Annotated in this window: 47 protein-coding genes (2 of these 47 running past the window's edge); 17 read left to right on the top strand and 30 right to left on the bottom strand. The window is 67.6% G+C overall.

The genetic code is table 11. The features are described from left to right. Nucleotides 1-751 carry the 5' portion of an LD-carboxypeptidase gene (locus tag R2733_22305; protein MEZ5379248.1) on the bottom strand. Its footprint begins 179 nt before the window's first position, so the window shows 751 of its 930 coding nt (coding positions 1-751); the start codon lies at nt 749-751; the stop codon falls past the left edge of the window. A 124-nt stretch (nt 752-875) separates the two neighbouring features. Next, nucleotides 876-1,898: an LLM class flavin-dependent oxidoreductase gene (locus tag R2733_22300; protein MEZ5379247.1), complete on the bottom strand. Its 1,023-nt coding sequence runs from the start codon at nt 1,896-1,898 to the stop codon at nt 876-878. 141 nt (nt 1,899-2,039) lie between these two features. Between R2733_22300 and R2733_22295 the strand changes: the two genes are divergently transcribed. The 6 genes from R2733_22295 to R2733_22270 all read left to right on the top strand — a co-directional run bounded on the left by R2733_22295 (nt 2,040) and on the right by R2733_22270 (nt 8,834). Further along, nucleotides 2,040-3,728, top strand: a complete 1,689-nt coding sequence (locus R2733_22295) for an FAD-dependent oxidoreductase (GenBank protein ID MEZ5379246.1) — start codon at nt 2,040-2,042, stop codon at nt 3,726-3,728. After that, nucleotides 3,728-4,000, top strand: a complete 273-nt coding sequence (locus R2733_22290) for a hypothetical protein (GenBank protein ID MEZ5379245.1) — start codon at nt 3,728-3,730, stop codon at nt 3,998-4,000. The genes R2733_22295 and R2733_22290 overlap by 1 nt, the downstream gene beginning before the upstream one ends. A gap of 115 nt (nt 4,001-4,115) precedes the next feature. Next, nucleotides 4,116-4,793: a nitroreductase family protein gene (locus R2733_22285; GenBank protein MEZ5379244.1), complete on the top strand. Its 678-nt coding sequence runs from the start codon at nt 4,116-4,118 to the stop codon at nt 4,791-4,793. A 51-nt stretch (nt 4,794-4,844) separates the two neighbouring features. Continuing rightward, nucleotides 4,845-5,711: a xanthine dehydrogenase family protein subunit M gene (locus R2733_22280; protein MEZ5379243.1), complete on the top strand. Its 867-nt coding sequence runs from the start codon at nt 4,845-4,847 to the stop codon at nt 5,709-5,711. Next, on the top strand, nt 5,708-6,250 hold the full coding sequence (locus R2733_22275) for a (2Fe-2S)-binding protein (protein MEZ5379242.1): 543 nt from the start codon (nt 5,708-5,710) through the stop codon (nt 6,248-6,250). The genes R2733_22280 and R2733_22275 overlap by 4 nt, the downstream gene beginning before the upstream one ends. Further along, the gene (locus tag R2733_22270) at nt 6,243-8,834 is read left to right on the top strand and encodes a xanthine dehydrogenase family protein molybdopterin-binding subunit (protein MEZ5379241.1); all 2,592 of its coding nucleotides are present in this window, start codon (nt 6,243-6,245) and stop codon (nt 8,832-8,834) included. The genes R2733_22275 and R2733_22270 overlap by 8 nt, the downstream gene beginning before the upstream one ends. Before the next feature lie 65 nt (nt 8,835-8,899). On the opposite strand, the gene R2733_22265 is transcribed toward R2733_22270, so the two are convergent. The 4 genes from R2733_22265 to R2733_22250 form a co-directional block, all read right to left on the bottom strand. Next, nucleotides 8,900-9,661 carry an energy-coupling factor transporter transmembrane protein EcfT gene (locus tag R2733_22265; protein MEZ5379240.1) on the bottom strand — a complete coding sequence of 254 codons (762 nt, stop codon included), beginning with the start codon at nt 9,659-9,661 and terminating at the stop codon, nt 8,900-8,902. Next, nucleotides 9,658-10,293, bottom strand: coding sequence for an ABC transporter ATP-binding protein (locus R2733_22260; GenBank protein MEZ5379239.1), 636 nt, complete (start codon nt 10,291-10,293; stop codon nt 9,658-9,660). The genes R2733_22265 and R2733_22260 overlap by 4 nt, the downstream gene beginning before the upstream one ends. A 5-nt stretch (nt 10,294-10,298) precedes the next feature. After that, on the bottom strand, nt 10,299-11,480 hold the full coding sequence (locus tag R2733_22255; GenBank protein ID MEZ5379238.1) for an ABC transporter ATP-binding protein: 1,182 nt from the start codon (nt 11,478-11,480) through the stop codon (nt 10,299-10,301). A gap of 94 nt (nt 11,481-11,574) precedes the next feature. Beyond that, nucleotides 11,575-11,778 carry a cold-shock protein gene (locus tag R2733_22250; GenBank protein ID MEZ5379237.1) on the bottom strand — a complete coding sequence of 68 codons (204 nt, stop codon included), beginning with the start codon at nt 11,776-11,778 and terminating at the stop codon, nt 11,575-11,577. Nucleotides 11,779-11,955: 177 nt separating this feature from the next. Here R2733_22250 and R2733_22245 point away from each other — a divergent pair, with 177 nt between their 5' ends. From R2733_22245 to R2733_22230, 4 genes are read left to right on the top strand one after another with little or no spacing between them, the layout of a single operon-like run. Continuing rightward, on the top strand, nt 11,956-12,798 hold the full coding sequence (locus tag R2733_22245) for a thioesterase family protein (GenBank protein ID MEZ5379236.1): 843 nt from the start codon (nt 11,956-11,958) through the stop codon (nt 12,796-12,798). A gap of 38 nt (nt 12,799-12,836) precedes the next feature. Then, nucleotides 12,837-13,835 (top strand): hypothetical protein, encoded by a 999-nt coding sequence (locus R2733_22240; GenBank protein MEZ5379235.1) that lies wholly within the window; start codon nt 12,837-12,839, stop codon nt 13,833-13,835. A gap of 9 nt (nt 13,836-13,844) precedes the next feature. After that, on the top strand, nt 13,845-14,516 hold the full coding sequence (locus R2733_22235; GenBank protein MEZ5379234.1) for an AzlC family ABC transporter permease: 672 nt from the start codon (nt 13,845-13,847) through the stop codon (nt 14,514-14,516). Then, nucleotides 14,513-14,815 (top strand): AzlD domain-containing protein, encoded by a 303-nt coding sequence (locus R2733_22230; GenBank protein ID MEZ5379233.1) that lies wholly within the window; start codon nt 14,513-14,515, stop codon nt 14,813-14,815. The genes R2733_22235 and R2733_22230 overlap by 4 nt, the downstream gene beginning before the upstream one ends. Nucleotides 14,816-14,852: 37 nt before the next feature. Here the strand turns inward: R2733_22230 and R2733_22225 are convergent, their stop codons facing one another. Further along, entirely contained in the window at nt 14,853-17,345 is a 2,493-nt protein-coding gene (locus tag R2733_22225) for an FtsX-like permease family protein (protein MEZ5379232.1), read from the bottom strand. Nucleotide 17,346: 1 nt separating this feature from the next. After that, a complete protein-coding gene (locus R2733_22220; protein MEZ5379231.1) occupies nt 17,347-18,123 on the bottom strand; it encodes an ABC transporter ATP-binding protein in 777 nt (258 codons plus the stop codon). A 110-nt stretch (nt 18,124-18,233) separates the two neighbouring features. Here R2733_22220 and ccsA point away from each other — a divergent pair, with 110 nt between their 5' ends. Then, nucleotides 18,234-20,063, top strand: a complete 1,830-nt coding sequence (gene ccsA, locus R2733_22215) for a cytochrome c biogenesis protein CcsA (GenBank protein ID MEZ5379230.1) — start codon at nt 18,234-18,236, stop codon at nt 20,061-20,063. Here ccsA and R2733_22210 read toward each other — a convergent pair. The 11 genes from R2733_22210 to R2733_22160 all read right to left on the bottom strand — a co-directional run bounded on the left by R2733_22210 (nt 19,955) and on the right by R2733_22160 (nt 36,958). Further along, on the bottom strand, nt 19,955-24,577 hold the full coding sequence (locus tag R2733_22210; GenBank protein MEZ5379229.1) for a VWA domain-containing protein: 4,623 nt from the start codon (nt 24,575-24,577) through the stop codon (nt 19,955-19,957). The two genes, ccsA and R2733_22210, sit on opposite strands and share 109 nt — an antisense overlap. Next, nucleotides 24,574-25,434: a DUF58 domain-containing protein gene (locus R2733_22205; protein MEZ5379228.1), complete on the bottom strand. Its 861-nt coding sequence runs from the start codon at nt 25,432-25,434 to the stop codon at nt 24,574-24,576. The genes R2733_22210 and R2733_22205 overlap by 4 nt, the downstream gene beginning before the upstream one ends. 15 nt (nt 25,435-25,449) lie before the next feature. After that, nucleotides 25,450-26,445 carry a MoxR family ATPase gene (locus tag R2733_22200; protein MEZ5379227.1) on the bottom strand — a complete coding sequence of 332 codons (996 nt, stop codon included), beginning with the start codon at nt 26,443-26,445 and terminating at the stop codon, nt 25,450-25,452. A 16-nt stretch (nt 26,446-26,461) separates the two neighbouring features. Continuing rightward, nucleotides 26,462-28,066, bottom strand: coding sequence for a hypothetical protein (locus R2733_22195; GenBank protein ID MEZ5379226.1), 1,605 nt, complete (start codon nt 28,064-28,066; stop codon nt 26,462-26,464). Further along, nucleotides 28,063-29,028, bottom strand: a complete 966-nt coding sequence (locus tag R2733_22190) for an ABC transporter permease (GenBank protein ID MEZ5379225.1) — start codon at nt 29,026-29,028, stop codon at nt 28,063-28,065. Before R2733_22190 ends, R2733_22195 begins: the two co-directional genes overlap by 4 nt. Further along, a complete protein-coding gene (locus R2733_22185; protein ID MEZ5379224.1) occupies nt 29,025-30,014 on the bottom strand; it encodes an ABC transporter ATP-binding protein in 990 nt (329 codons plus the stop codon). The genes R2733_22190 and R2733_22185 overlap by 4 nt, the downstream gene beginning before the upstream one ends. Then, a complete protein-coding gene (locus R2733_22180; GenBank protein ID MEZ5379223.1) occupies nt 30,011-32,140 on the bottom strand; it encodes a hypothetical protein in 2,130 nt (709 codons plus the stop codon). The genes R2733_22185 and R2733_22180 overlap by 4 nt, the downstream gene beginning before the upstream one ends. Nucleotides 32,141-32,236: 96 nt before the next feature. Next, on the bottom strand, nt 32,237-32,614 hold the full coding sequence (locus R2733_22175) for a hypothetical protein (protein MEZ5379222.1): 378 nt from the start codon (nt 32,612-32,614) through the stop codon (nt 32,237-32,239). Nucleotides 32,615-32,740: 126 nt separating this feature from the next. Beyond that, entirely contained in the window at nt 32,741-34,642 is a 1,902-nt protein-coding gene (locus R2733_22170; GenBank protein MEZ5379221.1) for an ABC transporter ATP-binding protein, read from the bottom strand. Beyond that, entirely contained in the window at nt 34,639-36,375 is a 1,737-nt protein-coding gene (locus tag R2733_22165; GenBank protein ID MEZ5379220.1) for an ABC transporter ATP-binding protein, read from the bottom strand. Before R2733_22165 ends, R2733_22170 begins: the two co-directional genes overlap by 4 nt. Nucleotides 36,376-36,397: 22 nt before the next feature. After that, nucleotides 36,398-36,958, bottom strand: a complete 561-nt coding sequence (locus R2733_22160; protein MEZ5379219.1) for a helix-turn-helix domain-containing protein — start codon at nt 36,956-36,958, stop codon at nt 36,398-36,400. Between the two features lie 81 nt (nt 36,959-37,039). On the opposite strand from R2733_22160, the gene R2733_22155 reads away from it, so the two are divergent. After that, on the top strand, nt 37,040-37,846 hold the full coding sequence (locus tag R2733_22155) for a phytanoyl-CoA dioxygenase family protein (protein MEZ5379218.1): 807 nt from the start codon (nt 37,040-37,042) through the stop codon (nt 37,844-37,846). Here the strand turns inward: R2733_22155 and map are convergent. Further along, the gene (gene map / locus R2733_22150) at nt 37,839-38,837 is read right to left on the bottom strand and encodes a type I methionyl aminopeptidase (protein ID MEZ5379217.1); all 999 of its coding nucleotides are present in this window, start codon (nt 38,835-38,837) and stop codon (nt 37,839-37,841) included. The two genes, R2733_22155 and map, sit on opposite strands and share 8 nt — an antisense overlap. Before the next feature lie 22 nt (nt 38,838-38,859). Here map and R2733_22145 point away from each other — a divergent pair, with 22 nt between their 5' ends. Then, a complete protein-coding gene (locus R2733_22145) occupies nt 38,860-41,397 on the top strand; it encodes a CHAT domain-containing protein (protein ID MEZ5379216.1) in 2,538 nt (845 codons plus the stop codon). A gap of 186 nt (nt 41,398-41,583) precedes the next feature. On the opposite strand, the gene R2733_22140 is transcribed toward R2733_22145, so the two are convergent. Genes R2733_22140 through R2733_22115 form a run of 6 tightly spaced genes read right to left on the bottom strand, consistent with a single transcriptional unit; the run spans nt 41,584 to nt 49,321 of the window. Then, nucleotides 41,584-42,300, bottom strand: coding sequence for a MaoC family dehydratase (locus R2733_22140; protein MEZ5379215.1), 717 nt, complete (start codon nt 42,298-42,300; stop codon nt 41,584-41,586). Beyond that, entirely contained in the window at nt 42,297-43,289 is a 993-nt protein-coding gene (locus tag R2733_22135; protein ID MEZ5379214.1) for an aldo/keto reductase, read from the bottom strand. The genes R2733_22140 and R2733_22135 overlap by 4 nt, the downstream gene beginning before the upstream one ends. A gap of 15 nt (nt 43,290-43,304) precedes the next feature. After that, a complete protein-coding gene (locus R2733_22130; GenBank protein MEZ5379213.1) occupies nt 43,305-44,477 on the bottom strand; it encodes a M15 family metallopeptidase in 1,173 nt (390 codons plus the stop codon). A gap of 36 nt (nt 44,478-44,513) precedes the next feature. After that, complete coding sequence (locus tag R2733_22125) at nt 44,514-46,067, bottom strand: SDR family oxidoreductase (GenBank protein ID MEZ5379212.1); 1,554 nt, start codon at nt 46,065-46,067, stop codon at nt 44,514-44,516. Between the two features lie 49 nt (nt 46,068-46,116). Then, the gene (locus tag R2733_22120; GenBank protein MEZ5379211.1) at nt 46,117-47,715 is read right to left on the bottom strand and encodes an AMP-binding protein; all 1,599 of its coding nucleotides are present in this window, start codon (nt 47,713-47,715) and stop codon (nt 46,117-46,119) included. 37 nt (nt 47,716-47,752) lie between these two features. Then, nucleotides 47,753-49,321 (bottom strand): ATP-binding protein, encoded by a 1,569-nt coding sequence (locus tag R2733_22115; protein MEZ5379210.1) that lies wholly within the window; start codon nt 49,319-49,321, stop codon nt 47,753-47,755. Between the two features lie 82 nt (nt 49,322-49,403). Between R2733_22115 and R2733_22110 the strand changes: the two genes are divergently transcribed. Both R2733_22110 and R2733_22105 read left to right on the top strand, forming a co-directional pair. Beyond that, nucleotides 49,404-51,041, top strand: coding sequence for an ABC-F family ATP-binding cassette domain-containing protein (locus R2733_22110; GenBank protein ID MEZ5379209.1), 1,638 nt, complete (start codon nt 49,404-49,406; stop codon nt 51,039-51,041). 21 nt (nt 51,042-51,062) lie between these two features. After that, entirely contained in the window at nt 51,063-51,881 is an 819-nt protein-coding gene (locus tag R2733_22105; protein ID MEZ5379208.1) for an alpha/beta hydrolase, read from the top strand. A 9-nt stretch (nt 51,882-51,890) separates the two neighbouring features. Here R2733_22105 and R2733_22100 read toward each other — a convergent pair whose 3' ends face one another. Continuing rightward, nucleotides 51,891-52,478 (bottom strand): hypothetical protein, encoded by a 588-nt coding sequence (locus R2733_22100; protein ID MEZ5379207.1) that lies wholly within the window; start codon nt 52,476-52,478, stop codon nt 51,891-51,893. A 9-nt stretch (nt 52,479-52,487) separates the two neighbouring features. Then, nucleotides 52,488-53,141: a helix-turn-helix domain-containing protein gene (locus R2733_22095; GenBank protein MEZ5379206.1), complete on the bottom strand. Its 654-nt coding sequence runs from the start codon at nt 53,139-53,141 to the stop codon at nt 52,488-52,490. A 70-nt stretch (nt 53,142-53,211) separates the two neighbouring features. Between R2733_22095 and R2733_22090 the strand changes: the two genes are divergently transcribed. Further along, the gene (locus R2733_22090) at nt 53,212-55,032 is read left to right on the top strand and encodes a Rieske (2Fe-2S) protein (protein MEZ5379205.1); all 1,821 of its coding nucleotides are present in this window, start codon (nt 53,212-53,214) and stop codon (nt 55,030-55,032) included. Between the two features lie 3 nt (nt 55,033-55,035). Here the strand turns inward: R2733_22090 and R2733_22085 are convergent, their stop codons facing one another. Together R2733_22085 and R2733_22080 are read right to left on the bottom strand one after the other, a co-directional pair. After that, nucleotides 55,036-56,541: an NAD(P)/FAD-dependent oxidoreductase gene (locus R2733_22085; GenBank protein MEZ5379204.1), complete on the bottom strand. Its 1,506-nt coding sequence runs from the start codon at nt 56,539-56,541 to the stop codon at nt 55,036-55,038. 115 nt (nt 56,542-56,656) lie between these two features. Further along, nucleotides 56,657-57,151 carry an SEC-C metal-binding domain-containing protein gene (locus R2733_22080; protein ID MEZ5379203.1) on the bottom strand — a complete coding sequence of 165 codons (495 nt, stop codon included), beginning with the start codon at nt 57,149-57,151 and terminating at the stop codon, nt 56,657-56,659. Nucleotides 57,152-57,255: 104 nt separating this feature from the next. On the opposite strand from R2733_22080, the gene R2733_22075 reads away from it, so the two are divergent. Continuing rightward, nucleotides 57,256-57,671 carry the 5' portion of a hypothetical protein gene (locus tag R2733_22075; GenBank protein ID MEZ5379202.1) on the top strand. 10 nt of this gene lie beyond the right edge of the window, so 416 of the gene's 426 nt are visible here — the first part of the coding sequence; its start codon is at nt 57,256-57,258; its stop codon lies off the right edge, out of view.

The following is a 57,671-nucleotide window of genomic DNA, read 5'->3' as shown; positions in this document are numbered from 1 at the left end:
TGGTCTCGTCTACCTCGGGACCGCAGCGGGTGTACTGGCCGACGGCCACGCCGACGATGTGGTCGAGCGCCCCGCTGTTGGTGAGCATCGTGAGCTGACGGTCGATGTGGCCGAGGCGCAGGTTGACCGCCTCCAGCAGCAGGATCGCTCCGTCGAGCGAGGGCAGTGCCCAACCCGACGAAATGGCCACCATGTCCTGGTTGCCGCCGATCAGCCGTCCCGACGCCCGCCCCGACGTGGTGAGGGCCGACGTCGACTCCTCAGCTCTCGCCGCAACCGTCACGTCGTCGGTCGAGAAGACCGCTCGTTCGAATGAGGCCGCCGACGCGGCGCCGTGCAACTCGGACGCCCAGGCCGCACCGTGGAGCCCGACCAGTCCGAGCGTACGGAACAACGCCAGGTGGAGCACAGTGATCTCGCTGAACCCGATGAGCAGCTTCGGGTGGCGACGCAGCGAGTCGACATCCAGGCGGTCGGCGATCCGGTACGCGCCCTTGCCGCCGCGAGTGGCGATCACCGCCCGCACACCGGGATCGGCGAACGCCTGGTTCAGATCGGCGAGCCGATCGTCGTCGGTGCCGGCCAGGTAGCCGTGAACGTCGAACGCATGGTCGCCCACCTCGGGCACCAGGCCGAGCGACCGGAGGCCTGCAACGACCAACTCGATGTCGCCCCGATCCGGCGTACTCGCCGGCGACACCAAGCGAACTCGATCCCCGGACTGGAGCCGAGGTGGGCGGATGACGGACATCGCTCGATCGTGCCATGGCGCCGAGGGCTGCACCACGATGGGCATCGGTCGTGCGACGGGCCCAGAAGCGGCACCCGCACACCACCGAGGCTGCGAACCGCGGTCTGGGCGACCGGCGAGTCGATCAGGCGAAGGCGGGCATGACCTCGTTGGCGAACAAGGTGGCGGCACGGGTCAACGCCTCGGGTGTGGTTGCCTCACGGCCGGTGGCGAAGATGAGGCAGACCTCGTCGAACCCGATGGCGTCGTGCCAGCGGCGGATCTCGTCGATCACCAGATCGGGCGTCCCGGCGAACGCCCGGTCACGGACGAACTCCTGGTACGGCGGGTCCTCACCGGCCGCCACCCGCTGCAGCACCGGATCGTGGTCGTCGCCCTTGGTCCCCGCATCCCAGTAGTAGCGGTGGAACGACAGCGCCCGCGGGTACCACTCCTTCTCGACCTCGGCATCGCTTTCGCCGACCCACGCTTCACGCATCAGGCAGATGCGCGGCGTACGACCGGCAGCCTCGCACGCCGCCTTGTATTGGTTCACGAGATCGACGACCACCGGCAGCGTCTCCATCGGCAGGGTGAACCAGGTGTCGCCGTAGGTTGCGGCCCGGCGGATGGCAGCCTGCGAGGTGCCACCCACGTAGATCGGCGGGTTCGGGCGCTGGACCGCCGGTGGGAACACCGGCACGTCGTCCATCTGGAAGAACTCACCGTCCCACTCGTAGCTCCCGGTTGCCCACGCCTTGCGCAGTACGGCCAGCGTCTCGTCGAGCCGCTTGCCCCGACGCTTGTAGTCGGTGCCGAAGTTCTTGAACTCGTACTCGCGGTAGCCGGTGCCGACACCGAGCACGGCCCGACCGTTGGTGATGCGGTCGAGGGTCGACACCTGCTCACAGATGTTGGCCGGATGGTGCAGACCGGCGAGGTAGACGCCGGTGCCGAGCCGCATGCGCTCGGTGTGCGCGCCGATCGCCGAGAGAAACACGAACGGCGCTGCCTCGTCCTTCACCTCGGGCGAGAACGAGTGGTGCCCGATGAACCCGCTCGCGTAGCCGAGCTGGTCGACCGTCGAGCAGAACTCATACGTCCGCCGGTACGGCTGGACGTCGTCGGGGTCGTGGAACCTCGGCAGGGTCAGGCTGAACTCGATCACGGTGTCACTCCTCGGTCGATGGGATCCGGCTGGATGCTGGTCGCAGTGGCGGAAGCGACCAAGTTACTCCATGATGACTACAGTTAGTCGACTAGAGTGAGTCGCTCGTCCGAGAAACGACATCATCTGAAGGGGCCACGTATGTCGGCGCGCTACGAGCATCTGTTCACGAGTCTTGACGTCGGGCCGCTCACGCTCAAGAACCGCATCGTCCGCTCGGCTCACGGCACCCTGATGACCGGTGAACGCCTCATCGCCTACCACGAGGCCCGGGCCGCCGGCGGTGTCGCCCTCAGCACCCTCGAAGCCACCGGGGTACACGCCAACGCCCCCAGCCTCATTCCACTCCACAGCGACGACTGCATCCCCTTCTACCGCGAGCTCTCTGCCCGGATGCGGCCCTACGGCATGGCCATGCTCCAGCAGATCTACCACCCCGGCTCGGCCACACGCCCGAAGAAGGCGGCAACCCAGATCTCGTCGAGCCCGATTCCGAACCCCATGGTCGGCGGCATCCCCACGGCCATGTCGACCGCCGACATCGGCGAGATGGTCGAGGCCTTCGGTGCGGCTGCTCGACGGTGCCGCGAGGGTGGGCTCGACGGCGTCGACCTCCACGCGTCGTCGGGCTACCTCATCGAGCAGTTCCTCTCGCCCGCCAACAACGTGCGAGACGACGAGTACGGCGGTTCGCTCGAGAACCGCATGCGGTTCCTCATGGAGATCCTGGCCTCGATCCGCAGCGAGGTCGGCGACGACTTCTGCGTCGGTATTCGGCTGCCGAACGAGGAGTACATCCCCGGCGGGATGACGCCCGACGACATCGCCGAGATCGCCCGGATCGTCGAACCGCAGGTCGACTACATCTCGCTGCACATGGGCTCGTATTGGCGGTTCTACAAGCTCCTCGCCCCCATGGACGAGCCGCTCGCCAACGAGATGCCGGCCAACGCCCACATCACCGCCGGACTGACCAAACCCACCATGGTCGTGGGTCGGATCATGACCCTCGACGACGCCGAGCGAGTCGTCGCCGATGGTGCGGCCGACATGGTGTCGATGGTGCGTGCCCTGATCGCCGACCCCGAACTCGTCAACAAGTCCCAGCGGGGCGAGAGCGCCCTGGTGCGCCCGTGCATCGGCTCGAACACCGGCTGCGTCGGCCAGCTCATGTCGACCGGTGTCCTGAGTTGTGTGGTCAACGTCGCTACGGCGCAGGAGACGATGGTCAGTTTCGAGCCGACCGGTCCGGCCGAGGTGTCGAAACGAGTGCTGGTCGTCGGCGGCGGTCCCGCCGGGCTCGAGGCGGCCCGCACGGCCGCCCTCCGCGGTCACGAGGTGCACCTCTACGAAGCGACGCGTCGCCTCGGCGGCCAGGTGTCGATCGCCGCGACGGCGCCCCACCGCAGCGACATCGGTGCCATCACCGAGTGGCTGACCGGCGAGGTCGAGCGCCTGGGCGTCCGCATCGTGCTGAACACCTGGGTCGACCCCGACGTCGTCGCAGAACTGGCCCCCGACGAGGTCATCCTCGCCACCGGGGTGATGCCGCGCACCGACGGGTTCCAGCTGTCGACCCCGGTGAACCCCGTGCCCGGGCACGGACTCCCCCACGTCTTCACCTCGTGGGACGTGTTCGGCTTCGGCGGACGGGCCTCGCTCGTCGGCCCGGCCGTGGTCTACGACGACACCGGCACGTTCGAGGCCATCTCGGTTGCCGACGTCCTGCTCGAAGCCGGTCTCGAGGTCGCCATGGTCGGTCGCCTCGATTCGATCGGCGCCACCCTCCCTACCCGCCGGCCACGGTTGCTGCGGCACGGGAGCGGCTGATGTCCGGTGCCTTCGACTTCATCGGCGGCCATCATCTGCGCGAGATCCGTCCCGACGCTGTCGACATCGGCGTGCCCTTCACCGATCGCTGCCGCACGATTCCGGCGAAGACGGTCGTGATCGTCACCTACGGCCATCCCAACCGCGAACTCGGCGAGTATCTCGAGGCCGAGCCCGGCAACTGGCGACTCCACCGCATCGGCGATGTCACCGGCACCAACGGTGTCCTCCCCGCCATCCATCAGGCCGCAGCCCTCGCCCGTTCCCTCTGATCGTTCCGTCCTCGAATCCCAGCGAAGGGTGGTGGGTGGGCCGGGCGACGGCGGAGGTGCTAGGACTGCGCACAACCGCACACGCCCACGAACACCGTGACCCAGGGGGACTCCGATGGATCTGATCGACGCCATGCGCTCGCAGCCGGCCAATCGCTACTACAAGCCCGACCCGATCCCCAACGACGTGCTCTACCGGGCGGTCGACAACGCTCGCTTCGGCCCCCAGGGTGGCAACCGTCAACCGGTGCGCTTCCTGATCGTCACCGACCCCGCCAAGAAGGCCCAGCTCGCCGAGTGGTACATGATCCCGTGGTCGGCGTATTTCGAGCTGGCGACCAGCTCGGGCGAAGCGATCCAGGCCGAGAGCGGTGACGCCAAAGCCACCAAGACCGAGGTCTCGAGAGCGACCGCGCTCGCCGCCGACGACTTCGCCAAAAACCTCGCCAACCACCCGGCGATCATCGTCGCCCTGGCCGATCTCGCCGCCACGCACCCCACCGACACCGACCTCGGCCGCCTCAGCATCGTCGGCGGTGCCTCGGTCTACCCGATCGTGCAGAACCTGTGTCTGGCCCTGCGCAACGAGGGTGTCGCCACCACGCTCACCACACTGCTGTGTGCCTTCGAGCCGCAGGTGAAGGAGCTGCTCGGCATCCCCGACGAGCTGGCCACTGCCGCCCACATCGTGGCCGGCTATCCGGCCAAGCCGTTTCCCACGAAGCTGCGGCGGCTCCCGGTCGAGCAGATCGCCTTCCTCGACTCCATGGATCGTCCGCTGACGGCGGACTGACCGGCTAGGTCTCACCAATCGAGTCGATCGGCGGTACTAGGGTCGAACACGATGAAGCTCCCCCGGTTCGAGTACCACCGACCCGCCTCGGTCGGCGACGCCGTGCAGCTGCTCGCCGACCTCGGAGGCGAGGCGAAGATCCTGGCCGGGGGCCAGTCACTCCTACCGGTGATGGCACTGCGCATCGGAGCCCCGGCGCATCTGGTCGACATCGGCGCCATTCCCGGACTGGACACGATCTCGAGCGATGCGACCGGCACACGGATCGGCTGCGGGACTCGCCACGCCCAAGCCGAGGAACACGGGGCGCTCCAACAGTTCGCACCCCTGCTCGCCAAGGCGTTGCCGTTCATCGGGCATCGTGCCATCCGCAACCGGGGCACGCTGTGCGGCAGCATCGCCCACGCCGATCCGGCTGCGGAGCTCCCGGCGGTCTGCCGGGCACTCGACGCCACCATGATTGCGGTCAGCGTTCGCGGCGAACGGGCGATTCCCGCCGATGAGTTCTTCACCGGCTTCCTCGACACCGCCCTCGAAGACGACGAGCTGCTCACCGAGGTCCGGTTCCCGGAATGGGGCGAGCGGCGCGGCGCGGGTTTCGGCGAGCGGAGTCGGCGCCACGGCGACTACGGCATCGTCGGCGCCGGCGCGACTGTCACTCTTGGCGATGACACCACGATCGAGCACGCAGCACTCGTCTTCACCGGTGTCGGTCCGACCCCCATCCGCGCGATCGATGCCGAGCAGTTGCTCCTCGGTGCCACGCCGTCGCCCTCGGTGTTCGCCGACGCAGCCCGAGCAGCTGCCGATGCGCTCGACCCACCGAGCGACCTCCACGGCTCGGCCAACTACCGCCGCCACCTCGCCGCCGTGCTCGCCGCTCAGGCCCTCGGCGAAGCAGCAGGATCGATCCGATGACCTCCACCGACCGCACCAACGACACCGACAACGCTGGCAACACCGAGCACACGGTCGCCCTCGAGCTGACCGTCAACGGCGTCCACCGACGACTCGAGGTCCCCGTCCGCCGCACGCTGGCCGAGGTCATCCGCGAGGAGCTCGGCCTCACTGGCACCCACCTCGGCTGTGAGCATGGCGTGTGTGGCGCCTGCACCGTGGCGCTCGACGGCCGACCGGTTCGCTCGTGCCTCATGCTGGCCATCCAGGCCGATGGCGCTGCGATCACCACGATCGAGGGGCTCGCCACCGACGGCGTGCTCCACCCCATCCAGCAGGGCATGCACGACGCCCACGGCTTCCAGTGCGCCTTCTGTGCACCGGGCTTCCTCATCACCGCCGCCTGCCTGCTCGATACCAACCCGACGCCAACTCGAGATGAGATCCGCGGGGAACTGTCCGGCAACCTCTGCCGCTGCACCGGCTACGCCTCGATCCTCGACGGCGTCGAGACGGCGGTCCGCCTGCTGCAAGCCGACAAAGGAGACGACGATGCGTGATTCGCTCACCCCCGGGCGCTCGGGCCTCGTCGGCACCAGCGTCAAACGGGTCGAGGACCAGCGACTCCTGGTTGGCGAGGGCCACTACATCGATGATCTCGTGGTCGACGACATGGCCCACGCCGTGTTCGTTCGTAGCCCGTTCCCCCACGCCACGATCGTCTCGATCGACACCGCCGGGGCGCAGGCCCTTCCGGGTGTGATCGCCGTGATGACCGGCGCCGAGATGGCAGCCATCACCAACCCGTTCCTTCCGCTGTCATCGCTCGACAAGCTCTACAACCCCCTGTTCGGACCGCTCGCCGTCGACCGGGTCCGCCATGTCGGTGATCCGGTGGCCGTGATCGTCGCCGAGTCGCGGCGCGTCGGCGAAGACGCCGCCGAGCTGATCGACGTCGAGTACGAGCCGCTCGAGGCGATCTCGTCCATCGTGCAGGCGCTCAACTCGGCCCGCCTGCCGCTGTGGCCGCGGGCCAAGAGCAATGTGTTGTTCGACCACACCGACACCTTCGGCGACATCGACGCCGTGTTCGCCAACGCCGACCGCATCGTCACCGAGACCTTCTCGTCGCACCGCCAGTCCAACCAACCGATGGAAACTCGCGGCTGTGTGGCCGAGATGGTCGTCGGCAACTCCGGCGAACGGGAGATGGTCTTCCACGCCACCACTCAGACCAGTCACGCCCTGCGCTGGCTGCTGGCCATGTCGACCGAGCGGGCGTCGGCGTTCGACTCGCTGCGATCGCTTGCCGGCAAGCGCGACAAGCTCGGACGGTTCGCAGCCGGCGCGAAGGCGTTCGCCAACGAGAAGAAGGACGAACTGGCCAAGTCCGACAACGCCGGCATGCTCTATCAGCTTCGTCGCGAGCCAAGCACGTTGCGCCACATGGCCCGCACGTTCCTCAACGTGCTCGACAAGGACCCGAGCGACATTCCCAGCGTGGTCGCCGACGACATCGGCGGCGCGTTCGGCGTCAAAGGACACCCGAGCCGCGAAGACGTCGCTGTTGCGGCCATGGCCCGTCGTCTCGACCGTTCGATCAAGTGGATCGAGGACCGCAACGAACACCTCATGGTCGGGGGCCAGGCCCGCGAGGAGGATCTGACGGTTCGGGTCGCGGTCACCAACGAGGGTCGGCTCCTGGGCATGGACGTGTCGATGGTGATGAACCAGGGCGCCTACCCGGCCATCCCGTTCGGTGCGCCGTTCTTCAGCCGGATCATGAAGGTCATGTTCCCTGGCACCTACCGCTGGGACGCGTACCGCCTCCGCACCCGGGTCGTGGCGTCGAACAAGGCGCACTACGTGGCCTATCGAGGGCCGTGGGCCAACGAGACCTGGGTCCGGGAGCGCATGCTCGACGTGGTCGCTCGCACCCTCGGGATCACCGGGGCTGAGATCCGGCGGCGCAACATGATCACGATCGCCGAGCTGCCAACGCCCATGATCACCGGGCCGATGCTCGACACCCGGATGTCGGCGCACACCACGCTCGAGCGAGCTCTGGAATTGGCCGACGTCGAGGGTTTCGCCCGGGAACAGGCGGAGGCGCGGGCCGAGGGTCGGTGCCTCGGTCTCGGTGTCGCCACCTTCCATGAGGCAGCGCCCGGCCCACCCGACTTCCTCGATCACGTGATGCCTGGCGGCGGTGCACTCAGCAGTGAGCCGGCGACCGCCGTCCTGCAGCCCGATGGCCGGATCGCCATCATCACGTCGCAAATGCCGCACGGGCAGGGCCACGAGACCACCATGGCCCAGATCGCTGCCGACCAGCTCGGCGTGCCGATCGAGGCGATCGACGTCATCTACGGCGACACCCGCCGCACCACCTTCACACCCATCGGCACCGGCGGCAGCCGGGGCGGTCCGATGGGCGGCGGTTCGGTCCTATTCGCGAGCCGAGACCTGCGTCGCCAGATCCTCGACGAGGCGACTGAGCTGCTCGAAGCGTCGGTCGACGACCTCGTCATCGACGACGGCACCATTCACGTCGCCGGGGTGCCCTCCATCGGCCGTTCGTTTGCCGAGGTCGCCGCATCGGTCGCAGCAGCGACACCGACGTCGGACGACGACACCCACCAGCTGCAGGGCAGCGTCGTCTACGACGGCGGGGCCGGCGGATGGTCGGTTGCCACCCACGTGTGCTGGGTCGAGATCGATCTCACCACCGGGTTCGTCACGATCCCCCGCTACCTCGTGGTCGAGGACTGTGGCGAGCTGATCAATCCCGCCATCGTCGAGGGACAGGTGCGAGGTGGCGTGGCGCAGGGCATCGGCGCGGTCTTCTACGAGCACGCGGCCTATAGCGACGACGCAAACTTCACCACCGGCACGTTCGTCGACTACCTGATCCCGACCGCCATGGAGATTCCCGACATCGAGATCCACCACGTCGAGACGCCGTCGGACCTCGAGGCGAACTTTCGCGGCGTGGGCGAAGGCGGCATGATCGGCGCGCCGGCCGCCATCACCAACGCCGTCGAGGACGCCCTCGCCCATCTCGGGGTCCGTGTCACCGAGCAACACCTGCCGCCGACCCGCATCCTCGAGTTGGCCGGCATCATCGAGCCCGACTCGGCCTGAAGATCTCGGTGAACACCGACCGGTGGTCTCGTCGGTTTCCGTCCACCGACGTCGCAGCGCCGCTGCTAAGGAAGCACGATCATCGCCGCGACGGTCGCCGCCGCTCCGAACCCGACCCACAGATCGGCCGCGCTCCACGATGCTCGACGCGTGGCCGGCACCACCGGCCCGCGATTGACCAGCGTCTCGCCGAGCTCGGTGGCCCGCCGAACGGCCGAGGTGGTCGCCGTGGCGGCGAAGTCGACCATTTCGACGACGACGTTCGGCTGGTTCTTCGGTCGGAGCCGCCACAGCGTCGAGGTCGTCGCCAGCTCGTCGGCCATCAACGGCAGGGCGCGGACCGCCAGCGTGAGCGCAGCAATCACGTCGTCGACCGGGACCCGAAGGCGCCGCAGCGGCCCGAGCATCCATCCTGCAGCCGCCGGTAGGTCGGCCATCGCGGTGGTCCATCCGAGAAGGAGCGACAGCGCTAGGAGGGCGAGAGCGACCGAGAAGAACCGCAGCTCCACCAACAGCCCGTCGAGCCCGAGCGAAAGGCCACCGATGTCGACATTCGGCTCACCGCCGGCGGCCAACCCGAACAGCAGCGAGACACCGATCGACCACACCAACAGCCGCGGTGGCCGTGGTCGCACGCCGAGCGGGAGCCGAGCGGCGATGAAGGTGACGGCGACGGCTCCCCAAACGATCGCCACGCTCGACCAGCTCGGATCGAACGACAGGGTGAACACGAGCACGGTGAGCGCCAGCACCTTCGTACGCGCATTCGCTCGATGCACGACCGACGAGCCGATCACGTAGCGCAGGAAGTTCATGCCGGCGATCACGGCACGTACCGATCGTCGAGTAGCCGACCGGCGTCGAGCTGCACCACGCGATCACCGAGCGATCGGCTCTCGTCGAGATCATGCGTGACGGTGACGACCATGGTGTCGGACGGGAGCGAGCCAACGGCAGCAGTCAGCGCTCGGCGCCCGGCCGCATCGAGTCCGGCCATCGGCTCATCGAGGATGAGCAACGAGCAGTGTCGGGCGAGCTGGGCGGCGAGGGCAGCCCGTCGCTGCTGGCCGATCGACAGTTCGTCGATCCGTCGCCGAAGGTCGCCGACCTCGAACCCCATGTCGATGAGTGCCGCGATCTGATGTCCACGGTTGGCGTCGAACGCTGCCAGTTCCTCTCCGACCGTTGGCCGCAGCAGCTGGAGCCGGGCCTGCTGGACGAGCAGTCCGATGTGTTCGCTCTGCAACGTGAGCGGCTCACCGTCGATCGTTGCCGACCCCTCGGTCGGGTCGATCAATCCGGCGAGGATCCAGGCCAGCGTGGTCTTCCCGGACCCGTTGGCGCCGACGACCAGCAGCCGCTCACCCGGTTCGATCGTGAGATCGAGCGGCGACAGCGCCCGACGTGACCAGGGCGTGCGGTCGGCGTGCACGTGCCCGACGCCTCGAAGCTCGACCACACCCCTCACGTCGCCGGTCCCAGCTCGATGACCCGGTCGCCAACCGCCCGATCACCGTCGAGATGACTGACATGGATCACGGTGGCACCGTCGTCGGCGAGTCGGCGCAGAATGGCCAGCACGGTCGCCCGCCCGTGCGGATCGATCATCGCGGTCGACTCGTCGGAGAGCACCAGGGCCGGCCGACGCAGTGCTGCCGATGCCAACGCCAGCCGCTGCAGCTCACCGCCCGACAGTGAGGACGTCTCGCGGTGTTCGAACCCGCCAAGTCCGACGAGCTCGAGCGCCCTGGAGCAGTCGTCGTCGTTCGGCGGTGCCTCCAGTCCCCACACGAGATCGTCGCCGACCCGCACACCGACGACCTGGCTCTCCGGTCGTTGGCCGATGATCGCCGTGCCGCCCATCCGACCGCGGTCGCCAACCCGGTCGGCAATCACACGGAGCAGGGTCGACTTGCCGATGCCGTTCGGACCCGTGATCACGGTGAGTCCCGTCGCCGGGGCGAGCCGAGCAGCGAGCGCATCGACGGAGGGAGGTGGTGACGGCCGCTCGCCGAACGCACGCTGCACGCGGGCGGCGACCGGACGACCGACTCGGATGATCATGCCGGCGACGAACACCGAGATCGCGAGCTGCAGCACCGGCACCGTGAGGTACCAGTGGTCGATCATCGACTCGATCCGAGGATCGACAAACGACACGACCGAATCGAGACCGATGGCGTCGAGCCCCTTGGCGACACCCTTCCACTGCACTCGCAGTGCGTCGAGGTTGAGTTCACGCAGGCCGGCGAACACCCACAGGAACCCCACGGTCAGCGACGCCACGAGGACCCATCCGTAGCCGACGGCGGTGGTCAACAGGCGCCGCGTGCTCCATCCCAGCTGCATCCCCCGACCGATCAGGCCACCGAACACCGCCATCACGAGCACCTGCGTGGCGGCGTTGAAGCCCGCCAACAGGAAGACGAGAACGACAGCGACAACGAAAGCGACCACGATGGCCCGGGTCCGATGCCGGATGCCGAGCACGACGAACGGCACGGCGCCCACAACGGCGGTGAGACCGGCGAAGGGCGAGAGCCGAGCCAGGAGGACGGCGAGCACGGCCAGGTCGGCCATCACGGCAGCCTCGGCCAGCTCGCCCGGGCGGAGTCGATGCTCGGCGGGAGCGACGGATTCGGTCACGGTTTCAGCATGCCTCGACGAAAACGACGAAACCGCCGACCCGAAGGTCGGCGGTTCCGAGTGTCGACCTGACAGTTGGGGTCAGGTCGTGAGATCAGATGGCGCGAACGTTCTGCGCTTCCTCGCCCTTGCGACCCGGTGCGACGTCGAATTCGACTCGCTGGCCCTCGTCGAGGGTCTTGTAGCCCTCGCCGACGATGTTGGAGAAGTGGACGAACACGTCGTCGCCCTGCTCGCGGGAGATGAATCCGAAGCCCTTCTCAGCGTTGAAGAACTTGACGGTACCGACAATTGCCATTGCTTAAACTTCTTTCATAAAGCACCGATCGGCTGTGTGCCAACGGTCTGCTCAGACTACCGCACGATGGTGACAACCGACGGGCGGGACACCAGATCGCCACGTTTGCCCAGTTGGCGTCGCTGCGAAACCAATGACGAGACGCACGGTCCCTGGTCACCTCCTAGAGTCGGCGTCGTGTCCACCTCCACCTACCAGTTCGATGTCGAGACCGCGGTGGGGGCCGGCGAACAACCCGACGATCGCTCGCCGGTGCGATTCGATACCACCATCTCGGCCCGCTGGAACATCGGCGACAACCCGAACGGCGGCTACCTCGCCGCCTCGTCGTTGCGGGCCATGGCCGAACTCGCAGGGCACCCGGATCCCCTTTCGGTGACCACCCACTATCTCCGGCCGGGAACCGGCGACGAGCCCGGCGAGATCCACGGCCGCCTGATCCGTCTCGGTCGACGTGCCACCACGACCTCGGCCGAGCTCCATCAGGCGGGGACGCAGCGACTCCAGACCGTCGCAGCGTTCGGCGACCTCGGCGACCCTGACCGAGCCGACGATGAGCCGGCGAGTACCAGCCCGTCGCTGTCCCTCGCGCCCGTTCCGCTTCCCGAGCCCGATTCGTGCGTGGATCGCCGTGCCCTGGCCCAAGGCGTCGAACTCCCGATCCTCGATCGCCTCGACGTGCGGATCGATCCCCGCTGGTCGGTAGCCGGGGCCGCGGACCGGGCCGAGGTGTCGGGCTGGATCCGCTTCGCCGACGGACGCCCACCAGACTCGAAGTCGCTCGTGTTGTTCGCCGACGCCTTCCCGCCTTCGGTGTTCAGCCTGCTGGGAACGATCGGCTGGGTCCCCACCCTCGAACTGACGGTCCACGTACGCCGCCGCCCCGCACCCGGTTGGATCCGTGCCCGCTTCACCACCAACGACTTGTCGAACGGCATGCTGATCGAGAACGGTCAGCTGTGGGACAGCACCGGGCGACTCGTCGCCCAGTCACGACAACTCGCGCTCCTGCTGGTGTGAGTCACGGGGTCGTGTCACCCCCGTACTAACCTCGCCAGATGGCCCGATTCGCTCTGTTGACCCGTGAGTCGTCGAACCGGGTCTACTCCGACCGTGCACCCGAACTCCTCGCCGCCGAGCTCGCCGCCATCGTTCCGAAGCTGCACGCCGAGGTTGCAGGCATCGAGCAGCGCTGCCTCGGCAACGTGCCCTACGTGATCTTCAATGCCCCCGAGCTCGATGATCACGACCGATTCGTTGCCTCGAACCTGTCCTCGGTTCGAGCACTCTTCGAGGTGCGTGACGACGCGCTCGTCCCCCTCCCGCTCGAACGACTCGAGTCGTTCGACGACGACCTGATCACCATCCAGCGTTATCCGGGCAAGACCAACGAGCAGTTCACCCACATGCTGGTCAACCTCACGTTGGCTGCTTCGGCGTCGGCGCACGCCCGGGCCGCCGAGGGCGAAAGGGTGTGCCTCCTCGACCCGGTGGCCGGACGCGGGACCACGCTGAACCGAGCGCTGATGTACGGCTTCGACGCCTGGGGCATCGAGCGCAACGAAGCCGATGTCGAGCAGTACCGCACCTTCATCATCGGCTACTTGAAGGACCACCGGATCAAGCATTCGGCGACCAAGGAGAAGGTCCGCAAGGGCCCGGTCGCCGGCACGTCGGCCTTCGCCGTCACCATCCGCAGCGATCAACAGCTGCGCATGTCGAGCGGTCGCTCGGCCCAGGTCCGCGACCTGTTCCCCGGACGGCAGTTCGACCTGATCGTCGGCGACCTTCCCTACGGGGTGCAGCACCGTGCCGCCGGCGAGAAGTCCAGCACCCGGTCCTCGGAGATCCTGATCGGCGAATCGGTGTCGGCGTGGCGGGCCGCAATGCGGCCGGGAGCAGCGCTCGGCTTGTCGTGGAACCGCAAGACCATGGCCCGCACCACCGTCGTCGACCTGCTCGAGGCCAACCGGCTCCACGCGGTCGAGCACCCGGTGTCATTCCAACACGTGGTCGACCGTTCGATCACGCGTGACCTGATCGTGGCGACCCGATGAGCCACTGACATGGCGCTGCCCAAGCCTGCCGACATCGCCACCCTGGCCTTCACCTTCTTCGCCGTCGGCATGACGGTCTCGGTAGCGATGGTCGACCGGGGCGTCTCGACCGGGGTCACCATCACGGCGGCGATCGTGGTGTACTCCGCCACCGGCGAGCTGGCCTATCTCGCCGTCCGTGACGCCGGCGGCTCGATGCTCGCGGCCGTTGCCAGTGGCTGGTTGGTGGCGAGCCGGTTCGGGCTGCTGGCCGCCAGCCTCAACCGAGTGCTGGAAGGATCACGAGCCGAGCGAGCAGTCGCTGCCTTCACTGCGCTCGACCCGAGCGTTGCCGTCGCCATCCAACAGCCGTCGAAGGCGGAATCGAAGCGGGCGTACTGGGTGGTGTCGCTCACCCTGCTCGCCGGGTTCTGGGCCGGCTCGCTGGTGGGACTGTTCCTCGGCAACATCCTCGGCGACACCTCCCGCCTGGGATTCGACGCTGTGTTCCCTGCGGCCCTGCTGTCGATCATCGGCAACCTCCTGCGTCGCAAGGAAGGCCTCGTCGCTGGGGTCACCGGCGCCATCGCCTGCATCGCCCTCATTCCCGTCGCGCCCGGTGGCGTCCCGATCCTCGCCAGTTCCCTCGGCGCCGTAGTGGGTGCGATGTGGATCGCTCGGTCGAAGGCGGCCGGATCGTGAACTACCTCGCCGTCGCCCTGCTCACGATCGGAACGGCCAGCCAGCGGTTGGCCGGCATGTTCCTCCTCGGACCGTGGTTGGCCCGGCGACCCACCCTCGAGCGGATCGCCGGGCTCATTCCCGCAGCCGTTGTCGCTGCGTTGGTCGCTCAACTGAGCCTGTCCACGAAGGGTGCACTCGTCATCGACGAGCGGGCGGCGGGCCTTGCCGTTGCTGCGATCCTCGTGTGGAGGAAGGCACCGTTCGTGGTGGTGGTGCTGGCGGCCGCAGCGACCACGGCCCTGCTGCGGTCGCTGTAGCCGGTCCCGTCACGCCATCGAGAGCGTCGATGGGACATCACGCCATCGAGAGGGCATCGATGACGTTGAGCCTGGCGGCACGCCGGGCCGGGAGTGCAGCAGCGATGATGCCGCAGAGTCCGCAGATCCCGAGGAGGATGGCGATCCGGGCCACCGGGATCGACAGCTTGGCGGCGAAGAACTCAGGAAGCGCTTCGACCACACCCCAACCGAACACCAGGCCGACGGCGATACCGAGCACCGCACCGAGCACCGACACCTGGGCCGACTCCCACCGGAACATCTGGCGAGTCTGACGGCGAGTCATCCCCACCGCCCGGAGCAGTCCGACCTCACGGGTGCGTTCGAAGACCGACAGCGCCGCCGTATTGGCGATGCCCAGCAGGGCGATGACGATGGCCAGCGCCAGCAGGACGTTGATCACCACGAGCATCTGGTCGATGTCGCTCTCGACGCCTTCTTTGTACTCTGCCCGGTTCTCGAAGGTGAGACCGGGGACGGTGAGCGAGTCGACGTCCTCGACACCGGCAGCAAAGGTGCCCGCCGCCCAGACGATGTCGGACGAACCGAACCGATCGCTCCAGTCGTTGTCGTTGATCACCCAGTTGAGGTCGAGGATGGCCTTCGAGTCGAAGATGGCCCCGACGGTCAGGGTCTCGGCAACGCCGCTGGGAAACATGACGTCGACGGTGTCGCCAACCGCCAACCCACGGTCCTCGGCCACACCTCGATAGACCGCCACGGTGTTCGGTGCATCGGTCATTGCACCGGCGCTGACGCCCACATCGAAGAGCTCGGCAGTGGTCGCCAGATTCGTCCCGATCACCCCTTCGACATCGTCGCCGATCTTGATCTCGTCGTATCGGTACGAGCCGAGCTGGTCGAACGACCCGGTGGAGCCGACGTCGTCGAAGGCCTGGGGGCTGATCACGTCGTCGGCCTGGATGAGGACGTCGGCGGTGACCGAGTCGTCGACCAAGCCGCTGATGCCGGTCTTGATCGACTGACCGACCACGAGCGCTGCCGTCACCAGCCCGAGGCCGACGGTGAGCGACGCAGCCGAGCTCGCCGTGCGGCGAGGGTTGCGACCGGCGTTCTGCGTCGACAGCTTGCCGGCGGCACCGAGGGTGCGGACGGGGAGCCCCAGCACGGAGACGATCGGCCGCACCAGCGCCGGCGCCATCAGGGCCATGGCGCCGAAGACGAGCACGGCACCGACCCCAAGCAACGCCACGGTGTTGCTGACCGAACCATTCGAGCCGAAGAGACCGAACCAGCCCGTGGCCAGGCCGGCAGCGAGCACGACCAGGCCGAGCACGGAACGGCGGCGACTGGGCGTGGACGGCGCCTCGACCGACGCCTGCATCGCCTGCATCGGCGCAATGCCCGACGCCTTTCGAGCGGGCCCGGTCGCCGACGCCAAGGTGACCCCGACGCCGAGGATCATGGCGATCACGATCGTGCGGGTCCGCATCACGAGCGGGACGTCGGGAAGGCTGGCACCCAGTGCATTGAAGATCGCCTGCAGCCCAACGGTGATCCCGAGGCCGGCGAGCAGTCCGAGGAGCGAGGCCACGACGCCGATGATCAGCGCCTCGGCCATGGTCGAGCGGCGGACCTGTGGCGGGGTGGCGCCGATCGCACGCAGCAACGCGAGCTCGGAAGTCCGCTGGCCGACGACGATGGCGAAGGTGTTGGCGATGATGAAGATCGACACGAACAGCGAGACGATGGCGAACCCGAGCATCACATTGTTGATGATGTTGATGCCCTGCTCGAAGTCGGCGTTGGTATCGGCAACGAGCTGGGCGTTGTCGCGGACCTCGACGTTGTCGGGCAGCGCAGCCTCCAGCCCGCTTCGCACCTCGGCCATCGTCGACGAGTTGGCGATCGACACCGTGATGCTGTCGAGGAGTCCCTCGCTGTCGATCATCGTCTGCAACGTGTCGAGCGGGTACTGCATCAGCAGCGCTCCCATCGTGGCCGAGTCATCGCCGAACACGGTCGTGCCCGACAGCGTGAGGGAACGGACCCCCGTGGGAGTGACGATCTCGTAGACCGAGCCGATCTCGAACCCATGCTCGGCGGCAGCCCGATACTCCATGGCGAACTCGTCGCCAGTGGGAGCCCGACCGTCACGGAGCGTGAACTGATTGAGCGTCGATTCGTCGACCCACGAACTCGATAACAGCGGTGGTCCGCTGCTGGTCAGGAGTTCTCCGTCGGCGGTCGTCGGTTGCAGCCGGTCCGAGAACACCTGGCCGGCCGCGTGTTCGACGCCGTCGACCCCCTCGACGATTCCGAGGGTCGATGCGGGCATGGGGGCAACGGAGCCGAAGTCGGAAGTGGGCTGCACCTCGAAATCGGTGTCGGCGACGATGTCGCTCGACAAGGTGGAGAAGCTCTGGCGGAACCCGTCGGTCAGGACGAACGAGGAGACCACGAAGCTGACGCCCAGGACCACGGCGAACGTGGTGAGAGCGAGACGGATCTTGAAGGCGTTGAGGTTGCGTAGCGTCAGGCGGAACATGTCAGTTGCCCATGCCCTTCATCAGATCGAGGACTCGCTGTGCGGTCGGTTGCTGCACTTCGTCGACGATCTTGCCGTCGGCGAGGAACACCGCCCGATCGGCGTACGACGCCGCCACGGGATCGTGGGTCACCATCACGATGGTCTGGCCCATCGTGTCGACCGCCGACCGCATGAAGCTGAGGATCTCGGCCCCACTGCGGGAATCGAGGTTCCCGGTGGGTTCGTCGGCGAAGATGATGCTGGGCCGGGCGACCAGCGCACGGGCAACGGCGACACGCTGACGCTGGCCTCCCGACAGCTCGTCGGGTCGGTGGTGGAGCCGGTTCTCGAGGCCCACCGTCCGCACCACGGTGGCAAGCCATTCCTCGTTGGGGACGATGCCGGCCAGGTCGAGTGGGAGCGTCATGTTCTCGATGGCACTGAGGGTCGGGATCAGGTTGAACGCCTGGAAGATGAAGCCGACCTTCTCCCGTCGGACGAGCGTGCGACGCTTCTCCGACAGCGACGCCATGTCGATGTCGCCGATGAACACCTGTCCCGAGGTGAGGTCGTCGAGCCCGGCAAGGCACTGCATCAGCGTCGACTTGCCGGAGCCGGACGGCCCCATCACGGCGGTGAAGCGACCGGCGTCGATGTCGATGTCGACGCTGTCGAGCGCACGCACCGACGCCTCGCCGGTGGCGTAGATCTTGGTGGCCTTGCGGGCCCGGGCAGCGATCGGGCGAACCGTGGGGGGAACGGGTGGGGCGGGAGCGATGAGATCGATGTTGGTCATGACGATCATGCTGAGCGCTGCGCTGACCTGCGACCATGCGGTAAACCCCCGAATCATGGCGGGCCACCACCCTGATCGAGCCAGGGGAAACCCTGAGCTACGCTCCGGGGATGGCGCTGGGAACTGCGGGGATCTGGCTCGCGGTGCTGGCCGGACTCGGCGTCTCGATCGCTTCGGTCACCCGGCGATGGCGATTCGCTGCGCCGTGTGCCCTGCTTGGCGCCGTCGCCGCCTCGGCCTCGATGATCCGCCTCGGCGTGGCATTCCTCGGTGAGGACTGGCGCTACGAATACATCGCCGACCACACCCGATCAGGCATCGCTCCGCTCCCCCGCCTGGCCGGCTTGTGGGCCGGCCCCGAAGGCTCGCTCCTGCTGTGGGGCACCCTGGTCGCCTGGGCCGTTGTCGTCGCCTTGTCGGCAGCGAAGGGCGAGGCGATACGACGCTGGGTCGGCGGACTCGGCGGTGCCCTGGTCGTCGGCTACCTGGGGGTGGTGGCACTCGTCGCCTCACCGTTCGATCGCCTCGACATCCCGGCCGTCGACGGTCTCGGGCTGCAACCCATCCTCGAGCATCCGGCAATGGTGTGGCACCCACCGCTGCTCTACGCCGGCCTCGTCGGACTGCTCGTGCCGTCGCTGGCGGTGGTATCGAGTGCGTGGAGTGGCCAATCGGCGCACGTCCCAGTCCGGCGCTGGACGATACCCCTCGGCCTCCTCGCCGCCGGCCTGCTCAGCGGCGCCCGATGGGCTCACGCCGAGCTGGGTTGGGGTGGCTACTGGGCCTGGGATCCGATCGAGTCGGCCGGTCTGGCCGCATGGCTGGCCGGCGTGGCCGCATTGCACCTCCAGCGACGGCCCACGCCTGTCCCCGAGCGCGCCCTCGTGGCCATCGGTGTGCTGCCCGGTCTCGGCGCGATCTGGGCCACGACCCTCACCCGGATCGGCGTCGTGTCCTCGGTGCACGCCTTCGCCGACCGGCCGGCGTTGCGAATCTCACTGCTGACGGTCGCCGGCGCGACATCGCTCGCCTTCGTCGGCGCCGTCGTGGTCGTCCGCCCGTTGGACGATGCCGAGTCGAGCGGCCCGCCCTTCGCCCAACACCAGCACCGGCGCGTCGGCGGCTGGATCCTGCTCGTCGCCGCGCTGTACGTGGCGGCCGGGACCTACCAGCCACTGGTCGAAGCCGCCACCACCGGCGACCGACTCGCCATCGCGGGCACCTACTTCGCTCGTATCCTTTGGCCCGTTGCCATCCTCGGTGGTGCGGCCGCCGTTCGTGCCGACCGTCGCTGGTGGGCTGCGTTGGTCGGCGCCGCCATCGGTTGCATCGCCATTCCACTCGATGCCGGCGTGTACGGCCTTGCCCTGGGTGGCATCGGCGGCGCGGTCGCGGGGTCTGCCGTCTCGCTGGTGCGCAGACGCCGGCCCGGCGCCGTCGCCCACGTCGGCGCCGGACTCGTGCTCGTCGGTATCGCCGGCACCCTCGCCACGTCGGTGACGGCCGTCCGACTGGTGGTCGACGAACCACGGTCGATCGACGGGCTGACGCTCATCCACCGTTCGGTCGGCATCGACCGGAGTGACGTGACATCGACAGCGACGGCGCGCATCGATGTCGACGGCTCGTCGCTCACACCGTCGCTCGTCACCTACCACCTCCGCGGCGTCACCACCGCCGAGGTCGCGCACCGCACCCGCGGGCTCGATGAGCTCCAGGTGGTCCTCCTCGATGCCGACGGATCGTCGGCTCGCTACCGCGTCAACCGGTTCCCCCGCATCCACCTCGTGTGGATCGGCGGTGGGTTGGTCGCCCTCGGATTGGTCGGTGCTCAGTCGCGCCGGCGCTTGCGAGCGAGCAGTTGGTTCACCGTCGATCCGTCGCCGTCCGCCGTCTCTGTCGGTGAGGGCGCCGCGGCAACGGGCGGCGCGGTCGGCTGATCGCCACCGACCGGCGGACGCGGCGGCGCAGGACGGGGGGTTTCCGTCGATCGAAGAGCGGCGTTCCCCGGCGATGGAGCGTCGGTCGGGTCGGGCGTGCCGCCGGCACGATCCGGGAGCCGCGGCTCGGCCATCTTCGGCAATCGGTCGCGCAGCTGGGAGACGGTCGATGCCGCCTTGTCGGCCCCGATGGCGAGGGTGCCCCGGCGCCAGGCCAAGCGGCTCAGGGCAACAGCAACCGGCCACGCCAACAGGGCGAACAGCAGCAACCACGGCGTGAGGTCGATCCGTCGCCGCCCTGCGACCGTGCCGTCCGGCGAGAACAGATCGCTCGGCGCAGGGTCGATGCGACCACCGGTACGTGCGGCCACCCGCTCGAGCTGCGCCCGGTCGGTCGGACGAGGCGCGTACTCCGCCGGGTACGAACGTGTGGTCAAGCCAATCCCCGACCACACGGTTTCACCGCCGTCGCTGACCGTGGCACCAACCGCATACGTGCCGGCGTCGGTGACAGGCACCGTGGCGGCGAAGGTCGATCCGTCGATGCGCTCGAGCGGCACGATGGTCGACGTGCCGTCCGGCCCGGCGATGCTGGCGTTCGCGACACCGTCGGTCGGCCAGTCCTCGGCTCCTTCGAGCCGCAACTCGAGTTGACCATCGACGACCTTGGCCACGATCCCACCCCCGTCGCCAACGACCGGGAACGTGTCCTTCACGACGCCGGCCCAGAAATCCGGGGCGCCCGACCACGCCGACCAGGGTGCCGACCACCGCTCACCACCGTCGCTGGTCCACGCTGCGACTCGTCCGAGCCCGGCCTGCCACGAGGCCAGGAGTGGGTCCTCGTCGGGCCCAATCCGCAGATCAACTCGGGCCGTCGGCTTCGCCGTCGTTGCGAGATAGCCCTGGAGCACGGGGCTCTGTGTGAGGTTTCGCACGGTAGGGGCCGACGAGGCGATCAACGGCAGGAACTCGCCCTCGTTGACGAAGTCGCGCGACGCGATGACCGCCTCCTGCACGATGAGTTCGGGGATCTGGTCCAAGTTCTTCCCGGGGTAAAAGCGACCGCCGCCGGCCTCGGCGATCGGGCGAAGATCCTCGGCGGCACCCTCACCGGTGGCGACCACCGAGACGGTGATGCCCTCGGCGTAGAGCTCGGCCGCCTGATCGGCGACGGCAGCGAGACTGCCGGGTTCGGTGAAACCGTCGCTGAAGAAGATGATGTGCTTCAAGCTGGCATCGGACGCCCGGAGCGCGTCGGCCGCAGTCAAGAGGCCGGTATCGAGGAAGGTTGGGCCGTCGGGCACGATCTGTTCGAGTCCGCTGTCGATGTCCTCCTGCGACGGCGACGCCTGCAGGTCGAGGAGCCAGCTGTCGTTGGCATCCATCGACAACAGCCCCACTTCGTCGGTGGCCTCGAGCGCAGCGATCGCCCGAGCAGCAGCGTTGCGGGCGATCGCCGTCTTCGACACCCCGCCGTCGATGCGGTTGCCGCCGCCCATGCCGTTCTGCCCCTCTTCGTTGCAGTGGCAAGCGCCCATCGAGCCGCTCGAGTCGATGGCGAGTACCTCGGCCACGGTCTGACGGCGGAGGGGGTCGGTGATCTCGCTGATCACCGGGAGGATCTCCTCGAGGGCGGAATCGCGATAGCCGCCCAAGGCGTAGGAGTGCATGCCGCCAACGACCACCATGCCGCGTCCGAGGTCACGGACCGCGGCCGTCAGCGCTTCGACCTGACCGTCGCTGAGATCTCGCCGGTCGACGTCGACGAGCACGATCGAGGCGTAGCGGGTGAGTTCGTCGAGTGCCGGCACCCGACCGGGGGTGACCACGTCGTTGCCGATTCCGGCGGCGTCGAGCGTGTCGATCATCGCGGCGCCGGCACCCGAACGGCCTTCGACCACGAGGACGCGCTCGGCCCCGGCGACGGGGATCGCCGCGTAGCCCACGTCGTTGGCGGCGACGCTGTCACCGACCGCGTCGATGGTCGCCTGGTAGCGCAGCACACCCTCGTCGGTGGCGACATCGGTGAAGCGAAGCGTGTTCTCGCCGGCCTCGAGGTCGACGGTGCGGGTCTCGACGGTCTCACCATCTCGGCTCAAGGTGACGACCGCCGGACCGGCGGCGGGGGCCGACACCCGGACGTCGATCGACACCTGCTCTCCGGCCCGAGCGAGCGACGGCGCGTCGACACCGGCAACGGCGAGATCGTTGCCGATCACGGTATCGACCACCACCACGTCGACCGGGATCTCGTTGTCGGCCAGTCGGGAGATCTCATCGTCGACGTCGCCGGTGGTGGCTCGCCCGTCACTGATGAGGACGAGCCGCTTCCGTGCATCGTTGGGCAACGCGGCCGCACCGAGCCGCAGGGCAGCCGACAGATCGGTTCCCGACGGGTCGATCGTGACGCTCACATTGGCAAATGAGGGCTCGTTCCGCACGAGCTGTTCGAGCCGAGCGTCGCTACCGAACACCACGACGCCGGCAAGGTCGCCCTCGGGCTGTGCTTCGAGTGCCTCTCGCACCAGGCCGACCGCGCTCGCTGCGCCCGCCGGCCCCATCGAGTCGCTGGCGTCGATCAGGAACATGGTTGCGACGCGATCGGTCGACCGGGTGACGACCGGCGTGACCAGCGAAACCAGCAACGCCGCAGCGATCAGCCCCCGCAGGCCCATGGCCACCTGCCACTGGCCACGACCCACCCCTCGGCGGCGTCGAGCGAGCAGCGCCTCTGCGATGAGCACGGCAAGCAGCACGAGGATCGGGACGGTGCGCCATGGGACCGAACTCTGCTGATCGCCTAGCGCGGTGCCTTCGAATGCGGCCTCGAACGGGAGATCGGGTGCCGGTGCGATTACCGACTCTGCCCGTTCGATCCCGACGGCGATGGTCAGGACCGGCCGACCGGCCTGCTCGACCTGCCAGAATCCGACCGCGTCGGCGGCCGGGTACGAATAGCCGGGCGGGATCTCCTCGCTCGTGCCGGATGGCGAGGTGATGGTGGCCGCCAGCTGCGGATCGATGGGGAGATCGGCGCCCACAACGAGCCGGGGAGGGGGTGACACCAATTCGGCGACGTCGCTGACGAGTCGGTCGAAGAGTACGGGGAACGCCGCCTGCAGTGGAAGCGTGGACTGGTCGAGTTCGAAGGCGAGATACGCCATCTTGCCGTCGGCGCCGTCGGTCAGGACCAGCAAGGGCGCGCGTTCGGCACCGAGCACGATGTCGGCGTCGACCGGGGTCGTCACCTGTTGTGATGCGGCGATGCCGACTTGTGAGAGATCGAGGTCGGCAACCATGGGGATGTCGGAACGGATCAACGTGAGGATCGGACGCTCCACGATGCCGTCCGGCACCACACCTCGGGCCCCGCCCGGCGGCGCGATGGCGATCAGGGGAATCGGCGCTGCGTCGTCGGGAATCGGGACGCCGGCAGCGACCACGACATCGATCGATGGATCGAGCTCGGTCGGGTAGGTCGTCGACCGTTCGACCTGGAGGCCCGGATTGGCGGTCAGGGCGGCGTTGATGAACGGATCGTCGTCGCCAACCCACAGCACATCGAGCTCGGGGCGCTGCGAGACGGTGGCAACGGCACGATTGTCGATCGACAGGGCGTCCTCGCCCTCGAGGAACGCCTCGATCCTGTTGCCCGGCGGAACGGCCAGCGCCAGGTTGACGACCCCGCCCGGTTCGAGCTCGACGGTCGACCGAGCCGAGGTGACCCCGTCGACATCGATTCTCACCTCCTGGGTGGCCGAAGGACCACCGAAGTGCACGACGGTGACCCGTGCCAGCAACCCACCCTCGACCGGCTCCACGCTCAGCTGCGTGATGCCGCGGTTGGTGGCGGATGAACCGACTCGCTCGTAGCGGGCGCCGATGGGTGCCGCCCGAAGGTCGGCGTCGCTGACGCCGCCGTCGGAGATCAGCACCATGCGGGTGAGCGCCTCGCCGGTGTCGAGGCCCGACGCCAGCGCAAATGCGCCCGCAAAGTCGGCCGCACCATCGCCGGCCCGGATCTGGTCGAGCGCATCGACAAACGCGGAAGCATCGGTGGAATGCGACAGCAGCGCACGGGCACGGGGTCCGGCGACGATGAGGCTGGCCTCGCCGCCCTCGGGCATCTGGCCGCGGAGCTCCTCGGCACGGTCGACGGCACTGGAGAGGCGATCGGGCGAGCCATCGGTCGCACGCATCGATGCCGAGGCGTCGATGACGAAGACCGTGTGATCCGCCAACGGGAGATCGCTGAGTTGGACTGGTCGCGCCTCCAGCAGCGCCAGCAGGAGTGCGGCCAGCACCTGCGATGCCAGCAGCCAGCTGGGGATCAGCCGCTGCCAGGGGCTCGCCGCGGTCACCGGTACATCGACCTTGCGCCACAGGAAGACTGCCGACACCGCCGCCTGGACCCGGCGCGGCCGCAGGATGTGCAGAGCGATGATCGGAAGCGCCAGGAGTCCCCAGAGCAGGCCCATCGGGTTGGCGAGCCCCCACCCACCGATGCTCATCGCAAGACCCCTGCGTCTCGTGCCCGGCCGAGCAGGACCGACTCGAGGTCGTCGTCAGTGAAGGTCCGGAGATACGCACCGCCCGTGGCCCGGACACGCTGGGCGACGTCGTCGGCCCAGCCGCTCGCCAGCGAGCGATAGTCCTCGAGCGCCTTCGCCGACAGCGAGACCTCGAGCCGCTCGCCGGTCTCGGCGTCGACCAGCTCGAGGTCACCGGTCAGATCGGGGTCGAGGTCGGTTCGGTCGAGCAGGTGCACGACAACGAATTCACCCCGCCGGGCGGGTAGCCGAGCGATGCCGGCGTCCCACTCCGGCGTCAACAGGTCGGAGATGACAACGGTCAGACCGGGCGGCCCTGGCTGGGTGAGCACTCGATCGGCGGCTGCGGCGAATCCGGTCGTCCCCTCTGCGACGAGGCGCGCCACATGATCGAAGAGTGCGGTGGAGGCCGAGCGGCCACGGAAACGAGGACCGTGCACCACGGTCGGAAACGTGTGCACCGTGACCACGTCGCGTCGAATCAACGCCGAGAACCCGAGTGCCGCCGCCAGTTCCCGTGCCCGCTGCAACTTGGCACCGTCCATCGACCCCGAGGTGTCGACCAGCAGGCGCAGGGTGAGGTCGTCCTCGGCGTCGAACAGCTTGACGAGGAGGCGGTCGAGCCGGGCGAGGGCGCTGATGTCGATACGCCGTAGGTCGTCACCCGGGTAGTACTCACGGAAGTCGGCGAAGTCGAGCGATGACCCGTGTCGCGGCGAACGATGCTCACCGGCCAACCCACCGGCGAGGCGCCGACGATTTACCAGCTGCAATCGTTCGAGCCGAGCCAGCAGGCTCGGTGCAAGAAGGTCGCTCACGTGGCGGGTCCGCCCCTACTGAGCGCCACGGATGCCGGACGTCGGGGCCGGCACGGCGTCGAGGATGGTGGCGACCAGGTCGTCGGCGGTCGTGGCGTCGGCCGTGGCCTCGTAGCCGACCACCAGCCGGTGACGCAGCGCTGCAGGGGCCACTCCCCGGACGTCATCGATCGAAACCGACGGTCGGCCGTCGAGGATCGCCCGAGCCTTGCCAGCGAGGATCATGGCCTGGATCCCTCGAGGCGAGGCACCGAAACGAACGTAGCGACGAACCCGCTCCGGAGCCGTCGACTCGCCGGGATGCGAGGCGATGACCAGGTCGACGGCGTGACGTACCACGTGGTCGGGCACGGGTACCTCGCGGGTCAGCGCGATCATCGAACGCAGGGTCTCGGCGTCGCACACCCGCTCGGGGCTCGGAGCAATGGCCCCGGTCGTGCGCTCGATCACCGTCACCAGATCCTCGGCAGTGGGGAACGGCACCAGCGCCTTGAGGAGGAAGCGGTCGAGCTGGGCCTCGGGCAACGGATAGGTTCCCTCCATCTCGAGCGGGTTCTGCGTGGCCATGACCATGAACGGTCGGGGCAACGGCCGGGTTTCGCCGGCCACGGTGACCGCACGTTCCTGCATCGCTTCCAGCATGGCCGCCTGGGTCTTCGGTGTGGCTCGATTGACCTCGTCGGCGAGGACGAGATTGGCCGTGATCGGACCCGGCCGGAACTGGAGCTCGCGGTGGCCGTCTTCACTTTGCTGCAGGATCTGGGTGCCGACGATGTCGGCCGGCATCAGGTCGGGTGTGAACTGGATGCGAGACCACGGCAGATCGAGGGTCTCGGCCAGCGTCTTCAGCAACTGGGTCTTGCCGAGGCCCGGCACCCCCTCCAACAGGACGTGCCCCTCGGCGAGCAGGCAGAGCAGGACGTCCTCGATCAGTTCTCGCTGTCCGACGATCACTCGAGCGACCTGTCGAGCAATGTTGTTCGCGTGGTCGGCACATTCTTCGGGAGTCATGGCGGCCTTTCATTCCCTACTGGGACAGCAGGTCGAAATAGGACCCCACCAGTTGTTGCTGGCTGGGCGGGAGTTGACGGGTGGAAGGGGCGTTCGTGGCCCGGTCGGCGTAGTCGCCGACCACATCGGCAAGCGGGACACGGGTCGGTCCGGCCGTGGTTGGACCATCGCCCTGGCCGACGACCTCGCCCGGCGCACCGGTCGGGCTGCCGCCGAGCGCGGTCGGATCACCGGGGCTGAGCACGAGCGGGTCGACAATGGTGGCGCCCTCGTTGGTGTCGACCCTCGGTTGGTCGGTGCCGCCCGGGGTCCCGACCCCGCCCTGGCCGGCGCCGCTGCCACCGGACGCCCCGCCGACGTTGCCTTGCGCCCCTCCGCCGGCACCCTGACCGCCGCTCCCACCGCCGCCCTGACCCGACCCACTGCCCTGACCCTGACCCTGGCCCTGACCTTGTCCCTGACCCTGACCCTGACCCTGACCTTGTCCCTGACCCTGGCCCTGATCTTGTCCCTGACCCTGTCCTTGTCCCTGACCCTGGCCTTGTCCTTGGCCTTGGCCTTGAGCGAGCGCCGCCTGCGCTTGCTGCAGCGACTGCGCCGCTGCCCCAGTGGCGAGCTGGGTGGCGACGGCGTCGGACGCCAGGCCCTGCGCCAGTGCGGCCTCGCCCAGTGCAGCCGACGCCGCAGCGACGTCGCCGTTCTGGAGTGCGGCGGCGGCGTCGGCCAGAGCGGCAGCGACATCGGGATTCCCGATCGACTGGGTCTCGGCCAGGCTCTCGAGTCGCTCGGCCAGCGCAACACGCTCGTCATCGGTCATGGTGTCGACCGACTCGGCAAGCGCGGCGAGCTGTTCCGCGGCCGTACCCCCCTCGGCGGCAATGGGACGCTCGGCGACACCGGCGTCGAGCCCCTCGGCGGCCGCCCGTTGCGATGCGAAGTCGTTCGGCTTCGACAGCTCCAGCAACTCCTGGGCCTCGGCCAGCAGCTCGGACGCCTCGGCCAGATCGTCGGTGGCGCGTAGTTCCTCGACGAGGTCCTGGAGTTGCTCGGCCAGCGCCTCGGTGTTCGGGTCCTCCGCCAGCGCGTCGGCTTCGCCCTCGAGGTCGTCGGCGACCGCGTCGATCAGCTGCTGTGCCTGGGCCCGCTCGGCGCGGACATCGTCTTGGGGATTGGGAGCGAGGGACATTCCCAGGGCGGCAACCGCAAACACACCGGCGATCGCCCAGCGACGGCCAGTGGCGGGCCACGGGGCCGCAACCTCGGCTGATGCTCCCTGGCCGAGGTGTTCCGCGCGATCTCGGATCCGATCGCCGAACGGCCCTGGCAGATCTCGAAACTGCAGGGCCGCCGTGAAACTGTCACGGGTCCCGAGTCCCCGGTCGGCGGCCATCGCCACTGGCAGGTCGCCCAGACGTTGGCCAACCGCGGCGACCACGATCATGACGGCCGCGAGGACGACCAGACCGAGCGCCACCGGCTCAGGCCAGCCCCACGGGGCGATGAAACCAAGAGCGACGACCACCGCCGCCAGCCCGAGGACGGCGGGGGCGATCCACGCAGCGGTCGCGTAGGCCCACACCAGACGCAAGCGTCGCCGCATGCGAGCCAAGAACGCACTCATGTCGCGTGCATCTCCCGGCTCGGGGCGCGCAGGCGACGGATGGCCAGCACCGCGAGGACGATCGCCAAACCAGCCTGGGTCAGCAAGCTGCGCACCCAGATCGGCAGACCGCCGACGCCCTCGGCCTGGAACTGCTCGCCGGTATTGGGGTCGAAGGCAACGCCATTCTCGATCCAGACGTCGTTGCCGAACTGGCTGCGAATGAAGACTTCCTTGATCGGGCTGAACGGCCCGTCGCCGACGCCCCCAAGGTCGCCTGCGGCATCAGCGATGCCGACGAACGGGTTGGGATAGAGCGCTTCGAGCCGAGGTTCGACGGTGTCGGTCCCACGCGACGCGTCGATGACCGCAAGGACGGCGAGCCCGACCAGGGTGCCGAGCGTGAGCGCCAGCGTCAGGCCGTAGGCGGCCAGCGTCGCCGTCTGGGTGCGCCGGAAGATCGCCGAGCAGGCAACGCCCATCACCGCCAGCAGGAACCCGGTGGCCAAGAGGGTGGCGAGCGCGAGGACGACCTGGCTGAGCGAGATGCCCCCGACCAGGTACGGCACGGCCATCACCGGCAGCGAGGCAACCAACAACAGGAGGACGAAGCTCGACGACGACGCCACCTTGCCCAAGAAGATCGATCGCGGCGACATGAGGGTCACCTGCAACGGGATCAGGGTCTGGCGGTCACGCTCGCCGGCGATGGCACCGGCGCTGATCCCCGGGATGATGAACAGGAGGACGGCCATCTGTGCCGCCAGGACCCATTCGAACATCGATCGCCCCACCCGGTTGGTGAGCGCCGAGATCGGATCGTTGTTGAACGTCTGCGTCGATTCGGTGCCCTTGTAGACGACGTACATGACCACCACCAACAGCGAGAGGTAGAGCGTCATGAGGATCATCGATCGCATCGACCGGCTGCGCTGGCGGAGCTCCCGGTCGAACACCGGGTTGAGCTGCTGCACCCGACTCATTGCACGATCCCCTTGGTGATCTGGAGGAACAGGTCTTCGAGGTCATGGCTGGCGACGGTGAACTCGGCGATGTCGTGGCCGTCGGCGATCAGGCGCTTCAGCAACGCGGCCTGCTCGTGTTCATCGGCCACCGGGTAGTCGGCGGTCGCGCCACCGACGAAGGTGACGGTCACCCGCCGGCCACTGCCGAGCTGGTCGAGGATGGCCCGCGGCGACCCCGACGCGAGGAGGCGACCGGCCTCGATCACGGCGATGTCGGTACACATCTGCTGGAGCTCGGCCAGGATGTGGGAGCTGATGAGGATGGTCTTGCCCATGTTTCGCAGTTCGAGCAGCAACTCACGGAACTCGATGCGGGCCCGTGGGTCGAGGCCCGACGCCGGTTCGTCGAGGATGAGCAGCTGGGGGTCGTGGACCATCGACCGGGCCAGCGACAGGCGTTGCTTCATCCCACGCGACAACCCGTCGACCATGGCGTCGGACTTGACGTCGAGGTCGACGAGTTCGAGCAGTCCCGGCACGAGCTCGCTCCACTCGTCGCGGGGTACGCCGTAGGCCGCGGCGTGGAACTCGAGGTATTCGTCGACCCGAAGGCGGTCGTAGACCCCCATGACGTCGGGCATGTAGCCCATCACCTTGCGCACGGCCTTCGGATCGGTGACCGGGTCGTGGCCGCAGACCCGCGCCGTTCCCGCCGTCGGGACCAGCAGCGTTGCCAGAATGGCGAAGGTGGTCGACTTGCCGGCGCCGTTCGGCCCGATGATGCCGTAGACCGCACCGCGGTGGACATCGAGGTCGAACTGGTCGAGCGCCGTCAGCTGGCCGTACCGCTTGGTCAGACCACGGCACGAGATCACCATGTCGTCGGCCGGGGCCAGCGGGTCGATGAGCTGTGGCGCGGCCACCGCCGCTCCCATCGACGGCGACGCTTCCGGCGCCGTGGGAGGTGGCGGCGCGGTCGGCGGGGAGGCGTCGAAGTCGGTCATCCGTTGGCCTCCGTGCTGGTGTGTCCGAGCGGAATGATGTCGTCGTCGCCGGTCGCGAGCCGAAGCTCGGGAAGTGGCTCGCTGACGCTCCACATGTCGCAGGTCATCTGCACTCGGAGGTAGACGACCCCGTCGGTGGAAGCCGAGGCCGGCAACCCGATCACCGGATCGGCCTCCTCGATGCTCGCCATCTGGCCCGGCACCCACTCGCCCCCGTCCCACACGTCGAACGCCGCCACCGAGCGACGGTTGATCTCGATGACCGCGGTCTCGTCGGCACCGATCGTGTCGCCGGGCCGCACGGCGTAGGTGAGCGGGAAGTCAGTGCAGACGCCGCCCGCCGGGACGTCGCTCACCCGGGAGCCGTTGTAGCCGCGAAGATACGTGACCTGGTTGGTGAGCGACGACACCCCGGACGTCTCGAGTGGCACGACCGACACGAACGCGGTGCGCCCCGCTTCGACGATCGACCCTCCCTCGGTCCTGACCGGCCCGGGTGCGTCCCTGGTCCAGCCCGACGCCATGACCAGACCGGGCGATCGAATGCCGGGACGCAGCGACAGCCAGCTGATCAGCACGCCGGGATTGGACACCCCGTCGTTGGCGGACCACGGATCGTTCTGCATCATCCGCTCCATCAACGGATCGCCATTGAACGGCGACCGGTTGAGCCCACTGATCTTGATGTCCTTGCTCGCTCCGGCGTCGAGCGAACCGACATTTGCGACGCCCTGCCCCGACGAGACCAGTACCTCGGACAGGTCGAAGGCCGTGAGGTTGGTGACCGTTCCGACGAGTTCGTTGCCGTCGGGGCGAACGTCGATCGCGAACGCGGGCGGGCCTGCCGGTTCGGTGGTCTCGGCTGCCAGCACACCGATGCCGCCGGGATCGAGCTCGGTCAGCACGGCGCCGTCTCGCTGGATCGGCACCGCAGCCACAGCGACCGGTCCACCCCAGTTCTCCTCATTGGTCGAGATCGAGCGCCAACCGTCGGGCAACTCGATCCCCTCGAGCCCGCCGTTGGCCGAGGTGACCAACACGTGCGACAGCACCTGGCGGGAGGTGGGCAGATCGGCGATCACCGTGGTGTGTGCCGTGTTGGCGCCCTCTCGAAGTTGCAGCCCCACCGCCCAGACCCCGACGGCGGTGACCACGGCGAGCCCCGGCACCGCCAGCCACATGCCCGGCTCGCTCCGGCGCCGACGGAGCAGGAACCACATCACCGGGCCAACGACGATCGTGTAGGCGAGCAGTCCGAGTGCGAGTGACCCGATGGCCGGGATCTTCACCCCCGCGTCGCGGGCCAGCATGATCGAGGTCGGGAACCCACCGAAGAAGCCGCCCCACGGGAAGTCGTCGGCCGACCGCGGTGTCGTGGGGGCGAACACGTCATCGAATCCACCGAGGGCAGCCGATCCGCCGGTGAAGGTGACCGACCCGATGCCGTACGCCACTCGTTCGCTGGTCGCGTCACCAATCGGGACGACGAGCGGGGTGCCGACAGGGGCATCGACCACGAGTTCCCCGCCTCCGGAGCCGAGCCATCCTTCGAGCGATTCGAGCTGGTCGGACGTGAGTGCCTCGAGATCGCCCGGCGTCGCCAAGATCTGGCTGAACGGCGACAGCACATCGGGGCCGTAGTCGAGCAGCGCAACGTCGAACGGGAAGAGGCGGGCCTGGCCGATGTCGACGGTCAGATCGGCCGTGGCGGGAAGCTCTCGACCGGCCAGCTCGGGAAGCACGCCGACGATCTCGTCGCCGTTCGGCCCGGTGATGTTTGCCCTGACGGTCTTGTCGTTGTCCTTGCCGTCGGCGTCGAAGGTCACCGAGGCCGACGTGGTCCACGGCAGTGTGCCCACCATCACCACCACCTGCTTCTCGCTCCCTCCCGGCACCTCGACGTACTGCGAAGCCGACGCCTGCCCGTCGAACGAGACCCGCAGCGTCCCTTCGACTGCGCCGTCGGCGGCGATCGTGACAAGCAGCGGTGTGGTGGCACCCGGTTGGTAGTGGCCGTCTGCCGGGGTCGTGACGGTCAGATCGGTGGCGGCGCCGGCGGCCGTCGTCCAACCGAATACGCCAACGATCGCGACGAGCGCGATCGTCACTTGCCGCCACTGGTGCATCACGGAGCCTCGTTGGGTTGCTGGTGCTTGCGCATCATTGCACCTCCCAGACGAACGGGGACTCGTTTCGGTTCCCCATCGGGAAGATTTTTCGCGCTAGCGAGTAATCGAGCACCGCACGATGGTGCCGCCCGGTCCGGGGATGATCTCACGCCCTCGGGCGAGAAGATCGACGATGGCCAGACCGCGATGGCGCATCGAGAGTGGATCGGGCATCGAGCTCGTTGCCGGAATCGGGAGATCGACCACGCCGAGGTGGGTCAGTTCGACTCGGATGTCTTGATCCTCGACGGCGACCTTGACCTCGAGCTTCTCCGCACCACCGTGCTCGAAACCATTGACGGCGAGTTCGGTCACGACGAGCCCGGTGTCGGCTGCTGGCGTCCCACTGACACCTCGGCGCCCGAGCAGAGCGGCAATGTCACCTCGGAGCCGCTCCAGTTCCTGCACTGATTCGATCGTGGTGGTCAGCATGAGGTTTCCAGCAACAGGAGCGACGCTGTCGTGATGGCACAGGCGAGGGTGTACGGGTCCTCCCTCGCATCGGCAGATGTCGCAGATGATTGATGGGTCGACGGCAACGAGTACCGCCGCAACAGCTCAGCCGAGCGGTGCTGCTGCCCCGGCGAACTGAGCGTGGTAGAGCGCAGCGTACGCTCCCTTCGCTGCGAGCAGCGAGTCGTGCGTTCCCTGCTCGACGATCCGGCCGTGTTCCATCACCAGGATCACATCGGCGCCACGGATCGTCGACAGCCGGTGAGCGATCACGAAGCTGGTCCGATTCGCTCGCAGTGCGTTCATCGCTTCTTGGATCAACACCTCGGTACGGGTATCGACCGAGCTGGTCGCCTCGTCGAGGATGAGGATGGCAGGGTCGGCAAGGAAGGCTCGAGCGATGGTCATCAGCTGCTTCTCGCCGGTGGAGATGTTGTCGCCCTCGTCGTTGATGAGAGTGTCGTAGCCATCGGGCAGCGAATGCACGAACCGGTCGACGTAGGTGACGCGAGCCGCTTCGCGAATCTGTTCTTCGGTCGCGTCGGGATTTCCGTAGGCGAGGTTGTCGCGGATCGTGCCGCCGAACAGCCAGGTGTCCTGGAGCACCATCCCGATCTCGGAGCGGAGTTCGTTCCTCGGGAAGGCCGCGATGTCACGTCCGTCGAGCGTGATGCGGCCCCCGTCGAGGTCGTAGAAGCGCATGATCAGGTTGACGAGCGTGGTCTTCCCGGCACCCGTGGGTCCGACGATCGCCACGGTTTGGCCAGGTTCGGCGACCACCGACAGGTGCTCGATCAACGGCTCGTCAGGAAGATACGAGAACGACACGTCGTCGAACACGACCCGACCGACGACGTCGAGACCACCAGGCGTGGGGTCTTGTTCCGGCGTCTGCTCCTCGGCATCGATGAACTCGAGCACCCGTTCGAGCGAGGCGATACCCGACTGGAACACGGTCGCCATCGACGCCAGGTGGCTCAGCGGCTGGGAGAACTGGCGTGCGTACTGGATCATCGCCTGCATGTCGCCGACGCTGATCGCACCACTGGAGATCCGCAGCCCGCCGACGACGGCGATCAGCATGTACTGGATGTTTCCCATGAACATGGTGGCGGGCTGGATCAGGCTCGAGGTGAACTGGGCGCCGAAGCTGGCTTCGTACACCTTGTCGTTCTCGGCCCGGAACCGGGCTTCCGCCTCACGCTGACGACCGAAACTCTTCACGATCGCGTGGCCGGTGAACACCTCTTCGACCTGGGCGTTGAGCTGACCGGTGTGCTTCCACTGCTCCATGTACTGAGGGCGCGCCCGGCCACCGATCTTCTTCATCAACAGCACCGAGGCGGGCACCGTGACGAGGGCGACGACCGCCAGCACCGGTGAGATGACGAACATCATGACGGTGACCCCGAGCAACGTGAGCAGCGAGGTGAGGATCTGCGACAACGTCTGTTGCAGGCTCTGCGCCAGATTGTCGATGTCGTTCGTGACCCGGCTCAGCAGGTCGCCGCGGGGCTGGCGGTCGACGTAGCTCAACGGCAGGCGGGTGAGTTTCTCTTCGACCGCTTCACGCAAGGAGTACATCGTCCGCTGGACGACGCCCGCCAACACGTACGCCTGCAGATACCCGAGCACCCACGACGCGAAGTAAAGGGCAGCGACGAGCAGCAGCCGGCGGTGCAGAGCGTCGAAGTCGATCCCGCCATTGGGACCGGTGCCGCGGCCGGTGATGCCACGGAAGATGATGTCGGTGGCGCCGCCGAGCAGGCGAGGACCAAGAACGACCAGGGTCACGCTGATCAGGGTGACGAGGACGACGGCGCCGAGCGCGACGCGTTCGGCCGACAGCAACTGGCCGAGCCGCCGCACGGCAGCGCCGAAGTCGTTGCTCTTCTCGACCGGCATGCCGGCGCCCGAACCGAACGCTCCACGATTGCGTTCCGAACCGGTTCCGCCGTGATTCAGGATCTTGCGGTCCTCTTCGGACGTGCCCTTGCGCTGGTTCATGCTGCCACCTCGTCTCGGTTCTGCGACGCCACGATCTCGGCGTACGTCGGACAGTTGGCGACGAGTTCGGCGTGCGTTCCTCTTCCGACAACTCGACCGTCTTCCAGCACGAGGATTTGCTCGGCGTCGATGATGGTCGACACCCGCTGGGCGACCAAGATCACCGCCGACTGCCGAGTGTGTGGAGCCAGTGCTGCCCGCAATCGGGCGTCGGTGAGCAGGTCGAGCGCCGAGAAGGAATCATCGAACACGTACAGCTCCGGCTTGACGACGAGGGCCCGGGCGATCGCGAGCCGTTGACGCTGCCCACCGGAAACGTTCGTGCCGCCCTGGGCGATCGTGCTGTCGAGCCCGTCGGGCATCTCTCGGACGAAGTCGGCCGCCTGGGCGATCTCGAGGGCCTCCCACATCTCGTCGTCGGTGGCGTCTGGGCGCCCGTAGCGAAGGTTGCTGGCCACGGTCCCGGAGAACAGATAGGGCTTCTGTGGGACGTAGCCCACCTTGCTCCACAGCAGATCCGGATCGAGCCGGCGGACATCGACGCCGTCGACCAGCACCGTGCCGCCGGTCGCATCGAACAGCCGGGGGATCAGATCGACGAGCGTGGTCTTGCCCGCACCGGTACTGCCGATGATGGCGGTGGTCTGACCGGCCTGCGCCTTGAAGGAGACGTTGGACAACACCGGTTGATCGGCGCCCGCGTAATGGAAGCTGACGTCGTCGAACTCGAGCGTGCCGCGCTCGGCGACCTCGGTGACCGGGTCGACCGGGGCGGCGACCGACGACGGCGTGTCGAGGACCTCGGCGATCCGATCGGCGGCGACCGACGCTCGCGGGATCATCGAGATCATGAAGGTGGCCATGACGACGGCCATCAGGATCTGGATGAGGTAGGTCAGGTAGGCGACGAGCGAGCCGAGTTCGAGTTGCCCGGCATCGATCCGGTTCGCTCCGACCCACAGCACGGCGATGCTCGAGATGTTGATGATGAACATCACGGTCGGGAACATGCCGGCCATCAGACGGCCGGTGCGGAGCGAGGTCTCGGTCAGCTCCGCGTTGGCTTCGGCGAACCGCGCCCGTTCCTGGGGTTCGCGCACGAACGCACGGACCACACGGATCCCGGTGATCTGCTCCCGCAACACCCGGTTGACCCGGTCGATGCGGACCTGCATCAGTTGGAACGACGGCACCATCCGCGACACGAGGAACCCGAGTACGAGGACCGCTCCGGGGATGGCGAAGGCGAGCACGACCGACAGCCCGACGTCTTCCCGGAGCGCCATCACCAACCCGATCACGAGTGTGAGCGGGGCCGCCACCATCATCGTGCAGACGAGGACGACGAGGGTCTGCACCTGCTGGACGTCGTTGGTGATCCGGGTGATCAGCGAGGGGGCGCCGAACTGGCCGACCTCACGGGCCGAGAAGGCAGTGACCTGGTGGAACAGGTCACGTCGCACGTCACGGCCGAACCCCATGGCCGCCTTCGCACCGAACCAGACGGCGCCGGCCGCGAACACGATCTGCACGAAGGAGAAGGCCAGCATGATCGAGCCGAGCCGCCAGATCGCCGCGTTGTCGCCGGTCAAGACGCCGTCGTCGATGATCCGCGCATTCAGCGTCGGCAGGGTCAACGATGCGAAGGTCTGCACTGCCTGCAGTACCACCACGAGCCCGAGGATCTTGCGGTACGGGCCGAGATGGCTGAACAGGAGTTGGCGAAGTTTCATGGGCGATCCTCGATACGGAGATTCATGGGCGCACCTCGACGCCGTGGAGAAAGAACTGGACGATGTCGGCGGCGATGTGGGGGACACCGGCGACCATCGGATGCGTCAGGGCGAGGGTGAGCGCCCGCAGAAGTCGTGCGGCTTCAGCCGGTGAGGTCGACCATCGATCGGCGTGCGAGGCCATCAGCGCCGTCAGCGCGTCGGAATCGGGCATGGGCCGCGACGCCCGGGCACGCAACTCTGGACCGAGCGCCGACAGCAAGTTCCATACGTCGGTGATGCGCCGCTGGATGATCTCGGTGGCCGCGATCAGGGCGGCCTCGAGTTCGAGTTCGGCGTCGATGGCCTCGAGCGCGTCGTCGATCGAGTTTCGGTCGAGGGCAGCCTCGAGCGTGGCGGCCAGGAGCTCGGATTTGTCGCTGAACACCCGAAAGATCGTGCCTTCGGCGATACCGGCCGCCTCGGCGATCTGCCGTGTCGTCACCTGCTCGCCGTGCTGGAACAGCAACGGAACGGTGGCTTCGATGATGGCCAAACGACGTTCACTCGCCGGCAGTGATCGAGCTCTTGTCGCCGGTGCCATCGGTGGAGAGTACCGGAGTGAGTGAGCACTCACTCACTCCGGCAGTCGCTTGCCGATGCCGTCGATGGGTAGCGTGAGCAGGTGATCGACGACTGGGAGATCGACGGCGACTTCGAGCGCGATGGTGCAGTGTGCGTCCGCCAGGCGTTCGACGCCGAGCTGCTCGCACTCGCCACCGAGGCCATCGACGCCAACCTTGCCGACCTGTCGCCACGAGCCAAGCGGGCAAGTGCCGCCGGCGACGGCGCCTTCGTCGAGGACTTCTGCAATTGGCGGCGCTTCCCGGCCATGGAGATGTTCATACGCTCCTCCCCCGCCGCCGCCATCGCCGCAGCGCTGACCAAATCGGCGGCGATCCGGCTCTACCACGACCATATGCTGACCAAGGAGCCCGGCACGGCGCAGCGCACCCCGTGGCACCAGGACCAGCCGTACTACAACGTCGACGGTCGCCAGAACGCCAGCCTGTGGTTCCCGGTCGATCCGGTGCCACGAGCTTCCACGCTCGAGTTCATCGCCGGGACACATCGCGGTCCGTGGTTCATGCCTCGCACGTTCCTCGATGGCCGGGCGGCATGGTTCCCCGAGGGCTCGCTCGAGGAGCTCCCCGACTTCGCGGCCGATCCCGAGCGGTGGCGGGTGATCGGCTGGGAACTCGAACCTGGCGATGCCGTCTTCTTCGACATGGCAACGGTGCACGGCTCGGCCGGAGTACCCGCCGGCGGCCACCGTCGGCGAGTCCTCTCGGTCCGCTTTCTCGGCGACGACATGGTGCACGCCCCTCGGCCCTGGGTGACCTCGCCGCCCTTCCCAGGGCTGGAGGACGAGCTCCCCACCGGTGCCCCCATGGACCATCCGCTGTTCCCGGTGCTCTGGCCCCTCAGCTGACCGAGTCGAGCAGGCCGTCCACGGCGGAGCGGCCGTCGGCAGTGACGGTGATCACCTCGGCACCGGTGTCGGTGACGACCACGGTGTGCTCGAACTGAGCGGAGACCATCGAGTCGTCGACGTGCTCGGTCCAGCCGTCGTCGGCCTGGGTGAACTCGGGACGTCCGCTGTAGAGCATCGGTTCGACGGTCAGACTCATCCCTGCCACGAGCATGGTGTCGTCGCCACGGCTGACGCAGTGGTGCACGTGGGGATCGGTGTGGAAGGTCTGGCCGATCCCATGCCCGCCATACTCGGCCACCACGCCGAAACCGAAGGATGCTGCATACGGCTCGATGGCCTCGGCGATCGACTGGAGCGGGACACCGTGGCGGATGGCGGCGATGCCTCGGAGCGTGGCCGCCCGGGTGACGTCGATCAGGGTGTGCGTGGCCTCGTCGACGGTGCCCACTGCGAAGGTTGCCGATGTATCGCCGTGCATGCCTTCGACGTAGGCCGTGACGTCGATGTTGACGATGTCGCCGTCCTCGAGCGGACGGCTGTCGGGGATGCCGTGACAGATCACGCCGTTCACCGAGGTGCAGATCGACTTCGGGAACCCGTAGTACCCCAGGGTGCTGGGGTAGGCGCCGTGGGCGAGGTAGGTGTCGTGGGCGATCGCATCGAGCTCGTCGGTGGTGATGCCGGGAGCAACCGCCCGCCCGGCGGCCAGGAGCACCTCGGCGGCCACGTTGCCGGCTCGCCGGAGTCGTTCGAGCGATTCGGCCGTCTGGATCTGCGGACCCGTTGGCGTGGTCACCCGGCCAAGTCGGACGTAGTCGGGTCGCACGATGTGGTCGGGCACGGCGCGTTGCGCACTGACCGTGCCGAGTTCGACGGGGCGACGAAGGAAGTCGGTCGGGTCGGCGTGGCAGGATCGGCGCGGCGATCCCGATCCGCACCAGCAGAGGGCAACCGAACGCCGGCGCTTGAAAAGTCGTCCATTGAGCACCTGCCAATCCTAAGCTCGGGCGATGGCAGCGGCTCACGACCCCGGGCGACGGGTCCCGATCGACATACGAGCGTTCGCCATGTTCGACCGGGCGTTGCATCGGCTCTATGCCGACGTCGTGCTCGACCTCGATGAAGCCACGGCCGAGTTCTCCTCCACCGACGATCCCGATCTCGCGTCGGCGCTCGCCGCGCTGATCGCCACCGTGCACCGACAGGAGCTGCGCTACGACGAGGCCACGGCATGGTTCGACCGCTCGATCGCCACCGCCCCGCCGGCGTCGTGGTCCGCTGGGCTGGCCATGACGCTCAAGGCCGGGCTGCTGAGTTGGCAAGGCTCGATTGCAAAGGCGCAGGAGCTGGTCGATCGAGCCGAGTCCTACATGCCCGACGAACTTCGTCACCTCGTGACACTCCAACGCGCCTTCATCGCCGGCGCCACCGATCGTTTGGCCGAAGCGCAGGTCCACGCCGTCGCCGCTCGCGACGGAGCACTGCGCAATGGCGACCTGTCTCGATGGGCAATGGGCCGCTTCATCGAGGGCCGGTGCCAACATCTCCAAGGCAACGTCGTCGAAGCAGAAGCGGCGTTCCGGTCGATCCTGCTCCGCCCGGGCCTGCCGGAACGACTCGTCACCATCACCATCGGCTGGCTCGGCCTGAACCTGGCGCGTCAGGGAGCGGTGACCGGCGCCATCAACCGATTCGAACAGGCACGGGTGCGGTTCGCCACCTGGCCTCGTGGCGCGATGGAGTTCGGTCCCGCGTTTGCCAGCACCTATCTCTCGATCAATCTGCTCGATCTGGCGCACCAGGTGGCCACCCAGACCGTCGAATCGGCGATCGCCCTCGATGAATCGCTGAGTCTCGCGTCTGCACTCGTGGTGCTCGCCCGCGTCGACATCGGCCGCGGCCAACTCGACTCGGCCCGGACCGACCTCCGCACAGCTCACGACCTGCTCGTTGCCCAAGAGCGGCCCCGCCGGGCTGAACAGGCACGCCGCCTCCTCGACCTTCTCGATTCCCCTGAACCGCCCGAGTGGCTCACCGTCGAGCACCTCACCGACGACCCGACGCTCAGTCGGGCCCTGCTCCAGCTCGCCCATGAACGACCGGAAGCGAGCGATCGCTATCTCACGGCGGCCGCGCAGGGCCTGGACGCACCCAGCGGTGCGGTACGGGCAATGGCACGCTACGGCACGATCCTGCTGGAGTTGTCGGCAGGACGATTGGAAGCAGCCCAGGCCGAGGTGCCGCGACTCCTCGACGAGCTGACCCGCAGGACCGAAACGATCGACGCACTCGACGTACGCGCCGCCGGGCTCGAGTTGGTCGACATTCGGCGCTTGGCGGTCGCGTTCGCACTCGCCGGACGAGACGACGTGCTCTTCCAGATCCTGGAGATGCACGAACGAGCCACATTCGATTTCGCGCTGGCCGAGCATGACATCGGTCCGCTCCGCTCCGGGCTGGCAGCGCTGCGCACGACGGTGGCTGCGCTCGATGCTGCGTCCGTCGACACGGCTGAACTGTCCGACTTGGATCGACGCCTCAAAGACCTCGACGGTGTTCGACGAGTCGATCGTGTCTTGCGTGCCGGTGCGGTGCCGCCGATGCCCCGACTGGGATTCGTCGCCGCCAATGGGCGTGTTTACCGGGCGACGTTCGACGGCGACGATCGATCATTCATCGACATCGGCGCGGCCGCCGACCTCGAGTCGCTCATCCGCCGCCTCCGGTTTGCGGTTGCGGCAGCGAGCATGGATCCGCACGGGTCCGAACGGATCGACCTGACGGCGCACGCACTCCAGGAGCTGTTGTTCGCCGGCATCACGTTGGCCGATGGCGAGGAATACTCGATCCGACCGGGCCAGAGCTTGATCTCGGTGCCGTGGCGGCTGCTCCCGATCGCCCGCACGAACCGAGTCCCACTCCGAATCGGCTCGCCCTATCCACGCCGCGACCGAGCCCCGCTCCCGCAGCGAATCCTCTCCGTCTCGTGCGCCGGACCGGGCGAACATGCCACGACCGAAGCGACCGCCGTCGCCAGTCACTACCCCGAGGCGACCGTGCTCGTCGGCAAGGCCGCGACACCGACGGCGTTCCTCACGGCATGTGTCGATCACGACGTCGTCCACATTGCCGGCTACCAAGCGCTGGTCCAGCGGGAACGGCTGGTCACGACCTTGGCACTCGGTGGCGGCCCCCTCACGATGCTGGACCTGGGCCAGGTCCCAAGCGTCGCTCCGATCGTCGTGGTGGCGTCGAGCCGTGTCACCGCCGTGCATTCGCGCACCCACGACGTCAACCTGGCGTTGGCCCAAACGCTCATCGCTCGCGGCGCTCACGAAGTCGTCGTGTCGCCGGTCGACCTCGCACCCGAACACGCCGTGGCGGTCTTGCCTGCGCTGCACGCCGGACTGGCCGCAGGACAAACGGCGGTCGAGTCGCTCGAGCTCCTCCGATTCGACGACCCTGAACTCCAACGCGCCGCCGACTGCCTCATGTGCATCGAGGCCGACCACGCCGCCGGCCCCGGCACCTCAGCAGTGGAGCGGTAGGCTCGCCGCGATGGAACCGCAGCGCCCATCGGAGTCCCCCAGCCATCCGCCGCTCCAGACCGCGCTTCTGCTGATCGGAGTGCTGGTGCTCCTGGTTGGACTGGCAGCGCTCAGCACCTTCGGCTGACAACGCCGATCCGCACGACGGTGCGTCGCCCAGCCCTCACTCGCTCGGGCGCAGGCCGATCAGTTGAGCGCGATCAACGCCTCGTGCTCGATGGCGGCGATCGACCGGCCATCCTGCGTGATACGGACGTCGAGAAGCGCCCGCTCACCGGAACGAGTGTCGAACCGCTTGATTTCGTTGGCCTCGACGAGGACCTCGGCTCCCATGGTGGCCAGCCCCAGATGGCGGATCCTGCTTCGAGTGTGGATCCACGAGCCTTGCGCCAGCTGACGGTGCACCAGGTTGTTCGCCATCGCCGGCCACAGTGCCGGATGGGCAATGCCCTCGGAGGCATAGAGCCCGAAGTCTTCGCCGGCCCGCACGCCATACTCGGCCCACTCGCCCTCGAGGCGGAACCGCGCTGGTTCGAGCGCCGGTCCGTCGGCCATCGGCTCGAGGTCGCCGAGCGGACCCTCGGTAACCGCGCAGGTGGCCCGAACCTCGCCGCCGACCCGAGCTTCGATCACGGCGCCGAGCTCGCTCGGCACCGGGGTGCACACCACGGTGTCGTCGGCGAACACCGGTGACAGGAAGCGCACCTCGGCGGTGCCGCGTTCGAGCCATGGCAACCCCCACCCCTCGGCTGCCGGCCGGGTGAGGTAGGCATACACCGTGACGCCGGCGACCAACGCGCCGGGATACCCGGCGGCTCGGCCACCGGCGTCGGTGTGGATCGGATTCCGAGCGTGCTCGGGCAGATTGGCCGCCGAGACAGTCCACGTGGGAAGGGTGGTCATCGCAGCTCCGGACTGGCGAGGTACTGGTTGGTGAGGTCGTCGATCCGGCGAATGAGGTCGTCGTCGAGGGTGACGTCGAGCGCAGCGATCGATGCGTCGAGTTGATCGGGGCGGCTCGCACCGATGATCGGCGAGGTGACCGCCGGCTGTGCCAGCACCCACGCCACCGCCATGGTCACGAGCGGCATGCCGGCCTCCTCGGCCACCGCCTTGAGTGCGTCGACCGTCTCGAACTGGCGGTCGTGCCAGTAGCGGTCCTGGTATCGCTCGGCGGCGGATCCCAACGTGAACCGTGTGCCCTCGGTCGGGGCCGCCCCGCTGCGGTGCTTCCCCGACAGCAGTCCACCGGCGATCGGGTTGTAGGGAATCACCCCGACACCTTCTTGAGCACAAAGCTCGAACAGCTCGAGCTCATTGCGCCGGTAGAGCAGGTTGTACCGGGGCTGGATGCAGTCGAAGCGAGCGAGGCCGTGGGCTTCAGACCGCCCGATCGCCAAGGCGAGCTGCCAGGCGGTGAAGTTCGAGCACCCGATGTAACCAACCTTTCCTTCGTGGACGAGGTCGTCGAGGATGCCAAGGGTCTCCTCGATCGGCGTCGACGGGTCGGGCCCGTGCAGCTGGTAGAGGTCGATGTGGTCGGTCTGGAGCCGGCGGAGCGAGGCTTCGACGGCGTCTCGAATGTGTTTGCGACTCGACCCCCGATTCCAGCGCTGAGGTCCCATCGGGCCGAAGCACTTCGTGGCCAGGATCACCTGTTCACGGCGGCCCTGCATCCACCGCCCGACGATCTCCTCGGTGCGACCCACCTCGGGGCCGGTGCCGCCGAGTGGATAGACGTCGGCCGTATCGATGAAGGTGATCCCGGCATCGGCCGCCCGATCGAGGATCGCTCTCGATTCGGCTTCCTCGCACTGCAATCCGAAGGTCATCGTGCCGAGGCAGAGCCTCGAGACCTGCAGACCGGTTCGTCCCATTCGTACATGACGCATGGCGCGACCATAGGGCTAGGTGCCGTCGGTGCTCCAGTGCCACGCCTCGCTCGGGAGATTGAACAGCCCGTAGTCCTCGGCGTGATCCTCGAGCCAGGTGAATCCCTCGCTCTGGCGATCGAGGATCACACCGTCGAGCGTGAAGTCGATGGCCAGGCCGAGTTGGTGTTCGGAGTTACCGGGCGTTGCGGTCGGTGGCGAACAGGCGCCGGCCGGCTTCTCGTAGATCACGTAGTGCTGATACGCCGACACAGCGGCGTCGTGAGCCGCGAGCTCTTCGGGTGTCGCCCCCTCGGCGGGTAGCTCGACACCGGCCGGTGAGGAACCACCGCAGTGGGAGATCCGCAGCGCGATCTGCGCTTCGATCGTGCGGTAGCCACCTCCCGCCAGATCGAGGCCATCCGCTCGGGCATCGGCGATCAGTCGATCGATCTGGTGCTCGATCTCGGCGTTGACCGTGATCGTTCCGGCGACCGACCTGAGCTCGATGTCGTCCGACGCAGCAGCGGCCTCGGCGTCGGCTCGCTCTGCAGCCTGCGACTGTTCGGCGGCCAGTTCGTCGAAGGACTCCTGCCGCTCCAGCGCAGCCTCGACCGACCGCTCGGCCTGTCGCTTGCGAGCCGTCGCAATCCGGTGCATCCGCTCGGCACGATCCAGCGCCTCGGTGGCCGACGCCACAGCCTGTCGTGCCTCCTCCCGCCGTTCGAGCAGCTGCGTTGCCGTCTCGTCGGCGAAGGTGGCGTCGGACTCCACGTACTGCCCGAACAACGGCACACTCTCGCTGGCACTATCGGAGAGGTAGCCCTCGATCGCTGCTGCCCCGAGCGTGTTTTCGAGCACGGCAAGTTCGTCGGTGCGTTGCCGCAGGTCTTGGCGAGCGGTCGAGCGGTCACTCGCCGCCTCGGCGAGCAGACGGGCGGCTCGACGATCGATCATCCCGACCTGGATCTGCTCGCTCATGAGCTGCGAACGCATCCGCGAGACCTCGGTGTCGGTGATCGTGAAAGGGTTGAAGTCGGTGGGGTCGAGCTCGACCTTGGGTGCTGGTTCCGACAACGTCGGACCATCGCCTTCCGGCAGCGACGGCCCCTTTGCCCCAGCGGGCGTGGCGGCCGTTCCCACCAGCAGCACCCCACAGAGAGAAGAGGCGGCGGCCTTGGCCCGTCGCCGATCGATCGTTCGTCGCACCTGGATCCATCGGTCCAGAAGCGTGATCCATGAGGCCTACCAGTCGGTCGGCACGTAGTCCTTCAAGAAAGCGCCCGAAACGTGGGTGCCGGTATTGAGTCCGGCGATGATCGGGTCGACGATCCGTGCGGCACCGTCGACGATGTCGAGCGGCGGGTGAAACCGGTGCTCCTCGGTCTTCTGACGAGCGATGGCCACGGGGTCCTCGTCGCTGACCCAGCCCGTGTCGACACTGTTCATGTTGATGCCCGAGGCCAGATAGTCGGTGGCCGAGGTGCGGGTCATCATGTTGAGCGCCGCCTTGGCCATGTTGGTGTGCGGATGCCGTGTGGTCTTGTAGCGGCGGTAGAACTGCCCCTCGACCGCCGACACGTTCACGATGTGCTTGTGGTCCCCGGGTGTGCGCTCCATCAGCGGCTTGAGCCTGGCATTGAGCACGAACGGCGCAACGGCGTTGACGAGCTGGGTCTCCAACAACTCGACCGACGACACTTCATGGAGCAGGAGCCGCCACGAGTTGCGATCACGCAGATCGACCTGTTGGAGGTCTTGGTCGAGCCGCCCTTCCGGGAACAGGTCTCGCTGACCGGCGACCTCCTCGGGCAGCAGTGGCGTTTGCGAAAGCTCTGCCGCTTGGACGAGCCCGGGCAGGGACGGAGGTTCGGCGCCAGGGGCCGCCGGCAGCAGGTCGTAGCGACGCAGTCCTTCGTAGGCGCCCACCAGCTGCAGGACCTCGGGCTCGAGACTGGCCAGTGCTGCGGTCTCGGCCGCCATCATGTGCTGGTAGAAATCGGGCGGGCGGCGAACGGTCTGGCACGCGTTGTTGACGATCAGATCGAGGCGATCTCGACTCGTCAGCACGTGATGGGCGAATGCTTCGACACTCGGCGTGTGGCGCAGGTCGAGCCCGAAGACCTCCAACCGGTGCCCCCACTCCGCGAAGTCCGGCTCGGCCGCGTAGCGAGCGGCAGCATCACGAGGAAAGCGGGTGGCGACGATGAGTTCGGCCCCACTGCGGAGCAGCTTGATCCCTGCCTGATAGCCGATCTTCACCCGTCCGCCGGTCAGGAGTGCGACCATGCCGTCCATGTCGGCAAGCTCGGATCGCTTGGCGTAGTTGAACTCGGCGCAGTCCGGGCACAGCTGGTCATAGAACCGGTGGACCTGGTGATACTTGGTCTTGCAGATGTAACAGTGCTGGGGCTCTGCCGTCTCGCCGATGCCCGTCGCTCCGGTGCCGATCCCTGCGATGGCCGGCGCAGTGTCATGGGTGTCGGACGGTTCGAAGTGCTCGGGCGGGAACACGTTGGGTGTGGTGAAGACCGGCTTGGCCCGCAGGGTGCGAATGCCGGTTTGGTCGAGCACTGCCTCGTCGCGTGCAAGCTTCTCTGCTCGCCGCTTGTTCCGCTTGGCCTTGACCCGCAACCGCCGCTCATCGGGATCGGCGCAGAACACATCACCGGCCGCGTTCAGGAATGCCGTCCGTTCTTCGAGCGACAGCGAGCTCAGCGCCGCCTTCGACCGAGCGATCTCCTGGAGGAACTCGGTCGTGGCGAGGAGCTTCGTTCGCATCTGGTCGTCGGAAGTCACCGCACGAACCTATCGGTGTCTGGTCAACACGCTTCAGCCACCGTGGGGGTCACCGCAGCTCGTGCCGCAACACCTTGCCTGCCGGATTCCGTGGAATCGTGTCGACGTAGACGAACTCGCGGGGCACCTCGTAGCTCGCCAGTTGGGTCTGCAGGTGCTTCTTGATCGAGGCCGTACGGCGGTCAGAGTTGCGCTGATCCGTGGTCACGATGACCGCCCGAATCCGTTGGCCGAAGTCGTCGTCTGCAACACCGACCACCGCAGCGTCGGACACCTTCGGGTGCTCGAGCAGCGAACGTTCGATGTTGGACGGATAGACGTTCTCGCCGCCGGTGATGATCATGTCGTCGGCCCGCCCGACCACGCGAAGCCGCCCGTCGTCGTCGAACGATCCCTGGTCACCGATCTCCATGTGCTCGCCCACCCGAGCCTTGCCCCCGCCACCGGTGTAGCCGTCGAAATGCATCGAAGACGCAACGAAGATGCGCCCGACGGCTCCGGACGGCAACTCACGATCGGTGTCGTCGAGAATGCGCACATCGATGCCCGGCAGTGGACGACCGGCCGTGCCCGGTGCCGCCCGGAGGTCGGAGGGAGTTGCCACGGCGACCTGGCCCACCTCGGTCGAGCCGTAGAGCGAGTAGAGGTGATCACCGAAGGCATCCATCCAACGTTCGGCGAGATTGCCCGGAAGCGCCGAGCCGCTGGTGGCCGTGATCCGCAGACTCGCTCCGCTGGCACCGGTCTGCGCCTCGAGGATGCGGTGGAGCATCACCGGCACGGCGGCCAGCACGGTGGCCTGGTGAACATCGACGAGCGCCATCACCGTGGCCGGATCGAAGCCGCCGGGCAGCACTGCGGTGCCCCCGAGCGTGGCGCACGTGACCATCTGGCTGAGACCCCACGCGTGGAACAGCGGGGCCGGGATCACGAACGTGTCGCCCCGCTCGTAGGGGATCACGGTGATCACGCCCGCTGCGGTGGCGGCCGACTTCACTCCGTTGGTACGCTGCGTGCCCTTGGGAGCGCCGCTCGTTCCGGAGGTGAGCACGACCGGCTCGGGTGAGCGCCACGGTCGGGGCAGCAGTAGCGGCACCGTCGGCTTCGGAACGTCGGTGAAGGTCCACGAGGGATCGAGGCCCAGGCGGGCCAGGAATCGGTCGATTCCCGAACTCCCGATGGCCGCCAGGCGGGCGTCGAATTCCTCGTCGGCCAAGACGAACGAGATCTGCTCGCGTTCGATCACCTGCTCGAGCTGTGCTTCGGGCAGGCCGGTATTGAGGTAGACGACATGGAGGCCGAGCTTCGCCGCAGCGATGTTCGCCTCGACGAACCCGCGATGGTTGCGACACAACACCCCGACGGTCGAGGTGCGCCCAACCCCCATCGACTGCAGCCCCGACGCCAACCGGGTGGTGCGGAGGTCGAGCTCTCGGTAGGTGATCGCGCCGTGAGCGTCGACCAGTGCTGTCCGATGCGGGTGGCGCAGCGCAGCTGATGCATAGGGGGCAGCAACGCTTGCCCCCCAAGTGCCGGCAGCTGCGACCGACGCGCCGAGCGTTCGGGGATCGAGCAGTCCGGTGCGGCGACCGACCTCGGCCGCCGATGCGAGGCGTTGCCAGCGTGTCGGCTCACCACTCTCCGTCATGGCGCGACTCTAGCGGTCGCGGCGAGACGGCGACCGATCAGATCGACCAGTCCGCCTGCTTGATCGGCGAGCGGGGGAGCCGAATCGTGAAGGTCGACCCCTCACCAGGGCGGGAGGTCACCGCGATGCTGCCGTCGTGCGCGTCGACGATCTCGGCGGCGATGGCCAATCCGAGTCCTGTACCCGCCACTGCCGCCGCTCGTGCGGTCGACGATCGGTAGAACCGGGTGAAGAGTTGGTCCTGTTCGGCCAGCGGAATGCCGATGCCGGTGTCTTCGACTTCGAGCACGACCTCGTCCATTGCCTGCGGACTGGTCGTCGCCGACAGCCGCACCCGTCCACCGGCCGGGGTGAACTTGACGGCGTTGCCGACGATGTTCAACAGCACTCGCTCGAGCTGCTCGGCGTCGCCGATGACCCAGCCGACCTCGTCACCGACATCGAGGTCGAGGTCGACGTGCTCTCGCCGCGCGATGACGGCCATCAACTCACCGACGCTGCCGACGAGACTTGCCACACTGACCGGGTCGAAGCGACGGTTCATCCCGCCTGCCTCGATCTGTGCGATAGCCAACAGGTCATCGATCAACTGCTGGAGGCGATGACCGTTGCGGGTTGCCGATTCGACCAGCGGCCGGAGTTCGGCGACCGAGGCGGCACCGTCGAGTTCCTCGGCCATCAGCTCACAGAACCCGAGCAGGCTCACCAGAGGAGTACGGAGTTCGTGTGAGGCGGTGGCGACGAAGTCGGCCCGAAGCCGCTCGACCTCTCGCAGGTCACTCACCAGTTGCCGTTCTTTGCGCAGCGCCTCGATCTGTGCCGCCTCCACCCGCTTCTGGGCGGTGATGTCGACGCACTGCATCATGAAGTTGTGTGCGCCCTTGGCCTCACCGACGAGCGCAACCACTGCCCGCACCGGGATCGGCGTCCCGTCGCGCCCCACGAATCGCATCTCGATCTGAAAGCTCTCATGGCCGCCCGACAGGGTCCGCCGAGCCATCGCCTCGACGGCAACGAAGTCGTCCCGGTGCGTGATGCTGCGGATCGGACCGCCGATCAGTTGTTCGCGGTCCCAACCGACCAGGCGACAGAAGGCCGGATTCGCCTCGGTGAAACGCCCATCGCCGGAGACCACCGCCATCCCGATCGGGCCGTACTCGAGCGCCAGCTGGAGATGACGCTCGTGGCGCTCCAGTTCAGCCTGCAGCCGGCGCTGCTCGGTGACCTCGGTGAGCGAATGCACCACGCATCGCTCGCCGGTGAGCGGGTCGCTCATCGGCACCGATCGGCAGCTGAACCAACGCATCCCCGAGGCCGTCTCGGCGCCCCGGATGACATTGTCGTGTGTCGCGTTCGTGTCGAGTGCCAACCGCTGCATGGTTTGGCTCTCGTCGCAGGCATTGCCGGCTTCGTCGAAGACCTGCGGGAAGTACTCCCTGATCAGGTCGCCCTCGCACAGACGCCGGCCGCCGGTGAGGTCGGCCAGCATGGTGGACGCGGCATTGTTCGCCCACACCAGCCGGCCATCGACGTCTTCGATGGCGAACGCTTCGGCCAGGGCGTCGGTCGCCATTCGATAGAAATTGGCTCCGTTGCTCCGCATCATCGGTAGCTTCGTCACGCCGGAGGCCGCCATGAGCCACCGTCAGCCCTCGGCCCAGAGGGGCCGAACCGAGGAAAGATTCATCGTGAGCAGCATCGTCATCTCCGACCTCGACTACGCCCCGCCCGGTGGCGATTCGTTGTTCTTCGACATCAGTTTCGGCGTGGCGCCCGGTGATCACGCGGCCCTCGTCGGGGCCAACGGCGTTGGCAAGTCGACGATTCTCCGCATCCTGTCGGGAGAACTCGAGCCCGACGCCGGTGAGTTCTCGCTCAGCGGCACCGTCCTCACCATGACCCAAGACGTCGGGATGTCGAGCCCCGACACGAGCCTGCGGGAGATGCTGATCGAGGTCGCACTCCCCGAGCTCCGCCAGGCCGGGCGAGCGCTCGTCGCCGCCGAGAAGGCGATGATCGACGGTACGGACGACGGCATGAAGTACGCCGAGGCGCTCACCGATTGGGGCGACCTCGGCGGCTACGAGCTCGAAGCCCAGTGGGCGGCGTCGGCCGCCCGCAGCGTGAAGACGCCCGTGGCCGACTTCTCGACCCGCCTCGTCGGGGAGTTGTCCGGCGGCGAGCGCAAGCGCCTGGTCCTCGACCTGCTGCTCAACTCGGGGGCCGACATCCTGCTCCTCGACGAGCCGGACAACTACCTCGACATCCCCACTCGGGTCTGGCTCGAGGAACAGCTCATCGCCTGCCGGAGCACGATCTTGATGGTGAGCCACGACCGATCGCTCCTCGAACGTGTCGCCACGAAGATCGTCGTGATCGAAGGCTCGGGCTGCTGGGTGCATGGCGGCTCGTACACCACGTTCCCCGAGGCACGCGCCCGTCGGCAGGAGCTGCTCGGCGACGCGCTCAAGCGTTGGACCGACGAGGAGCGCCGCCTCTTCCATCACATGAAGGTGATGAAGCAACGGGCGGCGCAGAACTTCAAGAACGCCACCAAGGCGAACGCCGCGGAGACCCGATGGGAGCGCTTCGTCGCCGCCGGCCCTCCCCCGCCGCTGGTCCCCGACCAACACATCTACGTGAATCTGCGCGGCGCCGACTCGGCCCGGCGCGTCGTGAAGATGGACGACCTGTCGGTTGGCGACCTCTTCCTGCCGTTCTCCGACGAGGTCTACTTCGGCGAGCGGGTTGGCCTGATCGGCCCCAACGGCACCGGCAAGAGCCACCTCCTGCGTGCCCTCGCCGGCGAGTTGCCGCCCGACGAGGGCACGATCGCCCTCGGTCCTCGCACCTCGGTTGGGGTGTTCACCCAGATCAACGATCGCCCGGACTTCGTCGGACGCGAAGCCTTTGACATCACCCGAGAGCGAGTCGCCGACGACGAGCGGGCCATGAAGTCGCTCGCCCGCTACGGATTGGCCGCGCACGCCCGGCAGGCGTTCGAGACCTTGTCGGGTGGGCAGAAGGCCCGGCTCGAGATCCTCGGACTCGAGCTGGAGGGCCACAACGTGCTGCTCCTCGACGAACCGACCGACAACCTCGACATCGAGTCCTCCGAGGCGTTGGAGAAGGCACTCGACGGGTTCCAGGGCACGGTGATCGCCGTCAGCCACGACCGCACCTTCCTCGCCCGGCTCGATCGCTTCGTCATGATCGACGACGACGGCTCGGTGTACGCCGTCCCCGACTTCGAGCTCGCACTGGAGGCGTTGTCGGATCCAGCGAACGTCGGCTCGCTGCGGAGGGTCAAGCTGCTCTCGGCCTGACGCGTCGACTACGGTCGGGCGATGGCATCCAGTGAGCGATCCCGACAAGCGGCACCCCACACCCTCTTGACCGTGCTCGAGTCTCGGGCGATCTTCGAGATGGGGGCGATGGTCGCCGCCTCGCCACTGCTGCGCCTCGCCGGGCGTGGCGACGAACACCCGGTGCTGGTCCTGCCGGGCTTCATGGGCAGCGACCGCTCGAGCATCGCACTCCGTTCGGTGCTCCGCAGCCAGGGCTACTGGACCCATGGCTGGGGACTCGGCCGCAACATCGGCCCCACGCAGCGCATCATCGACGGCATGGCCGAGCGTCTCCAGCTGCTCCACGATCGCCACGATCGCCCGGTGAGCATCATCGGCTGGAGCCTCGGTGGGATCTACGCACGCCAGCTCGCCCGCACGGCTCCCGACTCGGTTCGCCAGGTCATCACCCTCGGCAGCCCCTTCCGCATCGACGAGCAGTCCCGCAGTGCAGCCTCCGACCTCTACGACCGGATGAAGCCGTTCCATGTCAAGGAACTCGAGGCCCTCACCGGGCCCGACCAGGCACCGCTGCCGGTGCCGTCGACCGCGATCTACTCCCGCACCGACGGCATCGCTCGTTGGTGGCAGTGTCTCGAGACGGTGGGGCCGATGGCGGAGAACATCGAGGTCAAGGGCAGCCACAGCGGCCTCGGCCACAACCCGGCGGTGATCGCCGCCATCAGCGATCGCCTCATGCAGCCGATCGACGACTGGCGTCCGTTCAATCCCCCGCCGTGGGCCCGTCGGTCCTACCCACGTCCATCCAACTGGCGCGACGTCGAGAACGACGCTGCGCTGCGAACTGCTGCCGCCTGAGCTTCGACGTCAGCGCTCGTCGTCGATCGGTCCGTGGGCTCGGATCTGGGCCTTGAGATCGCGTGCCAGCTGTTTGTTCCGGCGGCGCGAGAACGACAGGTACATGAGCACCAGCGCGGTCACGGCGCCAAGGATCACGCCGAAGAGCGTGCCGCCCAGGAACCCCGGGGCTTCGGTCCCGAGATCCCGACGGGCGATGTCGGCACCCGACCCGGTGCCGGTCCAGATGCCGAGTGTGGCCAGGTTGGGGAAGGCCACGATGATTGCCAGCGCAAGCACGATCAGCCAACGACGGAAAGTCTTCCGCACCCGCCAGCCGATCCACAGGATGAGCAGCGGGACAAGCGTGAAGAGTCCACCGACGGCGATTCCGACGAACGAGCCCACGGTCAGTCGCTTGTCGACGATATTGCCGATGCGGGTGGCCCACCAGCGCGGCACGATGGCCCCGGTCAGCATCACCAGCAACGCCAGTGCGACCAGCGAGATCAACCCGATCACCAGCCGCCGTTGCAGCGACCGCTTGGGTTCGGGCGACGCGACCATCTGAGCGTCTTCGGTGTTCTGGTCGCCTCGATGCCGGTCGTTCTCGCCCATGCCCAGACCTTACGGCGCCGGCGGGGGGATCGGTCGGATCCGATAGGCGCAGCGGGTGTCACCGGCCAGCAAATGTGAGGTTCGCTCGACCGTGGCAACGTCGGCGAACAGCGCAGCGAACACCCGCTGCTCGTCGCGACACAGCGCCTGGCAGACGCTGGCCGCATCGCAGATCGGACAGTGGTGCTCCACCAGGGTCAACGAGCCGTCGTCGCCGTCGATGATCTCGGCCATGTAGCCCTCGGCCGAGCGGACCTCGGCCAGACGCGACGCTCGGATCGCCACGGGCGACTCCCCCAACCGTTCCCGATACGCCGCCTCCTGCCGCTCGGATCGCTTGGTGATCACGGCATCGAGCGCCGGCTCGCCGATCGCAGTACGAATCGACTCGATGAGTTCGATCGTGAGATCGCTGTGGCGGTCGGGGAACAGCTCGGCGGCGAGCTCGGTGAGTACGAATCGCACGGCCGGCCGGCCACGGCCGCTCGGCTCGCTGGGCTCGGCGCGGCGCACGAGCCCTGCAGCTTCGAGCTGCTCGAGGTGTTGTCGGATCGCGGTGGGCGTCACCCCGAAGTCCGAGGCCAGTTCCACCGCCGTCATCGCGTCGGCCCGCTTCAGCCGGTGGACGATGCGACGCTTGGGATCTTCGTCGGAAAGCGGCATCGCACCAGCATAGGACATTTTCGAAAGGAAAGGCTTGACGAAATCAGATGAGCCGGGAAATATGCAAGTCATGACTTCGGTAAATCGGCAGGTGGTCGGCCACATCGACGAGCTGGAGGTCGGGGAGATGCGCATGGCGACGGTCGGCGAGCGCGCCATCGCCGTGATCCGAACATCGAAAGGGGTCTACGCACTCGACAATGCCTGCCCCCATCAGGGGTACGGCCTGACGACCGGTTCCCTCGATCTCGACGACGACCCCCACGGCGCCGCCCCCGACAGCACCACTTCCGACAGCATCGCTTCCGACGGCACTACGTCCGATGGTGCGGTCGTCACCTGCCAGTGGCACAACTGGAAGTTCCGAGTTGCCGATGGTGTGTGCGTCATGGGCGAGGAAGACGTCCCCTGTCATCGGGTCGACATCGACACCGAGGGTCAGGTAGCGGTCACGCTGGTCGAACCGACCAACGAAGAAGCACGAGCTCGGCTGTGGCCGAGCCTTCGCTCCGGCGTCCTCAAGGACTACCGAGGCCAGATCGCCCGCGACGCCATCCGACTGATGATCAACGAGGCAGCACCCGCCGACATCATGTGGGAAGGCGTTGCGATCGATGCCCCTCGCAACGACTACGGACCGGGGCACGCCATGGCCATGGCCGCCGACTGCCTCCACCTCGCCGAGCTGTGGAACGGTGACGACCGTGCACTTCCGTTGGTGCAGGGTCTGGCCGGCATCGCCGAGACCTCACGCGACCGTCCGGCCCGAGCGCTCCCCGCCCCCGACTCGACGCTGGACCTCATCGCCAGCATCGAGGCCGAGCAGGTCGAGTCGTCGATGGCAGCCACGCTGGGATTGATCGAGGACGGCGCCGACCGCGCGACCGTCCGCCATCAGTTCATCGAGGCCGTGAGCAGGCACCATCTCGATTATGGGCACGGGGCGATCTACACGCAGAAGGCGTTCGAGCTCTTGGAACGGGTGGGCTGGGAGCGGGCGCCCGAGCTGCTCCCCCACCTCGCCGTCGGCATCGCGACCGGCACTCGTGAGGACGTCCTGCCCTACATGACCAAGGCGATGCGCCAACTCGAGCACATCGACCTCGACTCGCTGGCCGATGCCGGATCGACACGAGCCGACGGTTGGAGCCCTGACGAGCTGGCGCTCCAGCTGTACGAGGCCACGACCCCACCCATCGAGCTCGCAGCCGACGCCATCGTGCGGGGTGGCGGCGTCGAAGGGTTGCTCGATGCGGTGAGCCTTGCGGTCTCGCATCGGCTGCTCACCCACGACGTGTCCCGGGAGTCGGGGATCCACCCGACGTCCTTCGGCTGGCTCGACATCACGCACGGCCTCACCTACGCCCGTGCGGCCCGGTGGGCGTGGCAGCACGACCCGGGACCACACACGGCACGATTGGCCCTGTTCACTGCGTGGCTGGCGTTCGACACGGGAAGGGCACAGCGTCAAGCTGCAACAACACAGCGTCAAGCTGCAACAACACAGCGCCAAGCTGCAACAACACAGCGCCAAGCTGCGACAACACAGCGTCAAGCTGCAACAACACCGCGCCAAGCTGTCGAGCTGATCGGCGAGGCGGAGCAGCTGCCGGTCGTGGCCGAGGCACTCGACCCGGCGACCGACCTCGACGCCTACGCCGACCGACTGGCACGCGCCGCGATGGACGACCGTGGCGGCTCGTTCATCGTGGTCGCCCATCTGATCAAGACCACACAGGCCGCACGCGAAGAAGCGGCGACCATCGGGTCACCGCTCCCACTCGCCGCCACCGCCCGTTTCGTTCACTCGCCCCGACGGGAGCGGTTCACAGCGAGCACCGTGGCCGAGTCGCTGTCGTTCGTCACCACCGGTCGACCGCCCCGGCGCTGAGGTTCAGCGGAACTCGAGGCCCCCGGCGTCGAAGTCGACGTTGGGGAGGATGTCCTTCTCGGTCATGTAGTCCTGCATGTGACGCCACGGCTCACGATCACCCTGATGGGGCAACAGGTGCAGCCCCCGGTTGATGTAGCCGGGGTTGAAGTTCTCCGGATCGACCCAGGGCAGGAGCTTCATGTCGGCCTCGGCCTCACCGAGTTTCGGCTCGACGACCGCAGCGCCCTTGTCGTCCATGTGCTGGAGCAGACGGATGACGAAGTCGGCGATGAGCTCGGCCCGCAGGGTCCAGCTGGCACGGAAGTACCCGAAGACCCAGGCCATGTTGGGAATGCGGGTGAACATGGTGCCGTGATAGGTGACCGTGTCGGCGAAGTTGAGCGGCTCGCCGTCGATGTTGAAGGCGATGTCGCCGAGCACGTTCAGGTTGAAGCCGGTGGCCGTGATGATGATGTCGGCCTCGAGCTCCTCGCCGGACTTGAGCGCGATGCCCTTCTCGGTGAAGGTGTCGATCTCGTCGGTGACCACCGAGGCCTTGCCGCTCTTGATGCCTTTGAACAGGTCACCGTCGGGGACGAACGCGATGCGCTGGCGCCACGGCAGGTACTTGGGGGTGAAGTGTGGCGACAGATCGTAGTCCTCGCCCATCACTTCCTTGATGGCGGTGAACAGCTCCTGCTTGACCATCTCGGGCGCCTCGAACGAAGCCTTGGCGACCATCGCCCCGTCGTGGAGGATCTTGCGGCGAACGATCTCGTGGATCCAGGTCTCGTCGATGTCGAGTTCGCGCAGGGTGTCGGCGAGTTCGTTGGCGTTGCGCCCGGTGAAGAAGTAGGTGGGCGACCGCTGCAGCATCGTGATGTGCTCGACGTCGTCGGCCATGGCCGGGATCAACGTGGCAGCGGTGGCCCCGGAGCCGATCACGACCACGTTCTTGCCTGCGTAGTCGAGGTCGTCGGGCCAGGTTTGCGGGTGCACGATCGTTCCCTGAAAACGATCCATGCCCGGCCAGGTCGGTGTGTAGCCCTCGGAATGGCGGTAGTAGCCCTGGCACATCCACAAGAACTTGGCCGTGAACCGCTTGGGGCCGTCGGTGGTCGTGGCCTCGATGGTCCACTGCTTGTCGGCTTCGCTCCACGACGCAGCGGTGATGGTGTGGCCGTAGCGGATGTACTGGCCGAGATCGTTCTCGTCGATCACCTCGCCCATGTATTTGAGGATCTCGTCGGCGGTGGCGATCGGGGCGCTGGTCCACGGCTTGAACCGGTACCCGAACGTGTACAGATCGCTGTCGGAACGGATGCCCGGATAGGTGTGCGTTCGCCAGGTCCCGCCGAACGAGCCCTGGTTCTCGAGTACCACGAACGATGTCTCGGGACGTTGCTTGGTCAGGTGGTAGGCACCACCAACACCAGAGATGCCGGCGCCCACGATGAGGACATCGAAATGTTCGGTGGGGTTGGCGTCGTCACGGGCGGCGGGGCTAGATGCTTCGGTGATCGTCATCGGCTTCACTCCGTTGTCAGACTTACACTGTCGTAGCCCGAAAAGTCGCCGGACAGCAAAAGCGCTCACCTGTCACCCGTGACCGCCACACCTGCCACGGTGACCGCCACACCTGTCACCCGTGACAGTGCTTGTACTTCTTCCCCGAGCCACAAGGACACGGCTGATTGCGCCCCACCGGATCGGTCTTGCCGTAGTCGTCGGCGACCGCCGTGCGCACGGTGGCGGCTCGGAGCTCACCCGCTGCGGCGGCCGCCGAGATGGCCAGCTCAGCAAACTCGGCGTCGTGGTCGGAGGGCGCAAGATAGATCGCGCAACTGCCGTCGTGACGGACATTGCTCAGCCACTCGACCGAGAGATCGGGCAGCGCCGCCTTGACGATGCCCTCGCCCAGCGGGTTCAGCAGGACGAGGTCGTGACGGCGCACCTCGGCGGTCCAACCGAGAGCGTGACCGAGGTTGGCCTCCGGTGTCGCTTCACCGATCGGCCAGTCGCCGGGCAGGACGGCGTCGGACGTCAGCACCAAGGCCGAGCGGGGCGACGCGATCGTCCGCACGAAGGCGAGAGCCCTGGCCTCTCGGCCCGATCCAGCAGGTCGCAACGTCGACATGGTCGTCGAGACTACCCGAGCACCGACGGACCACTTCTCCTTCAGGAACTCGTCCATCGAGCCGATGACATGACCACTCGCCTCCCTCGACCCGCGGAGCCCCTGTGCGATTCGAACTGACCTTCCTGCCTCGTTCCGTGGATGGGGCCGACCCTGCTCATCGTCTGGTCGACCGTCGCTCGCCTACCGAGCCGTCGGACCGAGCGCTGGTGATGTGGGCCCGTATCGGTGATCGCCTCGGCATCGAGATGCCGACGCTGGAGCACACCACGATCGACGGCGGCCCCTCCTACCTCGAGTCCGAACACGGGCTCACGCTGACCCTCGACGCTGGGACCCTTCACCTGTCGGCGCCCGCCGGACCAGTCGACGACGCCACAGCGCTCGACATGTTGCGACGGGTCGCCGCGATCGTCGAGACCGTGACCGGCCTCGTCGCCTGTGATCCCGGCACACAACGCCGCTTCCTTCACGACGACCTCGACGGATTCGGAACCTTCGCTCCACCGCTCCAGGAACT

The sequence above is a fragment of the Acidimicrobiales bacterium genome (assembly GCA_041394265.1).
GTDB lineage: Bacteria > Actinomycetota > Acidimicrobiia > Acidimicrobiales > SZUA-35 > JBBQUN01.
This window is presented reverse-complemented; position numbering and strand designations above follow the sequence as displayed.

What these genes read in the sequence shown, in the direction of transcription:
- R2733_22295 (MEZ5379246.1), top strand. Translation starts at nt 2,040, where the DNA reads ATGTCGGCGCGCTACGAGCATCTGTTCACGAGTCTTGACGTCGGGCCG.
- R2733_22290 (MEZ5379245.1), top strand. Translation starts at nt 3,728, where the DNA reads ATGTCCGGTGCCTTCGACTTCATCGGCGGCCATCATCTGCGCGAGATC.
- R2733_22285 (MEZ5379244.1), top strand. Translation starts at nt 4,116, where the DNA reads ATGGATCTGATCGACGCCATGCGCTCGCAGCCGGCCAATCGCTACTAC.
- R2733_22280 (MEZ5379243.1), top strand. Translation starts at nt 4,845, where the DNA reads ATGAAGCTCCCCCGGTTCGAGTACCACCGACCCGCCTCGGTCGGCGAC.
- R2733_22275 (MEZ5379242.1), top strand. Translation starts at nt 5,708, where the DNA reads ATGACCTCCACCGACCGCACCAACGACACCGACAACGCTGGCAACACC.
- R2733_22270 (MEZ5379241.1), top strand. Translation starts at nt 6,243, where the DNA reads ATGCGTGATTCGCTCACCCCCGGGCGCTCGGGCCTCGTCGGCACCAGC.
- R2733_22250 (MEZ5379237.1), bottom strand. Translation starts at nt 11,778, where the DNA reads ATGGCAATTGTCGGTACCGTCAAGTTCTTCAACGCTGAGAAGGGCTTC.
- R2733_22240 (MEZ5379235.1), top strand. Translation starts at nt 12,837, where the DNA reads ATGGCCCGATTCGCTCTGTTGACCCGTGAGTCGTCGAACCGGGTCTAC.
- R2733_22235 (MEZ5379234.1), top strand. Translation starts at nt 13,845, where the DNA reads ATGGCGCTGCCCAAGCCTGCCGACATCGCCACCCTGGCCTTCACCTTC.
- R2733_22225 (MEZ5379232.1), bottom strand. Translation starts at nt 17,345, where the DNA reads ATGTTCCGCCTGACGCTACGCAACCTCAACGCCTTCAAGATCCGTCTC.
- R2733_22220 (MEZ5379231.1), bottom strand. Translation starts at nt 18,123, where the DNA reads ATGACCAACATCGATCTCATCGCTCCCGCCCCACCCGTTCCCCCCACG.
- ccsA (MEZ5379230.1), top strand. Translation starts at nt 18,234, where the DNA reads ATGGCGCTGGGAACTGCGGGGATCTGGCTCGCGGTGCTGGCCGGACTC.
- R2733_22210 (MEZ5379229.1), bottom strand. Translation starts at nt 24,577, where the DNA reads ATGAGCATCGGTGGGTGGGGGCTCGCCAACCCGATGGGCCTGCTCTGG.
- R2733_22200 (MEZ5379227.1), bottom strand. Translation starts at nt 26,445, where the DNA reads ATGACTCCCGAAGAATGTGCCGACCACGCGAACAACATTGCTCGACAG.
- R2733_22195 (MEZ5379226.1), bottom strand. Translation starts at nt 28,066, where the DNA reads ATGAGTGCGTTCTTGGCTCGCATGCGGCGACGCTTGCGTCTGGTGTGG.
- R2733_22190 (MEZ5379225.1), bottom strand. Translation starts at nt 29,028, where the DNA reads ATGAGTCGGGTGCAGCAGCTCAACCCGGTGTTCGACCGGGAGCTCCGC.
- R2733_22185 (MEZ5379224.1), bottom strand. Translation starts at nt 30,014, where the DNA reads ATGACCGACTTCGACGCCTCCCCGCCGACCGCGCCGCCACCTCCCACG.
- R2733_22180 (MEZ5379223.1), bottom strand. Translation starts at nt 32,140, where the DNA reads ATGCACCAGTGGCGGCAAGTGACGATCGCGCTCGTCGCGATCGTTGGC.
- R2733_22175 (MEZ5379222.1), bottom strand. Translation starts at nt 32,614, where the DNA reads ATGCTGACCACCACGATCGAATCAGTGCAGGAACTGGAGCGGCTCCGA.
- R2733_22170 (MEZ5379221.1), bottom strand. Translation starts at nt 34,642, where the DNA reads ATGAACCAGCGCAAGGGCACGTCCGAAGAGGACCGCAAGATCCTGAAT.
- R2733_22165 (MEZ5379220.1), bottom strand. Translation starts at nt 36,375, where the DNA reads ATGAAACTTCGCCAACTCCTGTTCAGCCATCTCGGCCCGTACCGCAAG.
- R2733_22160 (MEZ5379219.1), bottom strand. Translation starts at nt 36,958, where the DNA reads ATGGCACCGGCGACAAGAGCTCGATCACTGCCGGCGAGTGAACGTCGT.
- R2733_22145 (MEZ5379216.1), top strand. Translation starts at nt 38,860, where the DNA reads ATGGCAGCGGCTCACGACCCCGGGCGACGGGTCCCGATCGACATACGA.
- R2733_22140 (MEZ5379215.1), bottom strand. Translation starts at nt 42,300, where the DNA reads ATGACCACCCTTCCCACGTGGACTGTCTCGGCGGCCAATCTGCCCGAG.
- R2733_22135 (MEZ5379214.1), bottom strand. Translation starts at nt 43,289, where the DNA reads ATGCGTCATGTACGAATGGGACGAACCGGTCTGCAGGTCTCGAGGCTC.
- R2733_22120 (MEZ5379211.1), bottom strand. Translation starts at nt 47,715, where the DNA reads ATGACGGAGAGTGGTGAGCCGACACGCTGGCAACGCCTCGCATCGGCG.
- R2733_22115 (MEZ5379210.1), bottom strand. Translation starts at nt 49,321, where the DNA reads ATGATGCGGAGCAACGGAGCCAATTTCTATCGAATGGCGACCGACGCC.
- R2733_22105 (MEZ5379208.1), top strand. Translation starts at nt 51,063, where the DNA reads ATGGCATCCAGTGAGCGATCCCGACAAGCGGCACCCCACACCCTCTTG.
- R2733_22100 (MEZ5379207.1), bottom strand. Translation starts at nt 52,478, where the DNA reads ATGGGCGAGAACGACCGGCATCGAGGCGACCAGAACACCGAAGACGCT.
- R2733_22095 (MEZ5379206.1), bottom strand. Translation starts at nt 53,141, where the DNA reads ATGCCGCTTTCCGACGAAGATCCCAAGCGTCGCATCGTCCACCGGCTG.
- R2733_22090 (MEZ5379205.1), top strand. Translation starts at nt 53,212, where the DNA reads ATGACTTCGGTAAATCGGCAGGTGGTCGGCCACATCGACGAGCTGGAG.
- R2733_22085 (MEZ5379204.1), bottom strand. Translation starts at nt 56,541, where the DNA reads ATGACGATCACCGAAGCATCTAGCCCCGCCGCCCGTGACGACGCCAAC.
- R2733_22080 (MEZ5379203.1), bottom strand. Translation starts at nt 57,151, where the DNA reads ATGTCGACGTTGCGACCTGCTGGATCGGGCCGAGAGGCCAGGGCTCTC.